This window comes from Pseudomonas sp. B329, from assembly GCF_023127835.1.
Classification (GTDB): domain Bacteria; phylum Pseudomonadota; class Gammaproteobacteria; order Pseudomonadales; family Pseudomonadaceae; genus Aquipseudomonas; species Aquipseudomonas synxantha_A.
On the sequence record NZ_SPKP01000028.1, the window covers coordinates 1 to 56,893 of the forward strand.

A 56,893-nucleotide genomic window follows, 5' to 3' on the forward strand; every position below is an offset into this window, starting at 1 on the left:
GAACCAATATCAGCCGTTACCCAAATAACGGATATGTACTCGGTCTGATCCAACATCCTGGTCGGCCCTGAGGCAGCCATCGGGAGCAAGCCCCCTCCCACATGTGGAGCACATGCGGCTCAGAACGCCAGCTTGTACCCCACCGCCATCAACATGACCGCCAGGCACGGGCGTAAGACGCTGTCGGAGATCTTGCCGGTCATATGGCTGCCGAAGTAGATCCCCGGCAACGAGCCCATCAGCAAGAAGCCCAGCAGATGCCAGTCCATATTGCCCATGCTCGCGTGGCCCAGGCCCGCCACCAGGGTCAGGGGCACGGCATGGGCAATTTCGGTGCCCACCAGACGGCGCGTGGCCAGGAACGGATACAGGATAAACAGCGCCACCGTGCCGAGGGCCCCGGCGCCAATGGACGTCAGGGCTACCATGGTGCCAAGGACCGCGCCGGTCACCACGGTCAGGGCGTTCAGGTTGCGCGGGCGCATGTGGTAGTCATCACCGGCATGTCGCTGAGCAAAGGCCAACAGGCTTTTCTTGAACAGGATCGCCAATGCGGTCAGCAACAGCACAAAGCCCAGCGCCTGCTTGATCACCGCATTCATCGCGCTGGGGTCGGTGTGCAGGCTGGCCAGGAACCACAACGTCAAAAGCACCGCCGGCACACTGCCCAAGGTCAGCCAGCCAGTGATGGTCCAGTCGATGTTGCGGTTCTTGCTGTGCACCAGCACACCACCGGACTTGGTGATGGCGGCATACAGCAAGTCAGTGCCCACCGCCGTGGCCGGATTGATACCGAACCACAACAGAATCGGCGTCATCAGGGAGCCTCCACCGACACCGGTCATGCCGACGATAAAACCAACGATCAGGCCGGCAACCACGAAACCAATATTACCCACATCCATTACAGCTACCTGCGGCCTTATAAATTTCTGGGCGCAGGATAGCGATTTTTCTTATAACCACTTATATCAATATGATCTGACTTTATGCCTTTTCTGCCAGACGATGGCAGACATAGGGCTGAATCTGATACCGGAACGCTACAGTGTCACGCCCACGCAGCGCTGGGTGTGTGTCGATCAACTCGCACAATGGCTCGGTCGCCGTGGCCTTTTGCGCGGCTGGTAGCGCCGCGATGAAGCTTACCGACAGGAAGCGATCCATGATCACTTCCTGGGGTTGCCACATGCTGATACGCAAAACAGCTCATTTCAGGTGCGGAAAAGTACTCACCCGTGAAGGCTTCGCGCCAACGCCCTGTATGAAAACGCGGCGTGTCGCCTCATAGGGCGGGTGCGGGCGCACAGTGTGCGCCCTCTGAAGTTTATTTTCTAACCGGTGCATCCAATCGGGCGTGTCGCGTGTAGTCCTTGCAGTCACCCCGCTGTTTTACTCAAATGGAGCACTACCCATGAACGCTAAAACACTGTTCTGCTTCGCGGCTGCACTCACCGCCGCGCCTGCGATTTTCGCCCAGACCGGCTTGCCTGAAAGTATCAAGGTGCCCGACGGGCACAAGATTACGATGGAAACCACCGGGGTCGGCGAAATCACCTACGAATGCCGTGACAAAGCCAACGCCGTCGGCCAGACCGAGTGGTTCTTTGTCGGCCCCAAAGCCGTGTTGAATGACCGCAGCGGCAAGCCGGTGGGCAGCTACTTCGGCCCGCCCGCCACCTGGCAAGCCCAGGACGGCTCGAAAATCACCGGTACCCAACTGGCGGTAGCACCTTCAAGTGCAGGCAACCTGCCCTATCAACTGGTCAAGGCCAACCCGGCTGAAGGTAAAGGTGCCATGAGCGGGGTGAGTTACATCCAGCGGGTCGCCCTCAAAGGCGGTGTGGCGCCTAGCAGCGAATGCACGGTGGCGAACAAAGGCCAGCAGGCTGTGGTGAAGTATCAGGCCGACTACATCTTCTGGGCGGCCAACTGAGCAAACTCGGCTACGCTGTCTGTGGCGAGTGCGCTCGCCACAGGACTCAGCCATTTTAAGGATGCCGTGTTTGTTTGATTATCAAGCCTGCCTGGCGGCATGTGCCCGTGGCGACCAACGCGCCTTGCGCCAACTCTATGCCGAGGACAGCAGCCGCTTGCTTGGCGTGGCGTTGCGCATTGTGCGTGACAAAGCCCTGGCCGAAGATGTCGTGCATGACGCGTTTATCAAGGTCTGGCGCGGCGCTGGCAGTTTCGACCCAAGCCGCGGTTCGGCACGGGGCTGGGTGTTCAGCATCACCCGGCACCTGGCGCTCAATGCCGTGCGCAATCACTACCGGGAAGTGGCATTGAGCGATGAACACGAGCAGCTCGCCGCCGCCAATGACAGCTTCGAATTCAGCGCCCGAGAAGGCCAGGTGTACAACTGCCTGGAACAACTCGACCCGACCCGTCGCACGTGCATTCTTCACGCCTATGTCGACGGTTATTCCCACAACGAAATCGCCCGGAAACTGGACACGCCCCTGGGCACCGTCAAAGCCTGGATCAAACGGAGCCTCGTCGCGCTGCGCGAGTGCATGGCATGAGCAACCCACTGGATGAACTCGCCAGCGAATACGTGCTGGGCACCCTGCCCGCCAACCAACGCGCCGAGGTCGAGCAACGCTTGAAACATGACAGCGAGCTGCGTGCGGCGGTGGATGCCTGGGAACAGCGTCTGCTCCCACTGACCGCCTTGGCCGAGCCCGTGCCGCCGTCCGCACAGCTGTGGCGGCGCATTGAACACAGCACGGCAAACCAGGATGCCGGCGTGCCTTGGTGGAACCTGCTGTCGCTCTGGCGTGGATTGGCTGGCGCAGGTTTGGTGACCACACTGGTGTTGGCCGCACTGTTGCTGACCCGCCCGCCCGTAGCCGACTCGACGTTTGTGGTGGTGTTGGTTGCGCCACAGAGCCAGACACCCGGTTGGGTGATCCAGGCCAGCCATGACCAACAGATCCAACTGATTCCGCTAGGCGTAATGGAAGTACCGAACGACAAAGCCCTGCAGTTCTGGACCAAAGGCGATGGCTGGCAGGCTCCGGTGTCGTTGGGGCTGGTCAAGCCAGGGCAAACGCTCTCGGTACCGCTGGACAAGCTGCCGCCGCTTGCGCCCAACCAGCTGTTCGAGCTGACCCTGGAAGACCCGCGTGGCTCGCCGACCGGTAAACCGACCGGGCCGATCCAGGCCATCGGCCGCGCGGTCAAAGTGCTCTGATCAGCTTGCGCTGGGCAACCACACCCGAAACCGCGCTCCGCCCAGAGGCGAGGCCAGGGCTGTCAAGGTGCCGCCCTGGGCCTCCAGGGCACGTCGGCTGATCGCCAGGCCCAGGCCGAAGCCGCCGGTGGCACGGTCGCGGCTGCGGTCCAGGCGGTAGAACGGTTCGAAGATGCGCTCGCGCTGGTCCATCGGTATGCCGATGCCGTCGTCGTCCACCCAGATTTCGCAGCCGTTGGGACACACCTTGACCCCCACCTGAATGCGTTTGTCGCAATAGCGCGTCGCGTTGCGCAGCAGGTTCTGCAAGGCGCGGGCGGTAAGGCGCGGGTCGAGGCTGAAGCGCTCCACGGTGCAGTCGAGCGCCACGTCGATGACAATCTCGGGGTTTTCCAGCTCGTCGTCGACGCTGCCCAGCACGCTGTCGATAAACTCATCGAGCGCCACCTCGACCCGTTCGGGCAATTGCGCAGGATTTTGCAGGCGGCTGTAGGACAGCAATTCCAGCACCAGTTCATCCAGCTCGCGAATATGCGCCACCAGGCTTTGCAGACGCTCGCGACTGGCCTGGGGCAAGTCTTCGGAGAGCGCCAGCGCCAGGCCGAAATCCAGGCGGGTGAGCGGTGTGCGCAGTTCATGGGAGACCGCATTGAGCAAGTCGCGCTGCTGGTTCAGCAGGTGCTCGATATCGTCGGCCATGGTGTCGAACACCGTCGCCAGGCTGCCGATGCTGGAGCTGGGCGGAAGGCGCGTGCGCTCTCCAAGGTGGCCCTTGCCCAACAGCGCGGCGGTGCTTTTGAGGCGCTCCAGGTCACGCCAGTGCGGGCGCAGCCACACCAGCAGGCACGCCAGCAGCGCCGCGCCGATCAGCACGTTCATCGACCAGTACAGCAGGTTCATGTCCAGCGGGTCCGGCGGAATGGTCAGCTTGACCGCGAACTGCTGGTTGATCGGCGAGCTGATTTCTTCCATCCAGCCCCACTCGCCCAGGCGGATCACCGACTTGCCTTGCTCCAGCAGTTGTTCTTCCTGCGGCGTATAGCGAGCGTCCTGACGCAGCAACAGTTCAACCTTCAATGGCGCAAAATCGCGACTCAACTGGTCGGTCACCTGGGACCAGTGCTCCACCGGTGCGCGCTGGTATTGCTTGACCATCAGCTTTTGCAGGCCACGGGACTGTTCGATGTTGTAGTCCATGTAGCGGTGTTCGAACAGTTGGATCACCAGCTTGGGAATCAGAAAGATGGCTGCACTGTAGGTGACGATAGTGATCAGGTAGAGGCGTAGCAGTACACGGAACATGGTTCAGCATTCCCACTCGGAGCGGCTGAACAGATAACCCTTGCCCCACACGGTCTTGATCTTGCGCGCCTCGCCGGCGTGGTCGTCGAACTTGCGCCGCAACTTGGAAATGGCCACGTCCACCGAGCGATCGGTACCGTTGAACTCGATGCCGCGAAGGCGTTGCAGGATCTGGTCGCGGCTGAGCACTTCACCGGCGTGGCGCGCCAGTACCACCAGCAGGTTGTATTCGCCGCTGGACAGCTCCACCGCCTGCTCGCGCCAGGTAACGGTGCGTTCCGACAGGTCGATACACAGGTTGCCCATGATGATCCGGTCGTTGGCCACCTGGGGCTCGGACAGGCTGCTACGGCGCAGCAGCGTGCGCACCCGGGCCAGCAGCACGCGCGGCTCGCAGGGTTTGGTCACATAATCGTCGGCCCCCATTTCCAGGCCCAGCACCTGGTCGTGGCTGTCGTCGCGGGCGGTCAGCATCAGGATCGGCAGGCCCGCCGAGTCGGCGCGCAGCAGGCGGCAGACTTGCAGGCCGTCGAGGCCCGGCAACATCAGGTCGAGGATCACCAGGTCCGGCGGGTTGAGACGCGCACGTTCGCGTACGTGGTCGCCGCGGCTGAGCACACTGACGTGATAGCCATTGCGTTCCAGGTAGCTGGCGATCAGCTCGGAGAGTGCGGCGTCGTCTTCGACCAGAAGGATGTTGGGCATAGGGTGTTTCCAGAAAATACACTGATAAGTCGTACACAAATCCCATGTGGGAAGGGGCTTGCTCCCTCCCACATTTGATCTTCATTGTAAGCAAGGTTGTGCAAGGATATACGCCCCCGACGCCACGCGCGCCGTACCTTACACTTCTTCACACACGACCTACACAGCTTCACAGCACCACGGCGCAGGTGACTTTAGGATGCGCCAGTCAATATTGGGATAAGAGCATGTCGAAGAATCTATTTGCGCCGTTTTGCCTGTTGGCCCTCACACTGGCGCTGAGCGCGTGTGGTCAGTCTGCAGACGAGGCGCCGGAAATGCCCCTGGCCAAAGTGCGCATCGAAACCCTGCAGGCCAAGCCCCTGTCCATTACCAGCGAACTGAGCGGGCGTATCGCCGCGCCGCGCATTGCCGAAGTGCGTGCCCGAGTGGCCGGTGTGGTCATGCAGCGTGTGTTCAAGGAAGGTCACGATGTGAAACAGGGCGACGTGCTGTTCCGCATCGACCCGGCGCCCTTCAAGGCTGACCTGGACAGCGCCCAGGCCAACCTGAGCAAGGCCGAAGCCAATGCGTTCCAGGCCCGCCTGCAAGAGCAGCGCTACAGCCAGTTGGTCGAAGGCAACGCCATCAGCGGCCAGGAATACGACAACGCCCGTGCCGCGCTACGCCAGGCCAACGCCGAAATCGCCGCCAACAAGGCCGCCGTCGAGCGTGCCAAGTTGAACCTGGGCTATGCCACCGTGACCGCGCCGATTTCCGGGCGCATCGGCCGTGCCCTGGTGACCGAAGGCGCGCTGGTCGGCCAGAACGAAGCCACGCCGCTGGCGATCATCCAGCAACTGGACCCGATCCACGCCGACCTCACCCAGTCCACCCGCGAGTTGAACGACCTGCGCCGCGCCTTTCGTGCCGGCAGCCTGAAACAGGTCGGCCAGGACCAGGCCAAGGCCACCCTGATCCAGGACGACGGCAGCCTGTACCCGTTGCCGGGCAAACTGCTGTTCGCCGAGATCAGCGTTGACCCGGGCACCGGGCAAATCACGCTGCGCAGCGAGTTCCCCAACCCGGACCTCGACCTGTTACCCGGCAGTTTCGTACGGGTGCGCCTGGAGCAGGCCGTGGACAAGCAAGGCATCAGCGTGCCGCAACGTGCCATCACCCGTGACAGCGCCGGCATCCCGATGGTGTTGCTGCTGGACGCCGAGCAGACCGTCAGCCAGCAGCCGGTGGAATTGGGCGCGGTGATCGAAGATCGCTGGATTGTCAGCAGCGGCCTCAAGCCCGGCGACCGCATCATCGTCGAGGGCCTGCAACACGCGCGCCCCGGTGAAAAAGTTGAAGTGGACGACAGCCCGCTCGTAAAGGAATAACCCGTCATGCCGCAGTTCTTTATTGACCGCCCGATTTTTGCCTGGGTGGTGGCCCTGTTTATCCTGCTGGCTGGCTTCCTGGCGATCCCGCAGTTGCCGGTAGCCCAGTACCCCAACGTCGCGCCACCGCAGGTGGAAATCTATGCGGTGTACCCGGGTGCCTCGGCCCAGACCCTGGATGAAAGCGTGGTCAGCCTGATCGAGCAAGAGCTCAACGGTGCTGATCACCTGCTGTATTTCGAATCCCAGAGCAGCCTGGGTTCGGCCACCATTACCGCGACCTTCCAGCCGGGTACCAACCCGGAAATGGCCCAGGTGGATGTGCAGAACCGCCTCAAGGTGGTCGAGCCGCGCCTGCCGCAAGCGGTAACCCAGCAAGGCTTGCAGGTGGAAAAAGTCTCCGCCGGCTTCCTGTTGCTGGTGACCTTGACCTCCAGCGACGGCAAGCTCGATGACGTTGCGCTCAGCGATTACCTGGCGCGCAACGTGATGAACGAACTCAAGCGCCTGGACGGCGTCGGCAAGGCCCAGCTGTATGGCGCCGAGCGGGCGATGCGTATCTGGATCGACCCGCAGAAGCTGATCGGTTTCAACCTCACGCCGGCAGACGTCAATGCTGCAATCAGTGCGCAGAACGCCCAGGTCTCGGCAGGCAGCATTGGTGACTTGCCGGGCACCAACACCCAGGAAATCACTGCGGCGATCCTGGTCAAGGGGCAATTGTCGACCCCGGCGGAGTTCGCCGACATTGTCCTCAAGGCCAACCCCGACGGCTCCACCGTGCGCATCGGCGATGTGGCGCGCGTGGAAGTCGGCAGCCAGGAATACCAGTTCTCAACCCGTCTGAACGGCAAGCCCTCCACCGCCGTCAGCGTGCAGCTGTCGCCGGGCGCCAACGCGCTGAGCACCGCGACCCTGGTGCGGGCGAAGATGGACGAACTGTCGCGCTACTTCCCGGCCAATGTGGAATACAAGATCCCCTACGACACCTCGCCGTTCGTCAAGGTCTCGATCACCAAGGTGGTCTACACCTTGCTTGAGGCCATGGCGCTGGTGTTTGCGGTGATGTTCCTGTTCCTGCAGAACGTGCGCTACACCCTGATCCCCACGCTGGTGGTGCCGATTGCACTGATGGGCACCTTTGCCACCATGTTGCTGCTGGGCTTCTCGATCAACGTACTGACCATGTTCGGCATGGTGCTGGCCATCGGCATACTGGTGGACGATGCCATCGTGGTAGTGGAAAACGTCGAACGCATCATGGCCACCGAGGGCTTGTCACCCAAGGACGCGACGAAAAAAGCCATGGGCCAGATCACCGGTGCCATCGTCGGTATCACCCTAGTGCTGGTGGCGGTGTTCCTGCCGATGGCGTTCATGCCCGGTTCTGTGGGGGTGATCTACCAGCAGTTCTCGCTGTCGATGGCCACCTCGATCCTGTTCTCGGCGTTCCTGGCCCTGACCTTGACGCCGGCCCTGTGCGCCACCTTGCTCAAGCCGATTGCCAAGGGCGAGCACCATGCCAAGGGTGGCTTCTTCGGCTGGTTCAACCGACGCTTCGAGCAACTCACCGACCGTTATGAAGGCTGGGTGGCCTATGCCCTCAAGCGCAGCGGCCGCTACCTGCTGATCTACCTGGTATTGCTGGTGGGCATGGGGCTGTTGTTCAGCCGCCTGCCCTCCTCGTTCCTGCCGGTGGAAGATCAGGGCTACACCATCACCGATATCCAGCTGCCGCCGGGTGCCAGCAAGAACCGCACGGTGCAGGTGGCCGAACAGATCGAAGCGCACAACGCAGGCGAGCCTGGGGTGGGCGACACCACCATGATCATGGGCTTCAGTTTCTCCGGTTCCGGACAGAACGCGGCGCTGGCATTTACCACGCTCAAGGACTGGTCGGAACGCGGCAGTGATGATTCGGCAGCGTCGATTGCCGACCGCGCCAACATGGCCTTCAGCGAACTCAAGGATGCGATTGCCTATGCCGTCCTGCCACCGCCGGTAGACGGCCTCGGCACCTCCAGTGGTTTCGAGTTCCGCCTGCAGGACCGTGGCGGCGTTGGCCACGCCGGGTTGATGGCTGCGCGTACCGAACTGCTGGACGCTGCGGCAAAAAGCCCGATCCTGGCCAACGTGCGCGAAAGCGCCCTGGCCGAAGCCCCGCAAGTGCAACTGGAAGTCGACCGCAAGCAAGCCAATGCCTTGGGCGTGTCGTTTGCCGACGTCGGCAATGTGCTCTCCTCGGCGATTGGTTCGGCGTATATCAATGACTTCCCCAACCAGGGCCGTATGCAGCGGGTGGTGGTGCAGGCCGAAGGCGACCAGCGCAGCCAGGTGGCCGACCTGATGAAGATCAACGTGCGCAACAACGCCGGCAAGATGGTGCCGCTGTCGGCCTTTGTCGAAGCCAAGTGGACCCAGGGCCCGACGCAGTTGACCCGCTACAACGGCTACCCAGCCATCGCCATCAGCGGTGAAGCGGCGCCGGGGCACAGCACCGGCGAGGCCATGGAAGAAATCCAGCGCCTGGTCAGCCAGTTGCCCGCCGGGCTGGGCCAGGAATGGACCGGGTTGTCCTTGCAGGAGCGCTTGTCCGGCTCCCAGGCACCGTTGCTGTTGGGCCTGTCCTTGCTGATCGTGTTCCTGTGCCTGGCCGCGCTGTATGAAAGCTGGTCGATCCCGACCTCGGTGTTGCTGGTGGTGCCGCTGGGCGTACTGGGAGCGGTGCTGGCGGTGTCCTTGCGCGGGATGCCCAACGACGTGTTCTTCAAGGTCGGCCTGATCACCATCATCGGCCTGTCGGCGAAAAACGCGATCCTGATCATCGAGTTCGCCAAGGACCTGTATGACCAGGGCGAGGACTTGATCGACGCCACCTTGAAGGCGGCGCGGTTGCGACTGCGACCGATCATCATGACCTCGCTGGCGTTTATCCTCGGCGTGGTGCCGCTGGCAATTGCCACCGGGGCCAGTTCGGCCAGCCAGCAGGCAATTGGTACCGGTGTGATTGGCGGGATGATCACGGCGACCTTGGCGGTGGTGTTTGTGCCGGTGTTCTTTGTGGTGGTGATGAAGCTGGTGCGCAAGCGCCACAAAGCGCAATAATCCCGCCGCACGCGATAAAAAATGTGGGAGGGGGCTTGCTCCCGATTGCAATGTGTCAGCCAGCCTATTTGGCACTGATACACCGCAATCGGGAGCAAGCCCCCTCCCACAGGATCAGGTACAGTCTGCTCAACTATCGCCAGCTGTGACCAACCATGTCCTTCCTCGCCCGCACCCACCCTCGCCTCTCGTCTGCCGCCGTACTGGGCCTTGCCGTGGGCATTCTGGTACCGGCTGACACCCTTGCCAGCAAAATCCTGATCGGCTGGAACGCCGGGGTCTGGACCTACCTGATACTGATGCTGTGGTTGACCATTTGCGCCAAGGCCGAAGACGTCAAGCGCATCGCCGAAATCGAAGACGAGAACGCCGGCCTGGTGCTGTTCATGGTGTGCATTGCCGCCATCGCCAGCCTGGCGACCATCACCTTCGAACTGGTGGGCAGCAAGGACCTGGCTGCTTCCGAGCGCCTGCTGCACTACGGTTTTACCGGGCTGACGGTGATCGGCTCGTGGCTATTGATCGGGGTGATTTTCAGCGTGCACTACGCCAGGCTCTATTACACTTGGCCAGGCAAGGAGCCCGCCCTACGTTTTGCCGAAGGCTTGCTCACGCCCAACTATTGGGACTTCCTGTACTTTTCCTTCACCATCGGCGTAGCGGTACAAACCTCGGATGTGGGCGTCGCCACCCGTGGCCTGCGCAAGGTGGTGCTGGGGCAGTCGTTGATCGGTTTTTTGTTCAACACTGCTATTCTGGGCTTTTCGATCAACATCGCCGCCGGGTTGTTTGGCTAGACTGCACAAACCTTCTAGACGCCCACCCCGGTGTTGCCGCTAATAGCCCTTCACTTTCCGCCTCGGTGTTGTATGCCTGCGCACAATTGGATCGACTTGTCCCAGGACGCCGACACCGGTATCGAGACCCTGCGCGCGCATTTCGAAGGCCATGCGTATGACCCCCATTGGCACGACAGCTACCTGGTGGGCGTCACCGAACAAGGCGTGCAGCAATTCAACTGCCGGCGCATGCGCCATGACAGCGTGCCGGGGCAGGTATTCCTGCTGGAGCCTGGAGAACTCCACGACGGCAATGCCCCGACGGTCGACGGCTTCACTTACCGCATGCTCTACCTTGACCCGCAGTGGCTGGAACGGGAAATCGCCAGTGTCTTCGAGGAAGCACCCGCCCATCATCAGTTGAGTTTCGCCCGCACCTTGGCCAGCGATCCACGCCTGGCCCTGGCCACCAGTCAGGCGTTTGAGAGTTTGCACCACGGCGAACTGCGGATCGTGCGGCAGAGCGCGCTGGACTACTTGCTGGAACGCCTCACCGGCCAGCTCTATTGGCGCATGCGCTACCGCGATGACCCACGTTTGCCGCAGGTGGCGCACAAGGCCCGGGAATACCTGCACGCCCATCTGCATCAGGACGTCGGCATGGATGAACTCGGGCTGGCCTGCGGCGTCGACCGCTTTCGCCTGAGCCGCGCGTTCAAGAGCGCCTTCGGCCTGCCGCCCCACGCGTATCTGGTGCAACTGCGCCTGGCCCGTGCCCGGTATCTATTGGCCAAGGGCGATCAACCGGCAGACGTGGCGATGGCCCTGGGTTTCGCCGATCAAAGTCATTTGGGCCGCTGGTTCATGCGGGCTTATGGGCTGACACCGGCCGCGTACCGCAAACGCTGCACAAATCTTCCAGACCGGTAACGCCCGGGCTTGTGAAGATGGGCGCTCTAAATGAGCTCGCCGGAGTCCCCCGTCATGCTGTCCACGTTCGTGCCTTTCATGCTGTTCGCCTTTGTCGCCTCCATCACCCCCGGCCCGACCAATATCCTGGTGCTGAGCAACAGCGCCCGTTACGGCTTCAAGGCTGCATTGCCCATTATTCTGGGGGCTGGTGTGGGGGCGTCGGGGATTGTGCTGCTGGTGGGTTCCGGTGTGGGCCAGTCGCTGGCGCAGATGCCCAGAGTGCAAACGGCGATGCAGTGGGTCGGCATGGCCTGGCTAAGTTACCTGGCCTGGCAGATCTTCAGCGCACCGCCGCATGTCATAGGGGAGCAATCTGCGCACAGGCGACTCGGCCTGTTCGGCTCAGCGTGCTTGCAGCTGATAAACCCCAAGACCTGGATGATGGCACTCGCTGTGGTCAGCGTATTTGCCGGCAACGGTGCAGAGCAGCAAAAACGGATACTGTCTTTGTCACTGATATTTTTTTTGATATCGCTGCCTTGCCTCAGCGCCTGGGCAGTCTTGGGGGCAGGCTCTAATCGATGGCTGGCGTCCCCCCATGCGCAGCGACGTTTCAATCAATGCATGGCGTTGTTGCTCATGAGTTCAACCTGGATAAGTACGATCATGTGAGATTCTTCGGTAGGGGATCTAAACAGAGTTAAATTTCCAGACTGTCATTCCTAACAGTAGACACGCCCGTCAAGAAGCATCTAATACATCGTACGCCCAAGCAAGCCGGGCGCCAGAGAGCCACACGCAGCAAGATTTGTATACTGTTAGTTTTGACAGTTTACGGCGTCGATGCACTGCTGTTACATGAACAAGGCAGAGCCCCACCGACCTCTGTTACTCGCACAATCATCAGCGATGGAGAAGCGATCATGACCGTACTAGCGCAACCGTTAACCTTGGCGCAACAAAAGGCATTACGTCCCAAACGAATTACTGCGACTGGCCTCTTCGAGGCGAAGGTCGATTTATCCCCCATCGAATTTCAAACCACCACCGTGGTGCACGACTTCGAACAAGCTGTCTATAGAATCAATGGCCGACACGCCGATAACTCAGTGACCATAAAAGAAATATTCATTCAGATACCCGATAACGTTCGGGTAGGCCAGGAGATCGACCTCGCAAAACAAGAGTTCACGAATGTTAAGGTCTGGTATTCAGTAAAGTTACCCCAGGATCATTATACAGTGAGCGCCATTGAGGGTACTTTGATCATTCGGGGACTCGCGGCCGGCGTCATTAAAATCAGAGGTACGCTGCATGCTACAACCGATCATGATGTTAACGGGCATGCGCACGTCCTGGACGTCGACTTCGACCTGACCAGTTGATGTTATTCGCAAAAAAAAGCGCCCGCATCTTTCGATACGGGCGTTGTTGTGTGTTACGTCTTTACCAGGTGTAACGCACCCCTACGTTAGCGCCCCAAGGCTGTTCAACCCGGCCGCCGCTGCTGTGCTCAAGGTCGGCATGCAGCTGCAGGTTCTGCGAGAGCTTCACCGCCATACCCGCCCCGAATTCGGCGCGAGAACCAGAGAGGTCGTTGTTGAACACATTGTTGTTCACCGAGACCTTATTGTTGTTGGCAAACTCATGCACCATCGCTGCGCGCAGATAAGGCTGCACGACACTGCCGGAGTCGAGCTGTATATCCCGCCCGACGGTCGCGCCGGCCTTGGCCATGATCGACCGCGTACGCTCACCCTTGGCTTCCAAGCCATTATCCAGGCTGTAATTGGCACCCTGGATCACCACCGTAGACATTTGCGCGTAAGGTTCGATAAAGAACCCGTCGTCCAGCTTGATGTTACGACCGAACTCAGCCGACAGGCCGCCACCGGTATTGTTGTACTTGCCCTTGGATGAGGTGCCGTCACTCAGGCCCACCTTGGACTCATTCTGGAAGCGGTTAACCTTGGCCACCGCATCGAAATACAGGCCGCTCTCCTCGTCCAGCCAGGTCGCATACGCACCCAGGTAGTAACTCTTCACGTTCCCCGAGGTACCGCGCTTGAGGTTCAGGTCAGAGGTGCTGTGACCGGCCATTACGCCCACCAGCCACTGGCTGTCGGCCAAGGGTGTGTCTGCACCGAGGGTAAAGCCCCGCTGGTTCTGGCTGTAGCCAATCCCGGTGCTGTCGGACACTTCGTACTTGTTGCCATAACCGCGTATCCACACGCCCGCCTGTCCAGGCTCGAAACGCAGCTCGCCCATACGCGAACGCAGGGATGTCGCCTCGCCGTACCACACGGTCGGTGCGGTGTTGAACAGCGCCAATACCGAGCGGGTACCGGGGCTGATCACACGGTTGTTCGGGTCGAGGAACCAGTCGGTACCTTCCTTTTTCAGGCCATAGGAATAAGCGCCGACATCGACTACATCGCCCACCAGGGAAAACTGTGCATCACCGCCGCCGGTGTGAACGACGCGGATATCTTGCGGGTTGGTCGGTTCCGCACCGCTGGCTGCGAGCAACAGCTTGTGGTCGCCTTTGGCCTCGCCCTCGACGTTCAAGAAGTCCGTAATGCCACGGGCGAAATCGGTCCCCATGACGAAGGTGCCATTACCCTCAAGGCTGTCTACGTCCAACTGGTAGAACGCATCGGTATCACCGAACTTCACCGTACCGCCGGCGAGGCTCAAGGCGCCCACTTGGCTGTCGCCTGTCAACGCCCAATAAGACTGATCACCGACAGCTAGACTGGTGACATTCTGCAGTTGGCCCGTCAGCCCGGCACGGTTTTGCAAGCTCAAATGCGCCGTGCTGCCGTCCTCGACGATAACGTTGCCACGTAGGTCGCTGTTATCGACATTCATGCTCGCCACGGCGCCGCCGTTGACCTCCAGCAATGAGCCGTTACCGCCGATCAAGGTCGAGCCGTTGCGTATATCGATCTCAACGGCCATCGCCTCGCCGGGAAAACCATTGACGGCAATGGCGGCACCGCTGCGGCCTTCGACGCTGGAGTTATCCAATACCAACTTGCCCGTATTCGCGCTGTTGAGGTCATTGGTGAACACCACGCCGTTCTTGCCACCGATAATCCTGCTTTTTTGGCTGGCAGTTGCCGTTGCACCATCGAGCGACACGCCAAAACTATCGACGCCGGTACCTTCGACCAACGTGTGGTCGTTAAAGTGCAGCTCGCTGTTGCCAGTCGCCACTGCGCCACCGATGTGACCACGGATGGTGCTATTGAATACTTCGGCTACCCCGCCCTTGTCAGAGTCGTGACTCTGGAACGCTTGCAGACCCATGGTGGTATGGCTGGTGATGTTGCTGCCGTTAATAAGCGCATCGCTGTCATCCAGACGCACCGCACCAAACACTGCGTGGCTTGAATCAACGGTGGCGCCGTCGAGGCTCACTAAAGAGCCTTGGGTGGCTCGGATGTCATTGATGCGGCTGCCCGCATTGACAATCAGTGCCGAATCGTTGACCAGGATATGTTGGGCCCGAGCACCATTGACGGTCAGTTCAGATCTGAAATCCAGCTGCCAGTCATTATTGAGTTCGTTGCTTTCAATGGTTTTTGACTCACCAATCAGGTGGTCTGCCTGAGCGGTGGAATGCACAGCCGCAAACATCAAAAAAGTAATAGTTGGAACCTTCATCATCTTGCTCAAAGGTTTGAGCTCGAATTCAGTTAACAGTCGCATGTGAGTTCATCCTCTGGGGGGAGCCTTCGAAACGGTTTGGCTCGTTCCCTGGGAATGAAGCCTTACCGGTGCGGCGCAGAGGTTACGCAGCGAACATACCCATGGCTGTAGGATTTATCTTAGATGGATGTAGCGATTGATATTTTAGAGTGTTGGAAAAACATACTTAACAAAGAAGCTGAAGGTCTTTCCGACAAGGAGCAATACATAACTGTCAGACACACAAAAGGGAAGCCGTGCTTCCCTTTTGTATTTAACGTTTTTCATTGAGTTCAAGGTCTTACGATAGTTACCCCATCACAGTATGTCTCAGGGTTGGAAAATACCGTGTACACCTCAGCCAATTCACTGTTACCGGTAGCCCCAGTGTTGACGATCGTTGAGTAGGTCACCTCGCAAGGCCCAAGCACGGACTGGGTCAGGAATGGACGATAAGGGATTTCAACGACAAATCCATTGTCCTTATCCCCTTGGCTCAACGATGGGTGGGTAAAGGTCTGCGTGAATGGACCCGGTGGAAAGCCAAAGGCTTCACTGAAGATCGTAACGGTTACCGTCACGCTATTACCTACCTCCAACCTCGGATCGCCTGGAATGAAGAGCTCGGCGTAAAGCGTCGGTGGTGCTCCGGGCGCGCGGGTTCGCAGCGATTGGCAACTCCACTCGTCGTTGGCGTCAAGGTGTAAGAACTCAGCAGGCGGCAGTACGACCCTCACTGCATCGATCACGTCGACCATGGTAACGCCCGACGGGTTTTCATTCGTGGTGCCGGGGCCAATGACCACATAGCTGACGGGCTGCAGCTCATTGCCGTGGCGGGCAACGACCTCCCAAGGAATGGTGAACGTCGCGTCATCTCCGGGCACTGTCGTGCTGAGGGGGAAAGGCCCTACTCGCTCTTTCGTAGCCCCCCACAACAGGACAAACTCGTTATTCGCATGGGGCAGCGCTGCAATGGTCCAGAGCGGGATCACAATGGTGACGGGTTGATTCGCATCGCCAATGCGCAGGGTGTTCAGCTCCGGAGTGGGCCCCCCGCCGAACACCTGCGCCAGGTTCAGCGCTGGGTTTACATCGCCGGGTTCAAGAGTGCCTGGAAGAACAGGCCCCTCCACCGACAGGTCAAGCCGCACCGTTTTATCAGGAGAAGGGAAAAACACGCCATTTCGTTCGATACGGTAGCGCAGGGTCACCGTCTGCGGCCCCAGCGTTGCGGTATATGCGTCTTTAATCGCATCATTCATATTGCTGAAGACCACCGGAAAATCAACCAGCTCAGCGGTTTGCGGCCCAAAGGGCTGTGCTTCCCATTGCATCTCGAACTTGTCCAGGCCAGTGGCGTGGTCAGGATAATCTTCAACGTGGGCTTCAATCCCCTGACGATAATCCTGAATATCGAGAAGATCATCCGTGCTGCCGGCACGTGGTGCCGGCGCCAAGGGCAGGAACGGCTCCAAAGGCTGCGGATCGTCCAACAACGAGACTGTTCGAAAATCATTGAACGAGGGACGGCTGACGTTACCTGCCCGGTCAGTGATGGTGTAGAAAATATAATATAGCCCGCTCAGGATAATCAGGTTCCTGGCCAGGAAAAAAGTGCTTACATCAGGGGATGGCAACATAGGCACACCTGAGCCACTCACCAGATACTCGGGGCGCGGGTCCATCACCGGGCTGAAGTACACGTTAATCATATCCCCCGCTTCGAATCGCCCAGTCTGTGGACCAAAGTCATTCGGGGGGATCTGAATCTCCACGCCGCCTTGATCGATCAGGAAGGCATCGTTAATGACCGTGCCCGGCGGCACATTTGCGAAGACTGGAACAAGCGGCTGCTCGCGTGAAGTCGCTACGGCATAGGGTGCAATGGTATCAACCCGAAAAGCACCCGGGTTGGAGGAGTCAAGGGAGGGGCCTGGTATGCCGGCCTGATTACGGTATTGAGTATTCCTGAGCTCGTAGTAGCCATGTGGAAATTCAGGTACCCGCGCGGGAATAAACCTGCTGATTATCGGAGGAACGGGCGTCTGGTTGATTTGATAAGGCGCCACCAAGGTGGTCCAGGTAGGCGGGCTCACAGTGATATCCCGGATTTCAACGCCCATCCAGTCCGTGCCCCTTGATGCTGTCCCGGTCCGTAACTGAACGTTAATGCCAACACGGGCGACGACCGCCGGGATAAGGCCAGTCGCATCATCCAACGCCTCGTCAATCGTGGGTGCATTGAGAACCAAAGGCGCTGGCGTCGTAGTCGAACCACGTTTTCTACTCATTTCAGTCTCTCCTTGCTGCTTTAGAATAGGCACCGCGCGCACTGGCGGGCCGCAAACGCTCGTTCAGTCACTTGAGTTACGGCCAGGAGACTGAAACCGGGACACACTCTCTTCAGCCGAATGATTCTTCGACCAACTACATTCAGTTCAAAATGTTCTACTAAACCCGCACCCTGGCTCAGGGCTCGGGACCATTGCCGCCTTCCCAGCAGTAAACCGGGTTGGGCGGTGGTGGCGATGTAGGCACCAAACGATCGAACTGCACAAACCTGGAAGCTGAACGGCCAATGGGCGTTCGATTCCTGGACACAAGGTAAAGAGCCTCTCCACCGGCATTTATTTTCAATGGCCGGATTACGCGCTCGACGTCACGAATCCAGAAGTTGTAGCCGGATGCATCCGCCACTGCATCCCAGTAATGCTCAAGGGTTTCCACAACATTCGGATCTGGGTCGTCGTCCGGATATTGGCCATACCCCTGGAACCTCAGCGTGATCAAATCCCCGTGCTGGATGTTCGGGTCTGCCGGGATTGCCACCTCGACTCCGTACCAGATTGGCGGTTGGGTGCTGCAGGTCAAATACCGGTTTGGGTGAAGCAAAGCCTGAGGAAATTCAGGCCGAGTGAACTGGATGGGTGGAAGATCGGTTGCCAACCCGACCCGCGCCAACAATGAAAAGGTCGGGTTCACATTACCGGCGCGATCCTCCAAACGATAAAAACAGAAAAGCCATAGCGCGCCAGGGTAGGCGCGGAACACGTCATTGGGCACGTCCACAAAAATGCGGCCGCTATCACTGGTCAGCGGTGGCGAAACCCAAGTGGGTAGGCCGGTTGGCAGCATATTCATATCCGAAAAGTACATCAGCACCTTGTCCCCGACTTCACGTCCGAGATAGCCCTCGGGGATCTCCATGCGCACCATGGGATTTGCATCCAGATAGGGTTGGGTGATCGGATCGATCGGGAAAATGGCAGGCGCCAGTAACGAGCCGACGCCTGGAGCGTCGCGGTCGATTCTGATCGTCACGGGCGACGAGGTATCGACACTCGGGCTATCTGGCCGGGTGTTATGAATCCGGTAGCGCAGGTCAACGATGGCACTGCTCAGCAGGAACGCCTGAGGAATCGTCATGGGCAGAGGGAAGTCGGCATCCGTCAGTGGGCCACGCAGCTCAACGGGCGGGGTATCAACGGACCTGGCACCTCGGACATGCCATTCGAAAATCACGTACTGAAACCTTCCGGGGCCGGGCAAAACCGCCCAAGGTATCTCAAGCAAGATGCGTAGATCAGTGAAATTGAATCGAGCGGGTAATAATCCATCTGGCAATACGTCGAAGACTGTTGGCGCCTCAAGCACAAGGATGCCTCCTGAGCCCGTAGGCCCATTGGCACTCTGGCCAGTAGTGGAAGTAGTCATTTAAACCTCCCGTCATTCAAGCATTTTCTAAACCGCCCCCTGCTCTCAGCATGCCAATACCAGAGGTTCTGTTGGCGCCATTGAACACCTCCTCTGGCCCAGCCGATACTGTCAAAACTCACAGGTAGGACCACCGCTCGTCGGATCTCCCCGCTGACCAGTGGCTTCACACGACCAAGATTCTCTTGACGAAGACGATGGGCTAGTGTTTTCTGAAACCGGTTTCATCCCGTTACTCATTCCAATAAGAAAGGCTTTGCCGTGACTCCATTTTCCGCCGCCCAGCGCAGCCGCGTGACCATGCTCGACGTCGCCGAGCGAGCACGCGTGTCCAAGGCCAGCGTGTCGCGCTTTATCGGCGATGACCGCGCCCTGCTCTCCGATGCCATCGCCCTGCGTATCGAACACGCCATCGCAGAACTCGGCTACCGCCCCAACCAGATGGCCCGTGGCCTCAAGCGTGGGCGCACGCGCCTGATCGGCATGCTGGTGGCTGATATCCGCAACCCCTACTCCATCGCGGTGATGCACGGCGTCGAAACCGCCTGCCGCCAGCACGGCTACAGCCTGGTGGTGTGCAACACCGACCGCGATGACGAGCAGGAGCGCCAGCACTTGGCGGCGCTGCGCTCGTACAACATCGAAGGGCTGATCGTGAACACCCTGGGCCATCACCTCGACCAATTGCTGGAACTGCAACGGGAAATGCCCCTGGTGTTAGTGGACCGCAAGGTCGAGCCGTTGCACAGTGACTTGGTGGGCCTGGACAACCCGGCGGCGGTGCGTATTGCGGTAGAGCATCTTGAGCAACAGGGTTATCGCGACGTGCTGCTGGTGAGCGAGGCCACCGATGGCACCAGTTCACGTTTGGAGCGTTTGGAGAGTTTCAACACCGAGATTGCCAAACGCCCGGCTTTGACAGGTGCCGTGGTTGAACTGGATGGCGAACTGGAAAAGCGTCTGCAAGCCTTTCTCGCCAAATCCGGCCCCAAGGCACTGTTCTGCGCCAACGGCGTGGCAGCACTGGCCTGCACCCGTGTACTCAAGGCCCTGGGCTGCGACCTGTTCGGCGAGGTGGGCTTGATCGCCCTGGATGACCTGGACTGGTACCCGCTGGTGGGTAATGGGATTACCGCCCTCGCCCAACCGACGCAAGCGATTGGCGCCAGCGCTTTTGACTGTTTGCTCAAGCGCCTGCGCGGCGATACCGCCCCCACGCGCACCCTGGATTTTTTACCGGAGCTGATTATCCGCGGCTCTACCCAATCCCCTGTGGGAGCGGGCTTGCCCGCGAAAGCGATAGGTCAGCCACTTCCAAGCTGACTGACACACCGCTTTCGCGGGCAAGCCCGCTCCCACATTTTTTGTTCTGCGCATGAAAATGAAACCGGTTTCAGAGGTAAACAACAATGCATAAATACCCCGTCTCCATCAGCCTTTCCAGCTACGGCGCCGACCTGGTTCGCCAGCAGGGTCAATTGAGTTTTGTCGCGCTGCTCAGCGCCACCGGTGCCCAGCGCATTGAATGGCGTGAAGAACTGCTCACCACCGAGCAACCGGCCGAGCTGGCCCTGGCCGCTGCAGAACAAGGCCTGGAATCAGTATTTTCTTCGCCCTTGGAGCTGTGGGTCGCCGGCCGTGCCCAGCCCAATGCCGAGCTGGCCGCCACCCTGGACCGTGCCCAGGCCTTTGGCTCGGGATGGCTGAAGGTCTCGCTCGGTTACTTCACCGATACCAACGATCTGGAAAGCCTGCACGCCCTGCTCAATCGCCACCCGGTCAAGCTGCTGGTGGAAAACGACCAGACCCTGCACGGTGGACGCATTGAACCGATGCAAAGGTTTTTCACCGAAGTCGAACGCCTGGGCCTTCCGGTGAAAATGACCTTCGATATCGGTAACTGGCAGTGGCAAGACCAGTCCGCGCTCACTGCTGCGCGGTTGCTGGGCCGGCATGTGGATTACCTGCACTGCAAGGCCGTGGCCCGTCGCGCCGACGGCAAGCTCGTGGCCTTGCCGCCGGGCGCCACCGACCTGCATCTGTGGGAACAACTGCTCAAACACATGACTCAAGGTATTACGCGGGCGGTGGAATTTCCGTTGCAGGGCGATGACCTGGTCGAGGTCACTGCGCAACAGGTCGCCACCCTCGCCTGCCTTGGCCAACCCCGCGTGGAGAACGCCCATGTCTGAGATCGATATCCTGTCGTTTGGTGAAACCATGGCGATGTTTGTCGCCGAGCAGACCGGCGATCTGGGCCAGGTCGCGCAGTTTCACAAACGCATTGCCGGCGCCGACAGCAATGTCGCCATCGGCTTGTCGCGCCTGGGGTTCAACGTGGCATGGCTGAGCCGAGTAGGTGACGACTCCCTCGGGCGCTTTGTGGTCGACACGCTGGGCAAGGAAGGCATTGATTGCCGCCATGTGGCCGTCGACCCGTTGCATCCCACCGGGTTTCAGCTCAAGTCGCGCGAAGAGGCCGGCGCTGATCCCCAGGTCGAGTACTTTCGCAAAGGCTCGGCGGCCAGCCATTTGTCCATCGCCGATATCAGCCCTGCGTTGTTGCAAGCCCGCCATCTGCACGCTACCGGGATTCCACCGGCATTGTCCGATGCCACCCGTGAACTCTCCTTCGAACTGATGACGCAGATGCGCAACGCCGGGCGCAGCGTGTCGTTCGACCCGAACCTGCGCCCCTCGCTCTGGGCCAGCCAGGCGCAGATGATCCGCGAAATCAATGCCCTGGCCACTCTGGCGGACTGGGTGTTGCCGGGCCTGGGTGAAGGCCGCCTGCTCACCGGTTTCGAGGATCCTGCGGATATCGCTGCGTTCTACCTCGACCAGGGCGCCGAAGCCGTGGCGATCAAGCTCGGCCCCGAAGGCGCCTATTACCGCACCCACATGGATCAGGGCTTTGTCGCCGCCGTCAAGGTGGAAAAAGTCGTGGACACCGTCGGCGCCGGCGACGGCTTTGCCGTGGGCATGATCAGTGCCCTGCTGGAAAACTCAAGCTTCCCCGAGGCGGTGCAGCGCGCTAACTGGATCGGCAGCCGCGCCGTGCAGAGCCGTGGCGATATGGAGGGTTTGCCGACCCGCGCCGAATTACCCACTCGATCCGTTGCGTAACCCATTACCTGTTGCCACAACTACAACAAGCTCAGGAGCAACCCCATGGAAACCGTAAAACTCGCCACCCGTCGTTGGTGGTACATCATGCCTATCGTGTTTATCACCTACAGCCTGGCCTACCTGGACCGCGCCAACTACGGCTTTGCCGCCGCCTCCGGGATGGCCGAAGACCTGATGATCACGCCCGGCATGTCTTCGCTGCTCGGCGCACTGTTTTTCCTTGGCTACTTTTTCTTCCAGGTGCCGGGGGCGATCTACGCGCAAAAGCGCAGCGTCAAGAAACTGATCTTCGTCAGCCTGATCCTCTGGGGCGGCTTGGCGACGCTGACCGGCGTGGTGTCCAATGCCTACATGCTGATCGTCATCCGCTTCATGCTCGGGGTGGTCGAGGCCGCCGTGATGCCGGCCATGCTGGTGTACCTGTGCCACTGGTTCACCCGTGCCGAACGCTCGCGGGCCAACACCTTCCTGATCCTCGGCAACCCGGTGACCATGCTGTGGATGTCGGTGGTGTCGGGCTACCTGGTGCAGCATTTCAGTTGGCGCTGGATGTTCATCATCGAGGGCCTGCCGGCGGTGTTGTGGGCGTTTATCTGGTGGAAGCTGGCCGATGAGCGTCCCAAGGATGCCAAGTGGCTGAGCGACGCCGAAAAGCACAGCCTGGAAACCGCCCTCGCCGCCGAGCAGGTGGGAATCAAGGCCGTGAAGACCTACGCCGAGGCGTTCCGTTCGCCCAAGGTGATCATCCTCGCCCTGCAGTTTTTTTGCTGGAGCATTGGCGTGTACGGCTTCGTGCTGTGGTTGCCATCGATCCTCAAGGCCGGCTTGCAGATGGACATGGTCGAAGCCGGCTGGCTCTCGGCCCTGCCCTACCTGGCAGCGGTGATCGGGATGCTGGTGGTGTCCTGGGGCTCGGACAAACTGCAAAAGCGTAAGCGCTTTGTGTGGCCACCATTGCTGATTGCGTCCATCGCCTTCTACGCGTCCTACGTGTTGGGTGCCGAACATTTCTGGTGGTCCTACACCCTGCTGGTGATCGCCGGTGCATGCATGTATGCACCCTACGGCCCGTTCTTTGCCATTGTCCCGGAAATCCTCCCAGCCAACGTCGCCGGTGGCGCCATGGCGCTGATCAACAGCATGGGCGCGCTGGGCTCGTTCGGCGGCTCTTACCTGGTGGGCTACCTCAACAGCAGCACCGGCTCGCCTGGCGCTTCGTACCTGTTAATGAGCGGCGCGTTGCTGCTGTCGGTGGTGCTGACGATTTTCCTCAAGCCCGGCGCGAGTGACCGCTCGCCGGTGCCAACCCTGGAGTTGAAGGTAAAAACCTCATGAAAAAGTCTGTTGTGTTGTACAAGAAACTGTCCGCGCCGCTGATGGCCCGCCTGCATGAGCAGGCCGAGGTCACGCTGATCGATGCACTGGATGAGGCCGGCCTGGCCAAACTGCGCGATGCGCTGCCCAGCGCCCATGGTCTGTTGGGTGCAAGCCTGCGCCTGGATGCCCGGTTGCTCGACCTGGCACCCAAGCTGGAAGCCGTAGCCAGCGTCTCGGTCGGGGTCGACAACTACGACATCGACTACCTGACCCAACGCGGCATTCTGCTCAGCAACACCCCGGATGTGCTCACCGAAACCACCGCCGACACCGGCTTTGCGCTGATCCTGGCGACCGCCCGGCGTGTGGTCGAGTTGGCCGACATGGTGCGTGCCGGCCAGTGGAACAAGAACATCGGCCCAGCGCATTTTGGCAGCGATGTGCATGGCAAGACGTTGGGTATCATCGGCATGGGCCGCATCGGCGAAGCCTTGGCCCAGCGTGGGCATTTTGGCTTCGGCATGCCGGTGATCTACCACAGCCATTCGCCAAAGCCTGCGGTGGAGGCGCGCTTTGGCGCGCAGTACCGAAGCCTCCAGGACTTGCTCAAAGAGGCGGATTTTGTCTGCCTGACCCTGCCGTTGACCGCCGAAACCGAGAAGCTGATCGGCGCCGAAGAGTTCGCACTGATGGGGCCGGAGACGATCTTTATCAATATCTCCCGCGGCAAGGTGGTGGACGAGGCTGCGCTGGTCGAAGCGTTGCAGCAACGCACCATCCGGGCGGCTGGGTTGGATGTGTTCGAGAAGGAACCGCTCAGCCACGACTCGCCGTTGCTGCGCTTGAACAACGTGGTAGCCACGCCGCATATCGGCTCGGCGACTCATGAGACGCGCGAGGCGATGGCCAAGTGTGCGGTGGATAATCTGCTGCAGGCGTTATCAGGCGAGCGGCCACAGAATCTGGTCAATCCACATGTGTGGAAGCGTTCTTAACACGCCAAAACTGCGGTGCCTAGCTGTGAACCTTGACAGTATCCCTGTGCTCAGAAAAGCGCTGGAATGACTTTGCGCCCCAACTGAGGCAGGGGCACTAACTCAAGGAGAGTAATGTCATGACGCCTGAAAACAGCACAGGTCCGGTTCCCGTCAAACCTGAGTTACCGGCGGAGGTCGCCAATGGCGTTACCCCCGCCTACCTGCAAGCCAACGGCGACACACTACTGGTGACAGTTCCCGTTTATCCCACGCAAGTCGTAGGAAGCAAGATAGGAATGCGGATCGGGGGGCCTGACGAAGAACTCATCGTTCCTTACGTTATTACCAGCACAACCACCGCAGCAATTGTCCCGATCACTGGCGATGTGCTACGTACCTTTCCAGACGGTGTTCACCTGATCTATTACACCATCACCAACACCTCCGGCCAAGTAAGCCCTAACTCCAAAGGCGCATTCCTGCGCCTGGCCTTGAAGACAACCACATGAGAACACGCTGAGCGGTTAGATAACGAACCTGGCCACCATCCCATTCAAATCCACCGCCAACCTCGACAGCTCATGGCTGGCCGCGCTGGTCTGGTTGGCGCCCGCCGCTGACTGGGTGGCCAGGTCGCGGATGTTGACGAGGTTGCGGTCTACTTCGCGGGAGACCTGGGCCTGTTCTTCCGAGGCGCTGGCAATCACCAGGTTGCGTTCGTTGATCAGGCTGATGGACTGGGTGATCTGCTCCAGGGCCACGCCGGCAGCACGGGCCATTTCCAGGGTGGCCTGGCTGCGTTGGTTGCTTTGCTGCATGGACTGCACCGCTTCACCGGTGCCATTTTGGATGCCAGCGACCATCTTCTCGATTTCCTGGGTCGATTGCGCGGTGCGATGGGCCAGGGCCCGCACTTCGTCGGCGACCACCGCAAAGCCGCGCCCGGCTTCGCCGGCACGGGCGGCTTCAATCGCGGCGTTAAGCGCCAACAGGTTGGTCTGCTCGGCAATCGCACGGATCACGTCGAGGACCTTGCCGATATCCCGTCCTTGAGTCGCCAGGCCTTCGATCATCACGGCGGTGTTTTGCACATCCTGGGTCATGGTCTGGATCGCGCCGACAGTATCCATCACCCGGTCGCGGCCTTCGCGCGCCACGTGGTTGGACTGCCCGGAGGCCTCGGAGGTGGAGACAGCATTACGCGCCACTTCCTCTACCGCTGCGGTCATCTCGTTGACCGCCGTGGCGGCTTGGTCGATTTCATTGTTCTGTTGCTGCAGGCCACGAGAGGCTTCCTCGGTCACCGCACTCAGCTCTTCTGCCGCCGAAGCCAGCTGCGTGGCCGAGCCGGCGATATGCTGGATGGTCTGGCGCAGGTTGGCCTGCATGCTCGACAAGGCACTGAGCAAGCGCGCAGGTTCATCCTTGCCATCGTCCGCGAAGGTTTTGCTGAGGTTGCCGGCGGCGATGGTCTCGGCAACTTCCACGGCTTTGCGCAATGGCGTAACGATGCTGCGGGTCAGCAGCCAAGCCAACAGCACCGTGAGCAATGCGGCCACCACCGACACTGCCACCACACCGGTGATTGCGCCCTCATAACTTTGCCCAGCCGCCGCGTCGGCGGTTTTCGCATCGGCGGCATTGAGGGCGATCAGCTTGTTCAACTGCTCGCCCATCTGGTCGGTGCCGTCCTTGATGCGGCTGTTGATCAGCGCGCGCATTTCATCGACCTTGCCTTGCTTGGACAACACCAGCATGTCGGCCTGGGCCTTCAAGTAATTATCCAGCGTCACGCTGAAGGTCTTGTACATCACCGCCTCTTGCTCGCCCATCGGTAGCTGGGCGTAATGGGCCTGGGCGGCCTTGACCTTATCGGTCAGCACGCCGATGCGGGTTTCGGCTTCCTGCAGGGCAGCCGGTTCGCGGTTGACCAACACCCGGAACGACAGGATGCGCATGCGCAGTACGTTTTCAGTGATGTTGCCCAGGGACGTCACGCTGGGCAGCTGGGTTGCGCTCATGTCCACGGAAGACTGCCGGATCTGCGTCATGCGGTTGACCGCAAACACCCCCAGGATGACCACTAACACTGCAATGAAGGCGAAACCGAGAAACGCTCGAGGCGCAATATTCAGGTGACGAAGGGACATAGGGCTGCTCTCAGAAGTAGTGTTTGCGAGCGTCCCTGCCGCGAAACGATCTGTCAGCGTCAACGCGCCGGCCAGACCTTGGTCACCACTGTTGTCGTTGTAATGTGGGCCTATATTCACTATCGGCCGGGACAGGGTTTTTGCGCAGGGTCTTTATTAATATTTTTTTACACTTCTGACGACCGACACTTTCTGGCATCCTGCGCCTCCATTTTCCGACCCGAGCCTTCATTTTGTCTGACGCTCAAGCCCCCCGCCCGCGCTATAAATCCGACCTGATCTACGGCCTGGAAGACCGCCCGCACTTCACCGCTGCGATTTTTGCCGCCTTGCAGCATGTGCTGGCGAGCTTTGTCGGCATCATTACCCCGACCCTGATCGTCGGCGGCGTACTTGGCCTGGAAAGCGAAGTGCCGTACCTGGTGAGCATGGCGCTATTCGTCTCGGGGCTCGGCACCTTTGTGCAGGCACGCACCTTCGGGCCAGTGGGTTCGGGCCTGTTGTGCCTGCAAGGCACCAGCTTTTCGTTTATCAGCGTGATTCTCAGTGCGGGCTTTATGGTCAAGGCCCGGGGCGGCGGCACCGATGAGATCCTCTCAACGATCTTTGGCATCTGCTTTTTCGCCGCGTTTATCGAGGTAGTGCTGAGCCAGTTCATCGGCAAACTGCGCAAGCTGATCACCCCGGTTGTGACTGGCACCATCATTACCTTGATGGGCCTGTCACTGATCAAGGTGGCAGTCACCGATATGGCCGGCGGCTATGGCGCGGGCGACCTGGGCGCCGCCAGCAATATGGGCCTGGCGGCGCTGGTGCTGCTGACCATCGTGGTGCTCAACCGCTTCAACAACCCGTTCCTGCGTCTGGGTTCGATCGTGATCGGCCTGACGCTGGGCTTCGTGGTGGCGTGGTTGCTGGGCCGTGTGGATATGGCCGCCCTGCCCCAGGTGCCGTTGATCAGCGTGCCGGTACCGTTCAAGTACGGTTTCTCGTTCGACTGGGTGGCGTTTATCCCGGTGGCGGTGATCTTCCTGATTTCGCCTCTGGAAGCCGCTGGTGACCTGACTGCCAACTCGATGATTTCCCAACAACCGGTCAAGGGCCCGCTCTATATCAAGCGCATCAAGTCCGGCCTGCTGGCCGACGGCCTCAACTCGGCGATGGCCGCCACCTTCAACAGCCTGCCGATGGTGACCTTCGCCCAGAACAACGGGGTGATCCAGCTGACCGGCGTGGCCAGCCGCTACGTGGCGTACTTTATCGCCGGGCTGCTGGTGCTGCTGGGGTTGTTCCCGATGATCGGCGCGGTGCTGCAACTGATGCCCAAACCAGTACTTGGCGGCGCGACCCTGATCATGTTCGGCACCGTGGCCGTGGCCGGGATCAAGATCCTCGCCGAAGCCGGCCTGCACCGGCGCAATGTGCTGATCGTGGCGATTTCCCTGGGGATGGGCCTGGGCGTCGCCGCAGTGCCGGAAGTGCTGCGCGATTTGCCCAAGGCGCTGCACAACATCTTCGAATCGCCGATCACTGTGGGCGCGTTCTGTGCAATCCTGCTGAACATTTTCCTGCCCGAAGAGTTCATAGAGCTGGAAGAAGATGAATTCGATCCGGAGTCCTCTACCCTCAAGGTCATGCAGGACCCGGACGTCACGAAACAGTAGGAGCACTTTTATATGCGCAAGCTCATGGTTCTTTCGTTGTTGTTGCTGAGCTTGAGCGCCTGCGCGCTGTTCCCCAATCGCGACCCGGTGAATATCAACGTGGTGGGCATCGAGCCCCTGCAAAGCCAGGATCTGGAAGTGCGCTTTGCCGTGAAGCTGCGGGTGCAGAACCCCAATGAAACGGCAATCGACTACAACGGCGTGGCGCTGGATCTGGAAGTCAATGGCCGGCCGTTGGCGTCCGGGGTAAGTGACCAGGCCGGCAGCATCCCACGTTTTTCCGAGACGGTGCTGATGGTCCCCGTGAGTGTTTCGGCGTTCTCGGTGTTGCGCCAGACCCTGGGCCTGAGCCAGACCCAAAGCCTGAATAACCTGCCCTATGTGCTGCGCGGCAAACTGGCGGGCGGATTGTTCGGCACCATGCGCTTTGTAGAGCGTGGCACTCTGGATTTGCCCAATACCGCCACCTGGTGATGCGCGAGTGATCTGATCCAAATCTGCGAAATGCAAGCTCGCGCCTACAAAAGCCTTGGGTTGACCCGGTTCAATCAGTGATGTAGCGCACGCCTGACTTGGCGCGCTCGTCCACCACCAATTCAAAAATATCCGGCCGAGCGTAATGCCCCACTACGTCGTAGTCGTAGCGTGCCCGCACCAGATCATCTGTATCGATCTGCGCCGTCAACAAACCCGCCTCCCCCAGCAACGGCCCCGCCAAAATATCGCCCATGGGACCGACGATCACGCTGCCACCGGCAATCAACGGGCGCTCCGCCGGCCAGTTGGCAACCTCCACACCCAAGGCCTGCGGTGATGCCTGCACCTGGCAGGCGCTGACCACAAAGCAACGGCCTTCATGGGCAATATGGCGCATGCTCACCTGCCACATCTCGCGCTCGTCCACTGTGGGCGCACACCACACCTGCACGCCCTTGGCATACATCGCCGTGCGCAACAGCGGCATCATGTTCTCCCAGCACACCGCCCCGCCGATACGCCCGACAGCCGCGTCAATCACCGGCAAGGTTGAGCCGTCGCCCTTGCCCCAGATCAGCCGCTCAGTGCCGGTCGGCATGAGTTTGCGGTGCTTGGCGACCAAACCGCTCGACGGTTCGAAATACAGCACGGTGCAATACAGCGTGCTGCCACTGCGCTCGATCACGCCGAGCACCAGGCTCGCACCGGTACGCGCCGATAACCTGGCCAGCGCCTTGGTCTCCACGCCCGGCACGTCGATGGCATTGGCAAAGTACCGCGCAAAGGCTTCACGGCCTTCGGGCAGGCGATAGCCCAATTGCGTGCCGAAGCTTTCGCCCTTGGGATATCCCCCCAGCAACGCCTCAGGCATCACCACCAACTGCGCGCCACTGCGCTGTATTTCATCTTCATAGGCCAGGATCTGCGCCAGGGTTTGCGCTTTGCCGCCAGGCAAGGAGCCGATTTGCAGGGCTGCGACGATCGATACGGGCATGTGCTCACTCCGGTAATAAGGGTTGCCCATTCTCCGGCCAGACTCGATCATGAATAAAGCCCACCTCAGTGCTAAATGATATGAGCCAAATGAATATCGCCCAGGTTGACCTGAACCTGCTGAAAACCTTCGAAGCCCTGCACGACGAGTCCAGCGCCAGCCGTGCTGCATTGCGCCTGGGCGTTACGCAATCGGCAATCAGCGCCGGTTTGCGGCGTTTACGCGAACTATATGGCGACCCACTTTTCGTACGCACCGGTCGCGGCCTGGCGCCCACCCTGCGGGCCAATCAGTTGAAACCGGTGATCAGCGAGGCATTGGACCGCTGCCGACAAAGCCTGGCGATGATCCACCCGGATAACCCGCATTATCAGGGGCGATCGGTGGTGTTAGGTCTGTCAGACGATTTCGAAATCGCCTACGGCCGGCAGCTGATGGACGCCATTGCAGAGCGCCTGCCGAAACTGCGGGTGATCTTTCGCCAGACCCACAGCCAGATCGTTGCGGCTGCCCTGCTCGACCGCAACCTGGACCTGGCCATTACCGCCGGCGGGTTTGCCGAGCGCAGGCTGAGTCGGCAAGTGCTGGGCGAAGGTGACTACCGTTGCCTGGTTGACCCAGGTAGCCTGGCGCCCGATCAGCAAGGTATCGAGCTTGCAGAATTCATCGCACGCGACCATGTGCTGGTGTCGTCAGGCGGGTTTATCGGTATTACCGATGAAGGGTTGGCGGCGCAGGGCTTGAGCCGCCAGGTATGTGCGTCCACCAGCCACTTTGCGGCGCTGCCGTACCTGCTCAAAGGCAGCGCGGCGGTGGCGACGATCCCCGGTCATGCGGCCCAAGCGATTGCGCAGATGACCGGCTTGCGTGTGCTGCCCTGCCCGCTGGCGCTGCCGCACTACCCGGTGGAGTTGGGCTGGCGTACCCAGGCCCAGCTTGATCCGCTGTTGCTCAAGGTTCGCGAGGCGATCGTGGCGTGCTTTATTTCGCCGCTGCCATCAGCTTGTTGACTTCACTGCGCACCATGTTGGAAAACTCCGGCGGCGACATGCCGTCAAGTTCGGCGCGCACCCACTCGGCCCATTTTCCCTTGCGCTTGGCGCGCTCGCCGAACAAACGGGCCGCTTCGCCCTTGGCTTTGCCCAGGTTGGTTTGCCAAAGGTCGTAGAGGCGCGACTTTTCGTCTTCCAGCTCGGCGCGTTCGGCGAGGGTCTTGTTGGCGAGATTGAAGCTCATGTTGAATTACCTGCTGCACAAATGACTGACATCTTACACTGTAGGCCCAAAGGGCCTGATCACCATTGTGCCGCAAATGGACGGCTCGCAAAATAACTGCAACTTTTGCCGCTGCCCGATACTCCATTGTTCACTGTCACATTCACTTGCAAGGAGTCACACATGGCCCGCAAAACCGCCGCCCAAGCCGTCGAAGAACAAATCAAGGATCAAGCCTTCAGCGAACTGACCGCGCTGATCGAAGAATCGGACAAACTGCTCAAAAGCAGCGCATCCCTGGTAGGCGAGGAAGGTGAAACCCTGCGCGAGCAGGTTGCCATCAAACTCAAGCAAGCCCTGGATTCGGTGTCCAGCGTCCGTGAGCGCAGCAAGCCAGTCGTGGACGCCACCGAGACCTACATCGGCGGTCATCCATGGCAGACCGTGGCCATTTCCGCAGGCTTTGGCCTGGTGGTGGGTCTGCTGCTGGGTCGCCGTAACTGATCAGCACGGGCTGCGCCCACGGCGCAGCCTGTTTCACCCCGCCGCCAGTTCTCGCAGTTGCCGAAGGTCCTGCGCGTCAAGCTCTATGCCTGCTTCCTGCGACTCCGCCCGTGTGCGATGGCGCCGATCCCCCGGTAATCGCCGTAACCCCGCCGCATGCATCTGCCGCACCAGTTCCTGGCTGCGCTCGGCAAAGCTTTGCCCGGCGGTTTTGCGCGGATCGATCACTATCAGTAATTGGCCGGTCCAGGGCGTACGCGCTCCCGGATGATCGGCCCAATTGAATTCGAACGAAAAATTGCCGCCTGTCAGTGCCGCCGCCAGCAACTCGACCATCATCGACAACGCCGACCCCTTATGCCCACCAAATGGCAACAGCGCGCCCCCCTCCAGAATGGCTTTCGGGTCCTGGGTCGGCTGGCCCAGGCTATCGACGCCCATGCCTGGTGGGAGCCGTTCGCCTTTGCGCGCGGCGATCTGCACGTCGCCATGGGCGATGGCGCTGGTGGCCAGGTCGAACACAATCGGCGCGCCATCGGCCCGCGGCGCAGCAAACGCGATGGGGTTGGTGCCGAACAACGGGCGATCAGCGCCATGGGGCACCACGCAGGTCATGCTGTTGACCACACTGAGTGCAACCAGCCCTTCTTCGGCGAAAGGTTCGACGTCCGGCCACAAGGCCGCAAAGTGATGGGAATTGTGGATAGCCAGTAACGCAATGCCGGCGCTGCGGGCCTTGCTCACCAGTAACGCACGCGCGGCCGCCAGAGCGGGTTGGGCGAACCCATTGGCGGCGTCGACCCGTACGAAGCCTGACGCAACGTCGGTCACGATCGGCACGGCGGCGCCATTGACCCAACCGCTGGCCAGGGTCGAGAGGTAACCCGGGATACGAAAAATACCGTGGCTATGAGCGCCATCACGTTCAGCGCTGGCGCAATTGTGCGCAAGGATCGCCGCCACTTCTGGCGAGGTGCCGTGCCTGACGAAAATCTGTTGGAGCACCCCCACCAACTCAGTGAAGCTGATGAAGGCCGTGACAACTGTCGGAGACTGCGCAGACATTTGAAGCTCCATTTTTATGATTGGAAGGGGCAACGAATGGACATCCAGGCCGTCGATTAAACACCACCTGCAGCGCTTACTGTCAACTTACAACGAGACTCAATAGTTACCCCCGCCAGTCATCGGTGCCTGCCTACCCTGTGTCTTCCTATTCACGCTGGAGACAGGCGATGACCCGTGTCACCCCGCCCTATTTTTTCGACGAGTTCCTGCTACCCGTCAATCGCTCGACATTGAGCGAGCGCGAACGCGCCCTGGGGTTCACCGTCAAGGATCTGGAATGGCTGCACGGCGTGTATTACGCCAGCGACGCCAGCCGTCAGGATACCCGCCTGCAAAGCCCGCCCATGCGTGTAGAAAGGCTAATGATCAATGTGTCGGGGCAGGTTGCGATCCCACTGGCCGGCGCGTTTGTGATGAGTTCCACGCCCGACGGTGCCAAGGCTCTGCTGTACACGCCTTATGGCGGTATCCAGGTGTTTGACAGCCATGCCTCGCTGCTTGCCGAGGTCAGTCAGGCGTTGGCTGATTCGGTACAGCGCGTGGAGTTGCTGAGTTTTCTGTCGATTGCACAGCGCAACAGTCTGCCGGCGGATAGCGCTCTGACACTGACCACTTCGCCGGTCCTGGGTGCGGTCATGCAAGACCAGGAACAAACCCTGCAGGCCTGCCAACAGGCCAACGTGCAAGCAATGCTTGAGCACTTGCAGAAGACCCCGACCTTGTCCGCCATGCTCGACACATTGCTCGGCATCATGGCGCACCCTCATTTCCCCGGCCTGGATCAGCGGCAAACGCAAGTGAACTGCTTTCTCCAAAGCCCGACGGATGCCGATCGACGCTGGATCGACTCCCTGTCGTTACGTGATGCGTTATTGCAGTTCTATGTCAAACATGCCTGGCCCTTGGGGCAAACTCGCGAATTCATCAACCCCAAGCACATCACCAGCCACTTCACCCAGCCCCAGTTGCAACAAGACCGCGAGTATTGGGACACGCTCATCGAACAAACCTCCGGTACGCTGTCCAAATTGCTCGAGAGCCTGCTACAGACCTACTGGAACGAAGACATCGACAGCGGAACCTCACGCCTTGACCTGTTCGCGCAAATCCTGGCTGACAAGTTCCGCCTCGATGTGCTGCTCAAGCGCCAGAACGGCATCCTCAGTACTGACGAAAGCCATATGCTCCAGGCCCTGTTCCTCAGCGACCAGGGCGCTCGCAGCACCTACGCCGCCAAACTGAGCGTGGAAAAAGTGCGCATCTACGCGCCCTACCAGCACTACGTGGAACTGGCCAGTACCCTGATGCTGCATGACAGCCATGCCTACCTTTACACCCAATCCCGTGGCTTGCAGGTACTTAAGGATCTGGATGATCTCAAAGACACGCTATTGACCATGCTCACCGCCGCCGGGCACGAAGATGAACTGCTCAATTTCCTGTCTCTGGACGAGCGCAACACCTTTATCGGCCTGGACCAGATCAACGTTGCCGCACACCCCGTCACCGGGCACGTGTTCACCGACATGATCGAAGACATCGCCGCCAAGCAGACCAGTAATATGAACCATGCCCTGAGCCTCTATCGCAGCAGCGCCGGCCAGGTGGACCTGGAAGCATTGCTCGATTACGCCCTGGACATCCGCACCATGCTCGACAGTCGCCTGGCCGACCTGGACACCGATGGGCGCTGGACGATACATCCCGTCAGCAGCGGCAATGGCCGCCCCTCCACGGTGCAAGCCGAGCGCGCCAAGCTGCACCTGCAACGCCTGCGCGCTGCCCAAGAAGGATTGCAGATCGAGCGCCTTAAGCACCCGACACTGCGCAGCATGGCCACCCTGGCCCTGAACACAGAACTGCAAACCCAACGACTGGACCTCAAGGCCGACGAGATTTATGTCAACACTTACGCGTCCCGCGCCGAGCAGCGTGAGGAGCGCGCGCCTGTGTCTTCGCTGAGCATGGTTGAACATTTCATCGAGCGCCTCGGCCAGAAGAGCAAGCCGCTCCCAGTGTCTTCCAGAACTGGGTTTTACGCAGAACGCAACCAGGGTGTCGCCCTGAAGCTCAATAACATGCCCCTCAAAACCTTCAACAACATGATCGAACGGGTCTTGAAGGTGTTTGCCGGCCACGAGATGCGTGAACTCCCGCGCCTGTTCCTGAACAATATCCGCGATAAACACGCGCACTCGATGCTGTTGGGCTTGCGCAGCGAGGCTGAACTGCGACTGCTGGGTAAAACGCTGACGCACCGCAGCAACGCCATTCTTGATGCGGTCCTGCGAACTGACAGCCTGGCGCGCCTGACCCGACATGGGATCAACGGGTTTCTGCCGGATGCTTATGCGCTGGCATTGCACAAGGGTACGTCCGACGCGCTGCTGCCGCTGGCCAATCTGTTTGTACTGACCGAACGTGGCGGCCTTGACCCCAAGAATTCGGGCCAGGCGATCCTATGGACGCCTCGGCGTGGTCATGAGGTTTTTGCGTCGGTCTCGGCCCTGCGCGAGGCGCTCACCCAGCGCCTGGCGCATCCGATCAAACGACTGTCGCTACTGGAGAATCTGTCATTGTCCCAGCGCGTGCCTCATCAGGCGTATCGCCTGGCTGCGCTGCAACGTATTGACGATAACCTGCTGGACAATCGCCTGAAAACCTACGGCGATTACGTCATGGACTCGGTAGACCGACTGCTGGCCATGGACTTGCCGGCGCGCGCCGTGCAGGACCGCCTGGATGAGATCCTGCAGATCCCGGCGCCCACCAACCTTGCACGAGCCAAGGCGCTGGCCGATGCCATGGTCACCCAGCAGGCCCTGCCCGTGTGGCTGGCAATGGCGCCCGCCAAGGAGCAGATCTACCATGCAGAACTGCTTGAGCAATACCACAACAGCGCCCCGGAAGAGGAAGACTACCTGCAGGGCGTCCTGTCCCTGCGCGAGCACACCTTTGGCGCCCTGAGCAAGCTGCTCCAGGCACGCTTCCCCGAACACACAATCAGCCCCGATGACGTGCTGATTCCCGTGCACCAGGCCCTCGACATCCATGACTACAGCCTGACCGATTTTGCCTTGCGCCATTTGCCGGACCTGAACAACCAGACTATCGGCCCGCGATCGCGCACCGCCACACCGCTGCCGGACACCCTGGATGCCAATGCGCTGGTTCAACTGGTGCGGCAACTGGACTTGAAATCGGTGTACCAAAAGCGATTGCAAACCGAGATGGACACCCGCACGGAAGCTGCACGCAAACGGCGGCGCCTGTTCTGTCGGCAACTGCCATGGCAGGTGTTGCAATACGCCCACGAGCAACATCTGCAAGAACGCCTGTCAAACAAGGCCTTGGGCTTGGTCCAGCAGGTGTTCGACATGCCTGACGGCCTGGCACGTGCGGCGTTGAAGGACGTATCGACGCTGATCCGGCCCGTTGAGCTGGTGGCGACTGCAGGCGCTACTGCCGCCAAGGTATTGGGCATGTACCTGATCAGCCCTGGAAGCAAAGAGGCCGGTCCGGTAGTGCTCTATGCGCCCTACAGTGAAAACCACGTGCTCAAGCAATATGACAACGAGCAAGCGCTGCTGGATGAAGTGGAGCGACCAGGGGAACTGCAGGACTGGGTCATCCAGCACTTGGAAGATCCGCACCAGGCCGTTTACCGCAGCTTGCTGCAAAACAACCTTCATCGCTCTTCGGATATGAGCCTGGCCTCATCTGCCGTGACCGGCAACCTGCTGCACTATTTATTCAGTGAGAACACGCTGATCCTGCTAAAAATGCTCGCCTGCCAGTTCGAAAAAGGCTCCAAGCTGCTTTGGGATAAAGTGGTGGGCGTGTTCGGCAAGGGCATACCCACGGCAGTGCACTTCATGGCGGGCAAACTCGCCTATCCACTTGTGGTCTGGCGCAGCTACCAGTTAGTCAAGCGCTCGGCTGAAGCGCTGCAACTGCACCAGTGGAAAGCCGCGATGAAGGACTTCAGCCTGGCCGTGGTGCAAATGGCCGCCCTGTACAGCGAGCTTGATGGCAGCGAAACCCCACCGCCTGATGACACTGACCTGGTCGACCTGCCGGAAGGCGGCCTGCCCACCGCCACTGCCCCGGGCCTGCGGGACGTCACCGCCACTTCGCGAACGCGGTTGCAGCGCTTGGAGGGCTACGACATCGCCCTGGAGGACCTTGAGCTGGACACCTCCACCCATGTCTACAAGGATAAGGCGAGCGCCAAGAGTTACGTGCCGCTGGCAGGCAAGGTGTATCCGGTGAAGAAAACCAAGGAGCACTGGCGCCTGGACAACGACGATCAGCAGGGCCCCTACGTCGGTCGCAATGCTGATGGCAAATGGGTAATGGACCTGAGCATACACAAGCCCCGCTTCGGCCAGGCCTGGACGCGGCAAAAAGTGCGACGAGCCGAAAGGCGCGACATCAATATTGAAGCGCAGGGCATAAGGGCGATCGCTGCAGTGTCAAGCTGGAAAGCCCAAGTCATCGACGAAGCCTTGAACGTATCGACTTACTACGCCGTCAACTGCAAGCGCAACATCCATCACTTTGCAGAGCTGCTCAAGCCTGATAGCCGGGTAGGCCTGTTTTTGTGCGACCTGTTCGGCACTCTCAATCTGAACCCGGCCCAAGTGAAGAAAATCGAGGACATCATCGATGGAATACTGGATGAGCTAAGCGACCCCACCTTGATCGGGCCTGACTCAATGCGCTTTGTCAGCGGGGAAAGCGTGAAAGCCCCCACCACTGATTACGCGATGGTGCTTCTCGGTGACAGCGAGCGCAAAGTGTACCTGTTCGAAAGGTTCTTCCATCCAAACCTGGCTGAATACGCCACCATACTGAGTGAACCTTTCGACATGTTCGCCCATGCCAGAGCCTCTACCCTGATCCATGAGCTGACGCATCTGCGGTTCAAGACAGAGGACATTGCCTACCTGCGGAGCCTGGAGCCATTCCGAGACCTGATCGATACGGCAAAGCCGGGTGCTCAGGCGGTGAAGACGCGCCAAGATGATTTGCAAACGAGCGGGCTGTCGACGTTGACGCCGGCAACTATGCTATTCAAGGCATGGGATGACATATCCAATACCTGGGAGGATTACGGCTTTTCCACCGCCACCAGCTTCCTCAAACGCAGAGTCCTGAATATCACGGGTGCCAAGACCCTGAATGAGGCCCGAGAAGTTTTCATGAGCAATGTCGACAAGCGTATTGACGTCATTCTATCCAACGCCGACTCAGTCAGTTACCTGATTACACATCTGGGGAGAATGCTGGATGAGGGGGCCTGAGCAGGCCCCCAACACGTGAATCAATCTTTCTGGTCGCGCAGGACATTGCCCGAGGCGCCGTCGATTCGTGCTTCATACACCACGCCGTCGGATTTACGGCCTTTGACTTCCCAGTAGCCGTCGTTATCGGCTTCGGCGGCGTAGACCTCGACATACCCAGCCTTGGTCTTCGCCACTTCAATAGCTTTTTCAATCGGAATCCAGCCCGCACCCGGCTTGTCTGCCAGCGCAGCGCCGGCGCTCAACAGCGCGGTGGTTGCACACAGGGCGGCTAAGGTTTTCTTCAACATTTTCGTACTCCTTGGTGGATGACAGTGTGTTTCCTGATTTTTTAGGCGCGTTTAAACAAGAATAAGTTCCAATTGATATGCAATCGCCATGATGCTGTTCTCGCCGTAAGGCTCGGGGGGGTAGAATGTGGGAAATCAGGATGAATAAATGAGCGAAAAGTCCCTTTCAGAAGCCGAATACGACGCCATCACCGACGCCGCTGCGCATTGGTGTATGCGTGTGCATGCCAGCGACTGCACGGCGGCTGAACGTCAGGCCTTCGAACATTGGCACGATGCCCACCCGCTGCACGCCTTCGAGTATGCCGCGATGTTGGAAATCTGGGACGTGGCCGATCATTTGCCCCGCAATGCGCCTGCACCGCTTGTGGTGCCGCTCAAGCCTCGTAAACGCTGGCGCTCTTATGCGGTGGCAGCCGCTATCTGCCTTGCTGCTCTGCCGCTGGCCGCCTTCACGGGCTGGGAAGCCGGTTGGTTGCCAAGCTCATACGAGCGGTTTGACGCCACCAACGGGCTGCGCAAAGTTACCCTCGGTGACGGCAGTGAGGTGGAGTTGAACCTGGGCACCGAGCTGGTCTACAGCCACTACAAGGATCGTCGCCAGGTGAAGTTGGCCAAGGGCGAAGCGTTTTTCAACGTCACCCACGACAGCGAGCACCCGTTTATCGTGCAGGCTGGCGAAGGCCAGGTTCGGGTGACGGGCACCCAGTTCAATGTGTGGAAGTATGAAGACCAGGTGCGGGTAATGTTGCTGGAAGGCTCGGTGCAGATCACCAGCGACGCGGTGCATGGCAGCGTGCCGTTGACTCCGGGGATGCAGGCCAGCTACCACCGCGGCGACGCCACGCCGCAAGTCGCCGCGATCAAACCCAATGACCCTGCGCTTGCCTGGCGTACGGGCAAGCTGGTGCTTGATAACCTTGCATTGGCCGATGCGTTGCCGCTGATCAACCGATACCTGAACAAGCCAGTGATGCTGGCGGATGCCGGTACCGGGAGCATTCGCATTGGTGGCATCTATAACCTCAGCGAGGTCAACAACCTCATCCCTTCCCTGCCCAAGGTCCTGCCGGTCTACCTGACCCGCAACCAGGATGGCAATCCCGTACTCAACTCCATCCCGGGTAAAACGCCCAAGGGTTGAGGCGCGTTTTTTTTACTTCAGTGTCCACTTTTGAAACACCTCGGTACGCTGAATCGCCCAGCGGCTGCGGATTCATGCATCTGTCATCGAGACTGTTTCATCGCTGACACAGTTGAAGAGTGTGGCCGGGCATATCGCGCCGCCCAGCGACTGTTTCATGCTTGAAACACTGCTATCGGCGATGCGCGCAGAAAAATCGCAACCTATTGAGTTTCAAACGTAAACGAAAAGCGGCACGGGTTCTGCTCTTTCCCTGATAACGCTGTTTAGGGTCAGCGTTCAGAAAAAGGACTGCCGCCGTGATCACACTCACACACGCCTCGATAACCGTACTGCTGATCAGCTGCGTGCTCAGCGCCGGCATCAGCCATGCGGGCGATGGCGTTATCGTGACAGGGCGAACCGTGCAGGGTCACATGTACGGACGCACCTCCCTCCCCGATCCATACCCCACCACTGCCAACGCCAACCCCAGCAAAGAAATCATCAGTGCCACCTCCGGCGAACTCAGTGATCGGGACATTGGCGGCATCCGCAGCGGTTCTGGCCTTGCGCGCTCCATCCAGCCCAACGGCAACCTGTCTGGCCTGAGCGCCACGCAAAACAGCCTGTCGACCCAGGGCGCCGGTGCAGCCGCCGGCCATGGCGCGGGCAGCAGCATGGCTGGGCAGATCAATGGTTCGATCCAGCGCGGCATGGCGCCCTTGAACAACCTGGGCAATATGCTGGGGGGCAAATGATGAAGCGCATCCTGTTGACCATCGCCCTGCTGGGCAGCGCCTCGGCAATGGCCGACAACACCGCCGTTATCAACAACAGCGGCCAACAGTACGAAGGTGTGCTGTCGATCAACCAGGCCGCCGGCAACCAGCAACAGATGTCCAACAGCCGCGCAATCGCGCTCGATGGCCAGGCCACCAATGTGAATATCCAGCGGCTCGACGGCAACGTCGACCCGTCCTTGAGTGCCAAGGTGGCGATTCAGGGCGCTTCATTTATCAATGGCAACGGCGTGCTGGGCGTTAACCAGTCGGCCGGGGCCAATAACCAATCAATCAACGCGGTGCGGATCAGCCTCAACCCTGGCCCGCAAAGCATCGATGACAGCGTCCTGTTGCAACAGAACACGACGCAGTTGACCGACTCAGGGCTCACCCCCACCACTGGCAGCCGCCAGGTCGCGACCAGCGACCAGGCCTTCACCGGCAGCCGAGGAGTGATTCAGGTGAACCAGAGTGCCGGGGTGGGGAACCGAGTGGCTAACACCCTGGGCATCACTATCAAGTAACCGCTTGGTAGACGTTAGTTAGACCGTACCAACACTTAACCCAACTAATTAGAAGCAAGGAGAAACACCATGAAACCTCAAATGGCTCTGAAACCTCTGGTTTTCGCTCTCGCCGCACTCATGGCAGCAGCTGCTCAAGCGGGTGGCTGGCACCCAGCGCCTCAGCCAACGGGCGTAATTGCTGCTGTCGTCACGGATGTACAAAACAGCGCAGGCAATAAATTCAACGACACCAAAACCGAAAACAACGCGTCTGCCGATGACTCCGTCAATGGCAACAGCGGTAACGTCGGCGTCAACGTGCAGTCTGGCAGTGGCAACCAGGCCGACAACTCTGCCGCCATCTCCAGCGCCAAAGGCGATGCAGCGACCGTGTTCGGCGTGGTCGACGTGAATCAAAACAGCGGGCTGAACAGCTTCATCAACAAAGGCACGCAAAACAACTCCTCCCTGGATAATGCTGTTAACGGTAACTCCGGCAACGTCGGTTACAACGGCCAGTCCGGTCAAGGCAACCAAGGTAAAAACAACCTGGCTATCGTGACCGCTGACGGGAAAAATATCGCGGCGGCAGCCAATACCGAACAAAACTCGCTTGCCAACAACTTCCTCAACACCGCCGCCAGCAGCCACGGCTATGGTGGCAAAGCTCAATACGTGTCGAACAATTCCAGCCTCGACAACTCGGTCAACCGCAACTCCGGCAACGTAGGCGTCAACCTGCAATCCGGTGCGGGCAACCAGGGCAGCAACAGCCTGTCGATCGGCCAGGGTTGCACTGTGTGCAGCAGCGGCGTGCGCTTCTGATCCAACGGGGCCTTGGCAACAAGGCCCTTTTTATTTCAGTGTCCAACAGGTCATTCGATCATGCGTATCGCGACCCTCACCCTCTTGATGTTGCTCACCGGCACGACCTGGGCAGGCACCATGGCGATTTCCGCCATGCCCGGCGGTGCGGTGATCTTCAAGAAGGTCGAGAGCATCCGTGAGCGCCGGTTCGCCAACCTGGTGGAACAGAAAACCGATTTCAGCTGCGGTGCCGCGGCACTCGCGACCATCCTGCGCCAGGCCTATTGGCTGGACGTCGACGAAGACCACATCATCAAAGGGATGCTGGTAACCGCCGACCAGGACCTGGTGCGCACCCAAGGCTTTTCCATGCTGGATATGAAGCGCTACCTCGAAAGCATCGGTATGCGTGCCCGCGGCTACAAAATCGCACCCGATACCCTGGTGACGGTGAAGATTCCCGTGGTGGTGCTGCTGGAGATTCGTGGCTACAAGCACTTCGTGGTGATGCAGCGGGCCGACAAGGACTGGGTGTATATCGGCGATCCCGTGCTGGGGCACAAGCGCTATTCCCGTGACGACTTCGTCAAAGGCTGGAATGGCATTGTGTTTGCCGTGCTGGGTGAAGGTTACGACAAGGCCAACGTCTTGCTTGACCCGCCCACTCCGCTGACGGCCAAGAACCAGTTGAACGAGTTCCGGCCCGTGGGCGATGCCGAGTTGATGGATTTCGGTTTTATCCAGAGCGACTTCTTCTAGAAGCGCAATAAGGGGCAGGACGCCCCAGGAGCAGCAGATGAGCACTTTCCGTTGGCTGACGGTCTTGTGTCTGGCAGCCTCTATACCCGCCTATGCTTCATCGGCTTTCAAACCGATCGAACTCAATGATGCGCAGATGGCCGACTTGCGTGGCCGTTACGTAATGCCGGGGCGCATCATCAGCTTCGGCATTGTCATGAGCAGCACCTGGACCAACGCCGTCGGTGACCGCATTACCGGCACGGCCAACATGCAGATCGACAAGACCACCGTTACTCCGCAATTCTATGTGCAAACCACCGGCTCCACGGGTAACGGCAGCCTGCCAAACACCGGAACCGGGAATGTGGTCGGTGGCGCCGGCCTCGGCAGCGGCCAGGGCGTAACCCAAAGCGTGCGCACCGCAGGCGATGGCAACACCGCCTACAACGATGTGGGCATCAGCATCGAGAATGGCGTCGCCCCCGCCAGTAACCTGCAAACGGGGCAAGTGCTGATGGCCGGCGGCACCGTGACCGGCGACAGCGCGGCGGGCCGCGTCAGCGTTTCGGCCAACAACGGCGGCGTACAGATGGCGATCCAGGCCAACCACAACCAGGGCAACAGCCTGCAGCAGATCGGCGGCGGCAATGTGCTGCAGGGTACGGTGCTGACCGGCAACAGCAACCTTGTCAGAAACATCACCCAACTCAACGTCGTGATGAACAATAACGGTTTGAACAATGGCGCGTTGAACTGCAATTTGGATCAACTCAAAGGCCTACGCACGCTCGGTTATTGAACTACGCTGACCCTCGACACTTTCGCATTAGAACAGGACGGCTTATTTCATGCATCGATCGTTATCGCTACGCGCGGTGATTTGTTTAAGTACGCTCTTGCCCGCATCCGTGCTGTATGCCGCGCCAGACGCCGATATCGAAACCCTGAAAAAGGAACTGCTGGAACTCAAGCAACGCTATGACGTGCAGCAAAAAGCCTTGGCCGTGCTGGAGCAACGCGTGCGTCAGGTAGAGGATCAACCCGCAGCGCCCGCCCCCAAGCGCTTGGCCAAATCACCTGCCGACTTCAAGCAAGGCGCTAACGCTGTCGCCGCCACGGGTACCGGTGCAGCCGCAGCGTCAGGTGGTGCAGGCGGTGGCGGCAGCTCCTACGGCCAATCCCTCAAGGACGACTCGGCCCCTGCGCAAAGTGTGAGCAACCTGTACAACGAGGCCAGCGGCTTTTTCGGCAATGGCAAGTTCAGCGTGGAAACCGGCATCACCTATGCCCGTTACGATGCACGCCAATTGACCCTCAATGGCTTCCTGGCGCTGGACTCGATCTTTCTGGGCAATATCAACCTGGATCGGATCAAGTCCGACAGTTGGACCCTGGACCTTACCGGGCGCTACAACGTCGACAACCGCTGGCAGTTCGATCTGAACGTCCCCGTGGTGTACCGCGATTCGACCTACCAGTCCGGCGGCGCCGGCAACGATGCCACCGCCACCTCGGAAGCCTCGGTGACCCGCGACCCTACGATCGGTGACGTCAACTTTGGCGTGGCCTACAAGTTCCTCGACGAAACGCCGACCTTGCCGGATGCGGTAGTGTCTGTGCGCGTCAAGGCGCCCACGGGTAAAGAGCCGTTCGGCATCAAGCTGGTCAGGCAACCCAATAACGACAACCTCTACTTGCCGGAAAGCCTGCCTACGGGCAACGGGGTCTGGTCGGTTACACCGGGCATTTCCCTGGTCAAGACCTTCGACCCGGCGGTGCTGTTCGGTTCGCTGTCGTATACCCACAACTTCGAAGACTCGTTCGATGACATCAGCAGTGAAGTCAACCAGAAGGTGGGGGGCAAAGTACGCCTGGGCGACAGCTTCCAGTTCGGTGTCGGTGTGGCGTTCGCCTTGAACGAGAAGATGAGCATGTCGTTCTCGGTTTCCGATCTGGTGCAGCGCAAGAGCAAGCTCAAGCCGGACGGCGGCGACTGGCAATCGGTGGTGTCCAGCGATGCCAACGCGGGTTATTTCAACGTAGGCATGACGATTGCCGCCTCGGATAACCTGACCATTGTGCCGAACCTGGCGATCGGGATGACCGATGATGCGCCGGACTTTACGTTCAGCCTGAAATTCCCGTACTACTTCTGACCGCGAAAAAGTGGGAGGGGCAAGCCCGCGAAGACGTCGGCCCAGCAAACATTGATGTTGGTTGATCCACCGCTATCGGGGCATAGGTATCTACACAACTTTGCAGTCGCCAATGGCAACCACGATGCGAAGCGAGCCGTTCTTGATCTTGATCTGCTTTTGATCTTAGGCGCCCCGTCAAACCACGCTGGCCGGAATTCGACAGGGATTTGGGGGGTAAACCGGCAGGGATGCCGGTTTAGCCGCCCCGCGCCATGGATGGCGCGTGGCGGCGACCCCCCCGAATACCTGGCGGATTACGGGCACACCGAGCCCAGGCGAGGTGCCGAGTGGTGGGGCAAGAGCCTTTTGGTTACTTTTGGGCTCTTCTTTTCAAAAGTGACCCGCTGTAAGAGCGGAACCAGTAGCAGCCGTTACCCAAATAACGGATATGTACTCGGTCTAATCCAACATCCCCGCCGGTCCTGAGGCCGCCATCGGGAGCAAGCTCCCTCCCACAGGGGATCTGCGCTTAAGTGACCGGCATTACCCTCCACAACCCGCCTTAGCGGATCTGGTGCTTGTGCAGCAGCCGGTAGAACGTCGGCCGGGAAATCCCCAGCACACGGGCTGCAACACTGAAATTATCGCTGTGCCGATTGAGCACATCGCACAACGCCTGGCGTTCGGCGCGGTGCTTGTAGTCTTCCAGTGTCGCCATCGGCGGCGACAGTACCTGCTGGCCTTGCAGCCCCAGGTCCACGGCTTCGATCTGGCGCCCTTCGGCCAGCACCAGACCGCGGCGCACACGGTTGGCCAGCTCACGCACATTGCCCGGCCACGGGTGTTGCCCCATCGCCACCAATGCCTCTTCGCTGAAGCTGCGCGGGCGTCGGCCGGTTTCCTGGCTGTAGAAACGCGAAAAATGATTGGCCAGCATCGCCACGTCACCATGGCGCTCGCGCAATGGGGCCGTGACTACTTGCAAGACATTGAGGCGGTAATACAGGTCTTCGCGAAAGGCGCCCTTCTCCACCGCGGCTTCAAGATCCACATGGGTGGCTGCCAGCACCCGCACATCCACCGAAATGGGTTGGCTGCCGCCGACGCGCTCGATATGTTTTTCCTGAAGAAAGCGCAACAGGTTGGCTTGCAGCTCCATCGGCAAATCGCCGATTTCATCCAGAAACAACGTGCCACCGTGGGCCGCCTCAATCCGTCCGACCTTGCGCTGATGTGCGCCGGTAAAGGCGCCCTTTTCATGGCCGAACAGTTCCGACTGGATCAGATGTTCAGGGATCGCCCCACAGTTAATCGCCACAAACGGCTTGGCGTGGCGCTGGGATTGTCGATGAAGGGTCTTGGCGACCAGCTCTTTGCCGGTGCCGCTGTCGCCACGAATCAGTACCGGCGATTCGGTGGGCGCCAACTTCGACAACAGTTTGCGCAGTTCACGAATCGGGCGGCTGTCGCCTAACAACTCGTGGGCTTCATCTACCGGCACGACACCCTTGCCCCGCAGTCGCGCCATGCCAAACGCACGCCCAATGGTCACCTGGACCCGAGCCACATCGAACGGCAAGGTATGAAAATCGAAGAACCATTCGCAGACAAAGTCTGCGACATTCTGCAAACGCAGGACTTCAGGACTGAGCACGGCGATCCACTCGGTACCGCTGCGGCCAATCAACTCCTTGACCGCCTCGGGGCGTTCCAGATGGCAGGGCTGCAAGCGGAGCAGGCCCACATCGCAAGAACGATCCCCCACCGCCTGCAATGCACAGCTGTCAACTTCCCAGCCGGCAGTGCGCAAGCCGGGTAGTAGCCTGTGACAGTCATCACAGGGCTCGACTACCAGCAAGCGGCGTTGAACAGGTGTCACAATCATGACGATTCCTTGGCGCCAAGATTATTAAAGTTATTTAGAAACAAGGATTTGGGGCGCCTGGCGCTAACCCTAGCAAGATCTTGACGCTCACCTTGTACTATTTCGCTATAAGTGCGGGCAAAAAGCCATGTGTGTTTAATCGGGGGCAAAAAGTTTGCTGCTGCCGAAACTTTCAATCAGCTTTCAAAACAGCCGCTTACATGACGTTAGTCAGGGAAAGTTAAAATTTCTTGCTCTAGCATGTGACCCGCACCCCACCATCGTGCATCAGTACAAGTAACCCACCGCACGGTCAGCCCAACCGCCGGTACTCACTTGAATGGGCATACAGAGAGAAGACCCAAATGAACGCTCCGCTGCGCATCAACGAAGCTCTTTTGATTGCAGACCGTGCCTTCCAACCCTTTCAGTGCGTGGCCTGGCACGATGGCAATGGCGCCCTCAGCCTGAGCGTCATCGACCGTACCAACACCCGTATCGGCAGAAAACAGCTGTCGTCGACTGCCTATACCGACCCGGCTCAACTTGAAGACCTGTTGTTGCAGGCTCGCGCCGAGCTCGACAAAGATGGCTACCAGTTACAGTCCTGGGCAATGCCGAAGTAATTCAATGCGGCAACTTCCAGCCAACGTCAAACATCGGCTGGAAGTTGTGCAATAACACTTCAAGTACTTAGCATGCCGCGAGAATAAACCGCTCGAATGCCTCGGCAGCCCCGTCCTCGACGTTGCTGCCGGTCACCACATTGGCCTGGCGTTTGACGGTTTCTTCGGCCTGGCCCATGGCAATCGACAACCCAGCCACGTGAAACATCGCCGGATCGTTGCCGCCGTCGCCGATGGCGGCGGTCTGGTTCAGCGGCACGCCAAGGTGCTCGGCCAGGGTTTTCAAGGCTTCGCCTTTGTTAGCCAGCATTGCGGTCACGTCCAGATACACCGGCTGCGAACGCGATACCTGAGCCAAACCTTGTACCTTGGGCTGCAACTGCGCTTCCAACTCCACCAGCAACTGCGTGTTGTTACTGGCCGCGACAATCTTGTCGACCCGGTCCAGGTAGGGCTCGAAACTCTCCACGACCACCGGGCCATAGCCCAAGCCATCAGCTTCGCGCTGCATCATTGGCCCTGGCGGGTCGCGGCGCAGCCAATCGCCGTCGGCAAACACCCACACCTCCACGTCCGGCTCGGCAGAAAACAGCGCCAGGGTGACCAGTGCCGCGTCTGCCGGCAAATGGTGAGCCACCAGGATGCTGCCATCCGGGTTGACCAGCGTGCCGCCGTTGAAACCGGCCACCGGCACATCGATGCCAAACGTCTCGATCAAATGCAGCATGGCGTTGGGCGGACGCCCGCTGGCGAGGCTGAACAGCACCCCGGCTTCACGCATCGCACCAATTGCATCGGCGGTACGCTGGCTGAGGCTGTGGTCGGGGTGCAACAGCGTCCCGTCTACATCACTGAGGACAAAGCGGATGGGATGAATCGTTACGTCACTCATCCGAGGCTGTGCCAGGTGCGACCGTCACGAGCGAGTAACGCATCCGCTGCCACCGGGCCATCTTCACCAGCCTTGTAGGCCTGGATACCGTCGTCTTCCTTCCATGCATCCAGGAACGGCTGCACGGCGCGCCAACCGTTCTCGATGTTGTCGGCACGCTGGAACAACGTCTGATCGCCGGTCAAACAGTCGTAGATCAGGGTTTCGTAACCTGTCGAGGGCTGCATCTCGAAGAAGTCCTTGTAGTCAAAACCCAACTCGATATTGGCCATCTCCAGAGTCGGCCCAGGCTTCTTGGCCAGCAGGTCGAACCACATGCCTTCGTTCGGCTGGATCTGGATTTTCAAGTAAGTGGGCTTGAGCTCATCGACTTCGGTATCGCGAAATTGCGCATAAGGCGCCTGCTTGAAGCAGATCACGATCTCGGTGTCGCGGATGCTCATGCGCTTGCCGGTTCGCAAGTAAAACGGCACACCGACCCAACGCCAGTTATCAATCATCACTTTGAGCGCAACGAAGGTCTCGGTGCTGCTGTCGGGTGCGACGTTGGCTTCTTCGCGATAACCGGGCAATGGCTTGCCAGCGATTTCGCCAGCGGTGTACTGACCACGCACGGAGTTGGCCCGCGCATCTTCCAGCGACCAGGGACGGATCGCACCCACCACCTTGGCTTTCTCACCGCGCACCGCATCGGCACCAAAGGCTGCCGGCGGCTCCATGGCGACCATCGCCAGTAGCTGGAACAGATGGTTGGGCACCATGTCGCGCAGTGTGCCGGTTTTTTCGAAAAAGTTACCTCGGGTTTCAACGCCGACGGTTTCAGCCGCGGTGATTTGCACGTGATCGATGTAATGGTTGTTCCAGAACGCTTCGAACAGCACGTTGGAGAAACGGCTGACCAGAATATTCTGCACCGTCTCCTTGCCCAGGTAATGGTCGATGCGGTAGATCTGCTTCTCGCTCATCACCTTGAGCAGGCACGCGTTCAGCGCCTCGGCGGTGGCCAGGTCGGAGCCGAACGGCTTCTCGATAACCACGCGCCGAAAGCCATCGTCCGTTTCATTCAACAAACCGGCACTGCCCAGGCGCTGCACCACTTCACTGAAGAAGCGCGGCGCAGTGGCGAGGTAGAACACGGCGTTGCCGGTGCCGCTGTCGGCGATCTTCTGCGCAATATCCGCGTAGGTGCCGTCGTCGAGGAAGTCGCCCTCGACATAGCTGATGCCCTTGGCCAGTTGCGCCCACAGCGCAGGGTCCAGGGCATGTTCAGCATTACCCCGGACCTTGCTGGCGGCTTCGGTGCGAATGAAATCCTCAAGCTTCTTGGCGAAGTCTGCGTCGCTGATGGCGTTGTGATCAACGCCGACAATACGCAGGCCATCGCCCAGCAACCCGTCGCGGCTCAGGTTGTACAGCGCCGGCATGAGCAGGCGCTTGACCAGGTCGCCATGGGCGCCAAACAGAAACAACGTGGTAGGTGGAGCAGGTTCGGCCTTGGGTTTCTTGCCGTTGGCGGTCATTTTTTGGAGGTCTCCACATGGCCGCCAAAGCCAAAGCGCATGGCAGACAGCATTTTGTCGCCGTAGGTGCTCTGCTGGCGGGAGCGGAAACGCGCAAACAGCGACGTCGACAGCACCGGTACCGGCACCGCTTGTTCCATGGCCGCTTCGATGGTCCAACGGCCTTCGCCGCTGTCCGCTACCGAACCGGAGTAACCATCGAGTTTCGGGTCGGTGGCCAGGGCGTCGGCGGTCAAGTCCAGCAGCCACGACGACACCACGCTGCCACGGCGCCAGACTTCGGCGATATCGGCAACGTTGAGGTCAAAGCGCTGATCCTCCGGCAGGTTTTCCGAGTTCTTGGTCTTGAGGATGTCAAAACCTTCGGCGAACGCCTGCATCATTCCGTATTCAATGCCGTTGTGGATCATCTTGACGAAGTGACCGGAACCCGCCGGGCCTGCATGGATATAACCGTGCTCGGCGCGTGGGTCGGCTGCGGCCGAACGGTCCTTGGTGCGCGGGATATTGCCAAGGCCAGGGGCCAGGCTCTTGAAGATCGGGTCCAGGCGCTGCACGGTCTCGACGTCGCCGCCGATCATCATGCAATAGCCACGCTCCAGGCCCCAGACGCCGCCGGAAGTGCCGACGTCAACGTAGTGCAGGCCCTTTTCAGCCAGGGCCTTGCCGCGACGTACATCATCCTTGTAGTTGGTATTGCCGCCGTCGATGATCACATCGCCGTCTTCGAGCAGCTCGCTCAAGGCATTGATGGTGTCTTCGGTGGGCGCGCCCGCCGGCAACATTACCCAGACCGCACGGGGCTTTTGCAGGCCAGCCACCAGGGCATTCAAGTCGGCGACGCCAGTGGCGCCCTCCTCGCTCAAGGCTTTGACGAAGGCTTCGTTACGGTCGTATACAACGGTGGTATGCCCATTGAGCATCAGGCGCCGCGCAATGTTACCGCCCATGCGGCCTAGTCCGATAATCCCCAGTTGCATGTGCTGATGCTCCTAACTTCTAAAAAATGTGTGACATAGTTTATAGCGCAATGAGGCTAATGAGGGTTAGTCCAGAGCGGATCCGTGTAGTTTCATGACAAAAAAGTTGCCATCGTTTCACCATCACCGCCTGAAAAGTCACACGACCGCCAAAAATAAAAAAGTTCCCTTGCTGCAAAAAAGAATTCAAACTTGCTTCCGACTGTTGCCCAAACCCTGTTTGAGCAGCGCGATCTACCGGCTATTTGCGAGGTAAGCAATGAGCACAGCACAGATGACCCGCCCGCCACAGACCCTCTACGTCAGCATCCGTCGCGATGAATTGCGCCAGTTGAAGGACGAGCGCGATCAGTTGCAACAGGAAGTCCTGCGTCTGCGTTCACACCTTCAAGCCCAGCTCGAGCTGCCATCCCAGGCCAAGCCGGCGCTCTGCTGAACGCACCTGGTCAGTTTGTAAGGCAATACCTACGGAAAACTCACAAAGTTTTCACACACTTATCCTGATACTCCCGCCCGCGATGCCGCTCACGTTCTGAGCGGCCCGATGTCGCGCGACTCTGCGCGACGATCATTGACTGATGGGGCGCTGGATGGCGATGTTCAAACGCAGCACGACGACTGCGAAAGGCTTTGATTGGGCCGGCCTTGGTTGGCTATTCCTGTTTTTCTGGTATTTCTCGGGTATTACCCAGCTTCTTATCCAACTGACCGGCACGTCCGGCTTCAGTGGTTTCCGCCAGGCATTCTTCATGAGTGCACTGTGGCTGGCGCCGATGTTGCTGTTCCCGCGCAAGACACGCCTGCTTGCCGCCTTGATCGGTGTGGTGTTGTGGGCCTGCTCCATGGCCAGCCTGGGTTACTTCTTCATTTACCAGCAGGAGTTCTCCCAGAGCGTCATCTTCATCATGTTCGAGTCGAACATCTCCGAAGCGGGCGAATACGCGACCCAATATTTTGCCTGGTGGATCGTGTTGGCGTTCATAGCCCACACCGCCTTCGCTATCTTCCTCTGGACGCGCCTGCGCCCGGTATACCTGCCTCGCGGCCAGTCGATCGTGGCGGCCATCGCCATTGTCCTGGCGGTTGTGGGCTACCCGCTGGTCAAGCAAATCGCCACCAGCGAAACCATGGAATTGGCCATTGATCGTTTCGAAACCCGTATCGAGCCTGCCGTGCCTTGGCAGATGATCGTCGCCTACCGTCGCTACACCGAACAGCTGGACAATATGCAAGGCATGCTCAACAGCGCCAGCCAGATCCCGCCGTTGAAGAACCTCAAGGACAGCACTGCCGGCCAGCCGTCCACACTGGTACTGGTAATCGGCGAGTCCACCAACCGCCAGCGCATGAGCCTGTACGGTTATCCGCGCAACACCACGCCGGAACTGGACAAGCTGCGCGACCAACTGGCCGTTTTCGATAACGTCATCACCCCTCGCCCCTATACCATTGAAGCGCTGCAACAGGTGCTGACCTTTGCCGATGAAGAAAACCCGGACCTGTACCTCAAGACGCCGTCGATTGTCAGCGTGATGAAACAGGCCGGCTACAAGACCTTCTGGATCACCAACCAGCAGACCATGACCAAGCGCAACACCATGCTCACGACCTTTTCCGAACAGGCCGACGAGCAGGTGTACCTGAACAACAACCGTAACCAGAACGCCCGCCAGTACGACGGCGATGTGCTGGCACCGTTTTCCAAGGCCCTGGCCGATACCGCCGAGCGCAAGTTCATCGTGGTGCACCTGCTGGGTACTCACATGAGCTACCAGTACCGTTACCCGCCGACGTTCGACAAGTTCACCGACCGCCAGGGCGTGCCGACCGGTGTCAGCGACGCGCAGTTGCCGACTTACAACAGCTATGACAACGCAGTGCTGTACAACGACTTCGTGGTCTCCAGCCTGATCAAGGACTACGCCAAGACCGACCCCAACGGCTTTTTGCTGTACCTCTCGGACCACGGCGAAGATGTGTTCGACTCCGCCGGCCACGACACCCTGGGCCGCAACGAAGGCAAGCCGACTGCACCGATGTACACCATCCCGTTCATGGCCTACGCCTCACCGAAGTGGCGCGAAAGCCACGACTGGAGTTTCGCCGGCGACCTGCAACGGCCTTACAGCAGTTCGCAGTTGATCCACACCTGGGCCGACATGGCAGGCTTGAGTTTTGACGAACTGGACCACAGCAAGAGCCTGGTCAGCGACAGCTTCAAGCCTCGGCCCTTGTTGATCGGCAACCCTTACGAAACCAAGCAGAAGGCCCTGATCGACTTCAGCCTGATCAAGCCGAAGAAGGCCAATGGCGCCGAAGTGGTGGCGAAGTAATCAGGGGCCCTGCAACACAAAGATAACAATCATTCTCGTTTAAGCCTAAAGTTCCACACCTCCTTTCGTCTTTGAACCATGCCCTCCCACCCCGGGAGGGTTAAAAGACGACAAGGAGTCTGCCGCAATGTTCGCGCCTTTTACCCGTTCCATGACCATTACCTTCGGGCTGTTCAGTCTTGCGCTGAGCCCGGATCTGCTGGCTGAAATCGACCCCGGACAAGCCTCCAGCAAAGCCCTGGAGCTGGGCGCGACCACTATCAGCGCCGACGGCCTTGGGTCCACCACCGAGCACACTGGTGCCTACACCACCGGTTCGATGAATACCGCCACCCGCCTGAACCTTTCCATCAAGGAAACCCCGCAATCGATCTCGGTGATCACACGCCAGCAGATGGATGACTTCAACCTCAACACCTTGACCGAAGTGCTGCGCCAGACCACCGGCATCAACGTTCAACATAACGATTCGGACCGTGTCTACTACTCCTCCCGCGGTTACGGCATCAACAACTTCCAGGTTGATGGGATGCTCAACACATTCGGCTACATGAAGTCCGACGCCGACACCATCATCTACGACCGTATCGAAGTGGTACGCGGCGCCACGGGCCTGACCACAGGCGCGGGCGACCCATCGGCCACCGTCAACATGGTGCGCAAGCGCCCTACTGCCCAATGGCAGGCACAGACCGGTGTGAGTGGCGCCAGCCATGACAACTACTACAGCTACATCGACGTAGGTGGGCCTTTGGCGTTCGACGGTAAGCTGCGCGGGCGTAGCGTCCTGGCCTACCGTGACAGCAAATCCTTTCGCGATAACTATGGGCTGCAGCGCGCAGTTGGCTACGGCATTCTCGAAGGTGACCTTTCAGACGACACGGTGCTGGCTGTAGGTTTTGATTACCAGGACAAACAGGTACAAGGCACCTCCTGGGGCACTGTGCCCTACTGGAACAGCCAGGGCGGCAAGGCAAGGTTGCCTCGCTCCACCAATATGGCGGCGCACTGGAGCTCCTGGCCGCTGACTGACAAGACCACCTTCGCCACCCTCGACCATCGGCTCGGCGGCGACTGGCATTTGAAGGCTGCCTATACCCATCGCCAAAGTGACACCGACGGCAAGGTCTACTACGGCGGCACCGGTTTTCCCAATGCGGACCGCAGCGGCATGACGGCCTGGGCCAGTCATATGCGCGGTACGTCGCGGATGGAAGCCATCGACTTCAACCTGGCCGGCAGCTACACCCTGCTGGGCCGCGAACACGGGTTGATGATGGGCTATGGCGAGGCCGCCCAACGGGACGTCTCGCCCTTTATGCGTAACGACCTGCCTGCCAGCTACTACCCCATCGAGGATTGGAAGCACATGGGCGATATCGGCAAGTTCGCCGACACGGTCACCGACCTCAAGGGCGAACACAGCAAAAAACAGCAGAAAGCCGGCTACCTCGCCACTCGACTGAGCCTTACAGACCGCTTGCACGCCGTGCTGGGTAGCCGCTACGGCAGCTGGGAGCTGGAAAGCGCCACGCCTGAATACAACGACAATGATCAACTGACGGCTGCCGGCAAAACACGCCAGACCCACAACGACATGTGGACGCCCTACGCCGGGCTGCTCTATGACATCACCCCGCAGTACACCGTTTACGCAAGCTACACCGATATCTTCAAGCCGCAAGACAGGCGTGACGTCAACAAGAAGTACCTGGAACCGGTGGTGGGCAGCAATTATGAGGTGGGGCTCAAGGGCAGCCTGCTCAATGAACGTCTGAACCTGGCGGCCGCCTATTTCTGGAGCACCCAGGACAACGTTGCAGAGCGCGATGACTCGGTCCCTCCCAACCCCGTCACTGGCGAGGAGTACTACAAGTCTGGCGGCAAGGGTAACAAGGTCAACGGCTTCGAATTGGAAGCCGCAGGCGAAATCCGGCCAGACTGGAACCTGACCGCCGGCTACACCTACACCCACTCGCTTAATGGCTCAGACAAACGTACCAATACCGGCCAGCCCTTGAACCTGTTGAAGGTCTCCAGCGCCTATCGCCTGCCGGGCGCATGGCGCAACCTCACCGTCGGTGGCGCGGTGAACTGGCAAAGCGAAATCTACGATTTCGGTAACCGGCCCACAGGGGCACGCAATAGCGAAGGTCGGCCGATAACCACGCGGGCGAAGATCACGCAACAGGGTTACACCTTGGTCAACCTGATGTCACGCTACCAGTTCGACGAACAGGTTTCCGCCTCGGTTAACGTTAACAATCTATTTGATAAAAAATATTACGAACGTGTCGGCTTTTATAATGGTGTGTATTGGGGCGACCCGCGATCTATCACGCTTGCATTGGACTGGAAGCTGTAGTCGCTCCCTGCGAAGTTAACAAAATCGTTAACTTCGCAGTGCCTGTCAGTTAATTCCCACTTAATAAGATAGCGCCATAGTCGCTCCATGATTCTGATCAAGGAACGGCCAGACACCTATCACTCTTAATGGGAATACCGCGATGAAAATCTCGACGTTGATGCTTGCCAGCCTGATGACCCTGACCTCCGCCGCTGCCTTCGCAGAGGGCGGTTCAGAGCGTTCGAAGGAGTTCTACGACAACTTCAGTTTCATTCAACAGCAAACTCACGGCACAGCAGAGCAACGAATGGCCTCTGCCGACGGGAAGACGTTGAAAGTCGATACCGTCAGCCAGGAACAACCGAACAGTTGATTTAATGCTTAGTTAATCCGTAATACCCTGCGCCATCCCGCTCCGTTGGCAAAGGTTTATTGGGCGCCATCTAATGGCGCCTTTTTTTCGCCAGTCATTTATGACAGCGACTTGCTCCAAAACAACATATGGCCATACTTCGGATCAAATACTGAATCATCGAACCCGAACTTGCGATACGCCGATTGCGCCAGTTCATTGCCCTCTAGCACTTCCAGAGTAATCTTGCAGCAGCCCCTCTGGCGGGCGATTTCTTCGACCTTCTGCAGCATTTTCTGGCTCAAGCCCAAGCCACGAAACTGTTCCCTCACCATCACATCGTGAACGTTGACCAGCGGGCGGCAAGCAAACGTCGAGAAGCCCTCAAAACAATTGACCAACCCCGCCGGTTCGCCACCGACAAATGCCAGCACGCTGAACGCATGAGGACGCTTGGCCAGTTCAGCCGGCAGTTGCTGCAACAGATCGGCTGACAAGGCGTGGCCGCCGCCCATCGGGTCTTGCGCATAGTGGTTGAGCAGCAAGCCGATGGCGTTGGCGTGCACCTCGTTGGTATAGCTGGCTTGCAGCACCAGGATGTCTGGGGTGTCCATTTCCTTCCTCGATAACGACAACCAGGGATTCGTTCCCCTTTGAGAGCCTCGATTGTAAGCGTGGAGTCGGCAGTAGATGAAGGAGATTAACTACAAATATCTGACAGAAATTGCGAAGGTTGCTCGCATCAAATCGCGCAAAAGCCCCTGGAGTGGGGATTTTTCCTAAACAGCAAAGCGCTGCAGTTGCATCTCTTGCAAGCGGCTCAGGGTGCGACGAAATGGAAACTCCAGGTAGCCTTCGGTGTACAGGCACTCCAAGGGCACCCGGGCCTCGATAAAGAGTGGCACCTTGCGGTCGTAGCATTCGTCCACCAAGGCGATAAAGCGCCGCACGCTGTCATCATGAACCGACAGTTGCGGCAATTGGCGGTCCCCGGCCATCACACGCTCGGCGCCGTCCTCGGTGCCACGGGCAATCCGCCCCGGGCGCTGTTGGGCGCTGAGGTTCGGGACCTCACCCAGGAGGATGGCCTCGAAGCGATCGCACAGCAGCATGAAGTCCATCGCGGCCAGGGGTTGCTCGCACAGTTCGGCGTAACGACACCAGAGCACCGTATCACTGGCCTGCACCGCCACAATGGAGCGGTACCCCACGCTCACCGCCCCGCTGCTTACGGCCTGGCCTTGGCTCAATTGCTTGAACACCGCAGCCAGTGCATTCGGTTGATTCACCCAATAGCGTTGCTGCCCCACCCCCGGATGCAGGCGATGATCTTCGCCACCGTCCACCGCCACCACTTGCATATGCTGCTGGAGCGCGTCGATGCCCGGCAGAAAACGCTCGCGATTGAAGCCATCGGCATACAACTGATCAGGCGGCTGGTTGGAGGTGCACACCATTACCACGCCTTGCTCGAACATCACCTGGAACAGCCGCCCGAGGATGATCGCGTCGCCGATATCATTGACAAACAGTTCATCGAAGCACAGCACGCGCACTTCCTGGCTCAGCTCCTGAGCCAGCGCCCGCAAAGGATCCTGGGTTCCGGTGAGCTGGAACAAGCGCTGATGCACCCACCCCATGAAGTGATGAAAATGCTGACGCCGCGCGGGCACACGCAGGCTTTGGTGGAACTGGTCCATCAGCCAGGTCTTGCCACGCCCCACCGGCCCCCACAGATAGACCCCGGCAACTGGCGAATGGCCTTGATGCAACCCCTCGTGACAGGTTTGCAAAGCCTGCACCGCCCGACGCTGGGCGTCGTCGGAGACGAAGCCTTGCTGGGCGATAGCGTGCTGGTAGGCAATGAGGGGCGAGTCGAACGTCATGTCAGATGCTGCTCTGCGGACTAAATATGAGAGGGGGCACGCCCCGTTGAGCCTGGTTTGTAGTCACCAACCGTAACCACGATGCGAAGCGAGCCGCTCTTGATCTTGATCTGCTTTTGATCT

At 59.5% G+C, this 56,893-nt stretch carries 49 protein-coding genes and 1 pseudogene; 32 read left to right on the forward strand and 18 right to left on the reverse strand.

Annotated features, from left to right (window positions below; all coding sequences use genetic code 11):
• Nucleotides 1-119: 119 nt before the first annotated feature.
• Both E4P00_RS16255 and E4P00_RS16260 read right to left on the reverse strand, forming a co-directional pair.
• The gene (locus E4P00_RS16255; protein WP_078821474.1) at nucleotides 120-905 is read right to left on the reverse strand and encodes a sulfite exporter TauE/SafE family protein; all 786 of its coding nucleotides are present in this window, start codon (nucleotides 903-905) and stop codon (nucleotides 120-122) included.
• Between the two features lie 82 nt (nucleotides 906-987).
• Nucleotides 988-1,293: pseudogene (locus E4P00_RS16260) on the reverse strand (SAM-dependent methyltransferase); the annotation flags it as partial.
• Nucleotides 1,294-1,414: 121 nt separating this feature from the next.
• On the opposite strand from E4P00_RS16260, the gene E4P00_RS16265 reads away from it, so the two are divergent.
• From E4P00_RS16265 to E4P00_RS16275, 3 genes are all read left to right on the forward strand, one after another.
• On the forward strand, nucleotides 1,415-1,936 hold the full coding sequence (locus tag E4P00_RS16265; RefSeq protein ID WP_078821475.1) for a DUF3455 domain-containing protein: 522 nt from the start codon (nucleotides 1,415-1,417) through the stop codon (nucleotides 1,934-1,936).
• A gap of 61 nt (nucleotides 1,937-1,997) precedes the next feature.
• A complete protein-coding gene (locus E4P00_RS16270) occupies nucleotides 1,998-2,525 on the forward strand; it encodes a sigma-70 family RNA polymerase sigma factor (protein ID WP_103734303.1) in 528 nt (175 codons plus the stop codon).
• On the forward strand, nucleotides 2,522-3,196 hold the full coding sequence (locus tag E4P00_RS16275) for an anti-sigma factor (protein ID WP_078821477.1): 675 nt from the start codon (nucleotides 2,522-2,524) through the stop codon (nucleotides 3,194-3,196). The genes E4P00_RS16270 and E4P00_RS16275 overlap by 4 nt, the downstream gene beginning before the upstream one ends.
• Here the strand turns inward: E4P00_RS16275 and E4P00_RS16280 are convergent, their stop codons facing one another.
• Both E4P00_RS16280 and E4P00_RS16285 read right to left on the reverse strand, forming a co-directional pair.
• Complete coding sequence (locus E4P00_RS16280; RefSeq protein WP_078821478.1) at nucleotides 3,197-4,498, reverse strand: ATP-binding protein; 1,302 nt, start codon at nucleotides 4,496-4,498, stop codon at nucleotides 3,197-3,199.
• Between the two features lie 3 nt (nucleotides 4,499-4,501).
• Nucleotides 4,502-5,203 (reverse strand): response regulator transcription factor, encoded by a 702-nt coding sequence (locus E4P00_RS16285; RefSeq protein ID WP_005788610.1) that lies wholly within the window; start codon nucleotides 5,201-5,203, stop codon nucleotides 4,502-4,504.
• 227 nt (nucleotides 5,204-5,430) lie between these two features.
• Between E4P00_RS16285 and E4P00_RS16290 the strand changes: the two genes are divergently transcribed.
• From E4P00_RS16290 to E4P00_RS16315, 6 genes are all read left to right on the forward strand, one after another.
• A complete protein-coding gene (locus E4P00_RS16290) occupies nucleotides 5,431-6,573 on the forward strand; it encodes an efflux RND transporter periplasmic adaptor subunit (RefSeq protein WP_248132145.1) in 1,143 nt (380 codons plus the stop codon).
• Between the two features lie 6 nt (nucleotides 6,574-6,579).
• Complete coding sequence (locus E4P00_RS16295) at nucleotides 6,580-9,678, forward strand: efflux RND transporter permease subunit (protein WP_248132147.1); 3,099 nt, start codon at nucleotides 6,580-6,582, stop codon at nucleotides 9,676-9,678.
• A gap of 155 nt (nucleotides 9,679-9,833) precedes the next feature.
• Nucleotides 9,834-10,475 (forward strand): DUF1345 domain-containing protein, encoded by a 642-nt coding sequence (locus tag E4P00_RS16300; protein WP_248132149.1) that lies wholly within the window; start codon nucleotides 9,834-9,836, stop codon nucleotides 10,473-10,475.
• A gap of 72 nt (nucleotides 10,476-10,547) precedes the next feature.
• Nucleotides 10,548-11,387 (forward strand): AraC family transcriptional regulator, encoded by an 840-nt coding sequence (locus E4P00_RS16305; RefSeq protein ID WP_032875816.1) that lies wholly within the window; start codon nucleotides 10,548-10,550, stop codon nucleotides 11,385-11,387.
• Between the two features lie 54 nt (nucleotides 11,388-11,441).
• Complete coding sequence (locus E4P00_RS16310) at nucleotides 11,442-12,041, forward strand: LysE family translocator (RefSeq protein ID WP_032875818.1); 600 nt, start codon at nucleotides 11,442-11,444, stop codon at nucleotides 12,039-12,041.
• A 251-nt stretch (nucleotides 12,042-12,292) separates the two neighbouring features.
• The gene (locus E4P00_RS16315) at nucleotides 12,293-12,754 is read left to right on the forward strand and encodes a hypothetical protein (protein ID WP_032875821.1); all 462 of its coding nucleotides are present in this window, start codon (nucleotides 12,293-12,295) and stop codon (nucleotides 12,752-12,754) included.
• Between the two features lie 61 nt (nucleotides 12,755-12,815).
• Here the strand turns inward: E4P00_RS16315 and E4P00_RS16320 are convergent, their stop codons facing one another.
• The 3 genes from E4P00_RS16320 to E4P00_RS16330 all read right to left on the reverse strand — a co-directional run bounded on the left by E4P00_RS16320 (nucleotide 12,816) and on the right by E4P00_RS16330 (nucleotide 18,779).
• Nucleotides 12,816-15,083, reverse strand: coding sequence for an autotransporter outer membrane beta-barrel domain-containing protein (locus E4P00_RS16320; RefSeq protein ID WP_078821483.1), 2,268 nt, complete (start codon nucleotides 15,081-15,083; stop codon nucleotides 12,816-12,818).
• 272 nt (nucleotides 15,084-15,355) lie between these two features.
• On the reverse strand, nucleotides 15,356-17,356 hold the full coding sequence (locus E4P00_RS16325) for a hypothetical protein (RefSeq protein WP_248132151.1): 2,001 nt from the start codon (nucleotides 17,354-17,356) through the stop codon (nucleotides 15,356-15,358).
• A gap of 178 nt (nucleotides 17,357-17,534) precedes the next feature.
• On the reverse strand, nucleotides 17,535-18,779 hold the full coding sequence (locus E4P00_RS16330; protein WP_078821485.1) for a hypothetical protein: 1,245 nt from the start codon (nucleotides 18,777-18,779) through the stop codon (nucleotides 17,535-17,537).
• A 261-nt stretch (nucleotides 18,780-19,040) separates the two neighbouring features.
• Between E4P00_RS16330 and E4P00_RS16335 the strand changes: the two genes are divergently transcribed.
• The 6 genes from E4P00_RS16335 to E4P00_RS16360 all read left to right on the forward strand — a co-directional run bounded on the left by E4P00_RS16335 (nucleotide 19,041) and on the right by E4P00_RS16360 (nucleotide 24,711).
• Nucleotides 19,041-20,102, forward strand: a complete 1,062-nt coding sequence (locus E4P00_RS16335) for a LacI family DNA-binding transcriptional regulator (RefSeq protein ID WP_078821486.1) — start codon at nucleotides 19,041-19,043, stop codon at nucleotides 20,100-20,102.
• Between the two features lie 86 nt (nucleotides 20,103-20,188).
• Nucleotides 20,189-20,971: an AP endonuclease gene (locus E4P00_RS16340; protein WP_078821487.1), complete on the forward strand. Its 783-nt coding sequence runs from the start codon at nucleotides 20,189-20,191 to the stop codon at nucleotides 20,969-20,971.
• The gene (locus E4P00_RS16345) at nucleotides 20,964-21,905 is read left to right on the forward strand and encodes a sugar kinase (RefSeq protein ID WP_078821488.1); all 942 of its coding nucleotides are present in this window, start codon (nucleotides 20,964-20,966) and stop codon (nucleotides 21,903-21,905) included. Before E4P00_RS16340 ends, E4P00_RS16345 begins: the two co-directional genes overlap by 8 nt.
• Before the next feature lie 45 nt (nucleotides 21,906-21,950).
• Nucleotides 21,951-23,243, forward strand: coding sequence for an MFS transporter (locus tag E4P00_RS16350; protein ID WP_248132154.1), 1,293 nt, complete (start codon nucleotides 21,951-21,953; stop codon nucleotides 23,241-23,243).
• The gene (locus E4P00_RS16355; RefSeq protein WP_032875844.1) at nucleotides 23,240-24,220 is read left to right on the forward strand and encodes an NAD(P)-dependent oxidoreductase; all 981 of its coding nucleotides are present in this window, start codon (nucleotides 23,240-23,242) and stop codon (nucleotides 24,218-24,220) included. Before E4P00_RS16350 ends, E4P00_RS16355 begins: the two co-directional genes overlap by 4 nt.
• 119 nt (nucleotides 24,221-24,339) lie before the next feature.
• On the forward strand, nucleotides 24,340-24,711 hold the full coding sequence (locus E4P00_RS16360) for a hypothetical protein (protein ID WP_248132156.1): 372 nt from the start codon (nucleotides 24,340-24,342) through the stop codon (nucleotides 24,709-24,711).
• Between the two features lie 15 nt (nucleotides 24,712-24,726).
• Here E4P00_RS16360 and E4P00_RS16365 read toward each other — a convergent pair whose 3' ends face one another.
• On the reverse strand, nucleotides 24,727-26,352 hold the full coding sequence (locus E4P00_RS16365) for a methyl-accepting chemotaxis protein (RefSeq protein ID WP_078821491.1): 1,626 nt from the start codon (nucleotides 26,350-26,352) through the stop codon (nucleotides 24,727-24,729).
• Nucleotides 26,353-26,585: 233 nt separating this feature from the next.
• Here E4P00_RS16365 and E4P00_RS16370 point away from each other — a divergent pair, with 233 nt between their 5' ends.
• Together E4P00_RS16370 and E4P00_RS16375 are read left to right on the forward strand one after the other, a co-directional pair.
• Nucleotides 26,586-28,016 carry a nucleobase:cation symporter-2 family protein gene (locus E4P00_RS16370; protein ID WP_078821492.1) on the forward strand — a complete coding sequence of 477 codons (1,431 nt, stop codon included), beginning with the start codon at nucleotides 26,586-26,588 and terminating at the stop codon, nucleotides 28,014-28,016.
• Between the two features lie 12 nt (nucleotides 28,017-28,028).
• Nucleotides 28,029-28,490, forward strand: a complete 462-nt coding sequence (locus E4P00_RS16375) for an LEA type 2 family protein (RefSeq protein WP_005788636.1) — start codon at nucleotides 28,029-28,031, stop codon at nucleotides 28,488-28,490.
• A gap of 70 nt (nucleotides 28,491-28,560) precedes the next feature.
• Here the strand turns inward: E4P00_RS16375 and E4P00_RS16380 are convergent, their stop codons facing one another.
• A complete protein-coding gene (locus tag E4P00_RS16380) occupies nucleotides 28,561-29,487 on the reverse strand; it encodes a carbon-nitrogen hydrolase family protein (RefSeq protein WP_248132158.1) in 927 nt (308 codons plus the stop codon).
• Between the two features lie 89 nt (nucleotides 29,488-29,576).
• On the opposite strand from E4P00_RS16380, the gene E4P00_RS16385 reads away from it, so the two are divergent.
• On the forward strand, nucleotides 29,577-30,497 hold the full coding sequence (locus tag E4P00_RS16385) for a LysR family transcriptional regulator (protein ID WP_032875858.1): 921 nt from the start codon (nucleotides 29,577-29,579) through the stop codon (nucleotides 30,495-30,497).
• Here the strand turns inward: E4P00_RS16385 and E4P00_RS16390 are convergent.
• On the reverse strand, nucleotides 30,469-30,723 hold the full coding sequence (locus E4P00_RS16390; protein ID WP_003190904.1) for a hypothetical protein: 255 nt from the start codon (nucleotides 30,721-30,723) through the stop codon (nucleotides 30,469-30,471). The two genes, E4P00_RS16385 and E4P00_RS16390, sit on opposite strands and share 29 nt — an antisense overlap.
• A 162-nt stretch (nucleotides 30,724-30,885) precedes the next feature.
• Between E4P00_RS16390 and E4P00_RS16395 the strand changes: the two genes are divergently transcribed.
• The gene (locus E4P00_RS16395; protein ID WP_032875861.1) at nucleotides 30,886-31,206 is read left to right on the forward strand and encodes a DUF883 family protein; all 321 of its coding nucleotides are present in this window, start codon (nucleotides 30,886-30,888) and stop codon (nucleotides 31,204-31,206) included.
• A gap of 33 nt (nucleotides 31,207-31,239) precedes the next feature.
• Here the strand turns inward: E4P00_RS16395 and E4P00_RS16400 are convergent, their stop codons facing one another.
• Nucleotides 31,240-32,271, reverse strand: coding sequence for an Ldh family oxidoreductase (locus E4P00_RS16400; RefSeq protein WP_078821494.1), 1,032 nt, complete (start codon nucleotides 32,269-32,271; stop codon nucleotides 31,240-31,242).
• Between the two features lie 170 nt (nucleotides 32,272-32,441).
• On the opposite strand from E4P00_RS16400, the gene E4P00_RS16405 reads away from it, so the two are divergent.
• Entirely contained in the window at nucleotides 32,442-37,580 is a 5,139-nt protein-coding gene (locus E4P00_RS16405; protein WP_248132159.1) for a DUF6543 domain-containing protein, read from the forward strand.
• Nucleotides 37,581-37,600: 20 nt separating this feature from the next.
• Here the strand turns inward: E4P00_RS16405 and E4P00_RS16410 are convergent, their stop codons facing one another.
• Nucleotides 37,601-37,870, reverse strand: a complete 270-nt coding sequence (locus E4P00_RS16410) for a PepSY domain-containing protein (protein WP_032875869.1) — start codon at nucleotides 37,868-37,870, stop codon at nucleotides 37,601-37,603.
• Between the two features lie 148 nt (nucleotides 37,871-38,018).
• Here E4P00_RS16410 and E4P00_RS16415 point away from each other — a divergent pair, with 148 nt between their 5' ends.
• The 7 genes from E4P00_RS16415 (at nucleotide 38,019) to E4P00_RS16445 (ending at nucleotide 43,988) form a co-directional block, all read left to right on the forward strand.
• Nucleotides 38,019-39,014: a FecR family protein gene (locus tag E4P00_RS16415; RefSeq protein ID WP_032875872.1), complete on the forward strand. Its 996-nt coding sequence runs from the start codon at nucleotides 38,019-38,021 to the stop codon at nucleotides 39,012-39,014.
• A 299-nt stretch (nucleotides 39,015-39,313) separates the two neighbouring features.
• Nucleotides 39,314-39,754, forward strand: a complete 441-nt coding sequence (locus E4P00_RS16420) for a hypothetical protein (protein ID WP_005788654.1) — start codon at nucleotides 39,314-39,316, stop codon at nucleotides 39,752-39,754.
• Nucleotides 39,754-40,302 (forward strand): adhesin, encoded by a 549-nt coding sequence (locus E4P00_RS16425; RefSeq protein WP_078821496.1) that lies wholly within the window; start codon nucleotides 39,754-39,756, stop codon nucleotides 40,300-40,302. The genes E4P00_RS16420 and E4P00_RS16425 overlap by 1 nt, the downstream gene beginning before the upstream one ends.
• Before the next feature lie 69 nt (nucleotides 40,303-40,371).
• Entirely contained in the window at nucleotides 40,372-41,109 is a 738-nt protein-coding gene (locus E4P00_RS16430) for a hypothetical protein (RefSeq protein WP_005788658.1), read from the forward strand.
• A gap of 60 nt (nucleotides 41,110-41,169) precedes the next feature.
• Nucleotides 41,170-41,850: a C39 family peptidase gene (locus E4P00_RS16435; protein WP_032875883.1), complete on the forward strand. Its 681-nt coding sequence runs from the start codon at nucleotides 41,170-41,172 to the stop codon at nucleotides 41,848-41,850.
• A 37-nt stretch (nucleotides 41,851-41,887) separates the two neighbouring features.
• Nucleotides 41,888-42,631, forward strand: coding sequence for a hypothetical protein (locus tag E4P00_RS16440; RefSeq protein ID WP_078821497.1), 744 nt, complete (start codon nucleotides 41,888-41,890; stop codon nucleotides 42,629-42,631).
• Nucleotides 42,632-42,680: 49 nt separating this feature from the next.
• A complete protein-coding gene (locus tag E4P00_RS16445) occupies nucleotides 42,681-43,988 on the forward strand; it encodes an autotransporter outer membrane beta-barrel domain-containing protein (RefSeq protein WP_005788665.1) in 1,308 nt (435 codons plus the stop codon).
• Between the two features lie 544 nt (nucleotides 43,989-44,532).
• Here E4P00_RS16445 and E4P00_RS16450 read toward each other — a convergent pair.
• A complete protein-coding gene (locus E4P00_RS16450) occupies nucleotides 44,533-45,855 on the reverse strand; it encodes a sigma-54 dependent transcriptional regulator (protein WP_078821498.1) in 1,323 nt (440 codons plus the stop codon).
• A 344-nt stretch (nucleotides 45,856-46,199) separates the two neighbouring features.
• On the opposite strand from E4P00_RS16450, the gene E4P00_RS16455 reads away from it, so the two are divergent.
• Nucleotides 46,200-46,460: a hypothetical protein gene (locus E4P00_RS16455; protein WP_032875895.1), complete on the forward strand. Its 261-nt coding sequence runs from the start codon at nucleotides 46,200-46,202 to the stop codon at nucleotides 46,458-46,460.
• A 67-nt stretch (nucleotides 46,461-46,527) separates the two neighbouring features.
• Here the strand turns inward: E4P00_RS16455 and E4P00_RS16460 are convergent, their stop codons facing one another.
• Genes E4P00_RS16460 through gnd form a run of 3 tightly spaced genes read right to left on the reverse strand, consistent with a single transcriptional unit; the run spans nucleotide 46,528 to nucleotide 49,852 of the window.
• Complete coding sequence (locus E4P00_RS16460) at nucleotides 46,528-47,352, reverse strand: HAD family hydrolase (RefSeq protein WP_248132162.1); 825 nt, start codon at nucleotides 47,350-47,352, stop codon at nucleotides 46,528-46,530.
• Nucleotides 47,349-48,872, reverse strand: a complete 1,524-nt coding sequence (zwf, locus tag E4P00_RS16465; protein WP_005788671.1) for a glucose-6-phosphate dehydrogenase — start codon at nucleotides 48,870-48,872, stop codon at nucleotides 47,349-47,351. Before zwf ends, E4P00_RS16460 begins: the two co-directional genes overlap by 4 nt.
• Nucleotides 48,869-49,852 (reverse strand): phosphogluconate dehydrogenase (NAD(+)-dependent, decarboxylating), encoded by a 984-nt coding sequence (gene gnd, locus E4P00_RS16470; RefSeq protein ID WP_032875901.1) that lies wholly within the window; start codon nucleotides 49,850-49,852, stop codon nucleotides 48,869-48,871. Before gnd ends, zwf begins: the two co-directional genes overlap by 4 nt.
• 259 nt (nucleotides 49,853-50,111) lie before the next feature.
• Here gnd and E4P00_RS16475 point away from each other — a divergent pair, with 259 nt between their 5' ends.
• The 4 genes from E4P00_RS16475 to E4P00_RS16490 all read left to right on the forward strand — a co-directional run bounded on the left by E4P00_RS16475 (nucleotide 50,112) and on the right by E4P00_RS16490 (nucleotide 54,905).
• Nucleotides 50,112-50,288 (forward strand): DUF6026 family protein, encoded by a 177-nt coding sequence (locus E4P00_RS16475; protein ID WP_157243918.1) that lies wholly within the window; start codon nucleotides 50,112-50,114, stop codon nucleotides 50,286-50,288.
• Between the two features lie 154 nt (nucleotides 50,289-50,442).
• On the forward strand, nucleotides 50,443-52,185 hold the full coding sequence (locus E4P00_RS16480) for a phosphoethanolamine transferase CptA (RefSeq protein WP_248132163.1): 1,743 nt from the start codon (nucleotides 50,443-50,445) through the stop codon (nucleotides 52,183-52,185).
• Between the two features lie 127 nt (nucleotides 52,186-52,312).
• A complete protein-coding gene (locus tag E4P00_RS16485) occupies nucleotides 52,313-54,550 on the forward strand; it encodes a TonB-dependent siderophore receptor (RefSeq protein WP_248132165.1) in 2,238 nt (745 codons plus the stop codon).
• Nucleotides 54,551-54,692: 142 nt separating this feature from the next.
• Entirely contained in the window at nucleotides 54,693-54,905 is a 213-nt protein-coding gene (locus E4P00_RS16490) for a hypothetical protein (protein WP_032875909.1), read from the forward strand.
• 98 nt (nucleotides 54,906-55,003) lie between these two features.
• Here E4P00_RS16490 and E4P00_RS16495 read toward each other — a convergent pair whose 3' ends face one another.
• Both E4P00_RS16495 and zapE read right to left on the reverse strand, forming a co-directional pair.
• Nucleotides 55,004-55,498, reverse strand: a complete 495-nt coding sequence (locus E4P00_RS16495; protein ID WP_032875912.1) for a GNAT family N-acetyltransferase — start codon at nucleotides 55,496-55,498, stop codon at nucleotides 55,004-55,006.
• 165 nt (nucleotides 55,499-55,663) lie between these two features.
• Nucleotides 55,664-56,770, reverse strand: a complete 1,107-nt coding sequence (gene zapE, locus E4P00_RS16500; protein WP_148853717.1) for a cell division protein ZapE — start codon at nucleotides 56,768-56,770, stop codon at nucleotides 55,664-55,666.
• Nucleotides 56,771-56,893 lie beyond the last annotated feature (123 nt).

What these genes read in the sequence shown, in the direction of transcription:
- E4P00_RS16255 (WP_078821474.1), bottom strand. Translation starts at nt 905, where the DNA reads ATGGATGTGGGTAATATTGGTTTCGTGGTTGCCGGCCTGATCGTTGGT.
- E4P00_RS16265 (WP_078821475.1), top strand. Translation starts at nt 1,415, where the DNA reads ATGAACGCTAAAACACTGTTCTGCTTCGCGGCTGCACTCACCGCCGCG.
- E4P00_RS16270 (WP_103734303.1), top strand. Translation starts at nt 1,998, where the DNA reads ATGCCGTGTTTGTTTGATTATCAAGCCTGCCTGGCGGCATGTGCCCGT.
- E4P00_RS16275 (WP_078821477.1), top strand. Translation starts at nt 2,522, where the DNA reads ATGAGCAACCCACTGGATGAACTCGCCAGCGAATACGTGCTGGGCACC.
- E4P00_RS16280 (WP_078821478.1), bottom strand. Translation starts at nt 4,498, where the DNA reads ATGTTCCGTGTACTGCTACGCCTCTACCTGATCACTATCGTCACCTAC.
- E4P00_RS16285 (WP_005788610.1), bottom strand. Translation starts at nt 5,203, where the DNA reads ATGCCCAACATCCTTCTGGTCGAAGACGACGCCGCACTCTCCGAGCTG.
- E4P00_RS16290 (WP_248132145.1), top strand. Translation starts at nt 5,431, where the DNA reads ATGTCGAAGAATCTATTTGCGCCGTTTTGCCTGTTGGCCCTCACACTG.
- E4P00_RS16295 (WP_248132147.1), top strand. Translation starts at nt 6,580, where the DNA reads ATGCCGCAGTTCTTTATTGACCGCCCGATTTTTGCCTGGGTGGTGGCC.
- E4P00_RS16300 (WP_248132149.1), top strand. Translation starts at nt 9,834, where the DNA reads ATGTCCTTCCTCGCCCGCACCCACCCTCGCCTCTCGTCTGCCGCCGTA.
- E4P00_RS16305 (WP_032875816.1), top strand. Translation starts at nt 10,548, where the DNA reads ATGCCTGCGCACAATTGGATCGACTTGTCCCAGGACGCCGACACCGGT.
- E4P00_RS16310 (WP_032875818.1), top strand. Translation starts at nt 11,442, where the DNA reads ATGCTGTCCACGTTCGTGCCTTTCATGCTGTTCGCCTTTGTCGCCTCC.
- E4P00_RS16315 (WP_032875821.1), top strand. Translation starts at nt 12,293, where the DNA reads ATGACCGTACTAGCGCAACCGTTAACCTTGGCGCAACAAAAGGCATTA.
- E4P00_RS16320 (WP_078821483.1), bottom strand. Translation starts at nt 15,083, where the DNA reads ATGCGACTGTTAACTGAATTCGAGCTCAAACCTTTGAGCAAGATGATG.
- E4P00_RS16325 (WP_248132151.1), bottom strand. Translation starts at nt 17,356, where the DNA reads ATGAGTAGAAAACGTGGTTCGACTACGACGCCAGCGCCTTTGGTTCTC.
- E4P00_RS16330 (WP_078821485.1), bottom strand. Translation starts at nt 18,779, where the DNA reads ATGACTACTTCCACTACTGGCCAGAGTGCCAATGGGCCTACGGGCTCA.
- E4P00_RS16340 (WP_078821487.1), top strand. Translation starts at nt 20,189, where the DNA reads ATGCATAAATACCCCGTCTCCATCAGCCTTTCCAGCTACGGCGCCGAC.
- E4P00_RS16345 (WP_078821488.1), top strand. Translation starts at nt 20,964, where the DNA reads ATGTCTGAGATCGATATCCTGTCGTTTGGTGAAACCATGGCGATGTTT.
- E4P00_RS16350 (WP_248132154.1), top strand. Translation starts at nt 21,951, where the DNA reads ATGGAAACCGTAAAACTCGCCACCCGTCGTTGGTGGTACATCATGCCT.
- E4P00_RS16355 (WP_032875844.1), top strand. Translation starts at nt 23,240, where the DNA reads ATGAAAAAGTCTGTTGTGTTGTACAAGAAACTGTCCGCGCCGCTGATG.
- E4P00_RS16360 (WP_248132156.1), top strand. Translation starts at nt 24,340, where the DNA reads ATGACGCCTGAAAACAGCACAGGTCCGGTTCCCGTCAAACCTGAGTTA.
- E4P00_RS16365 (WP_078821491.1), bottom strand. Translation starts at nt 26,352, where the DNA reads ATGTCCCTTCGTCACCTGAATATTGCGCCTCGAGCGTTTCTCGGTTTC.
- E4P00_RS16375 (WP_005788636.1), top strand. Translation starts at nt 28,029, where the DNA reads ATGCGCAAGCTCATGGTTCTTTCGTTGTTGTTGCTGAGCTTGAGCGCC.
- E4P00_RS16380 (WP_248132158.1), bottom strand. Translation starts at nt 29,487, where the DNA reads ATGCCCGTATCGATCGTCGCAGCCCTGCAAATCGGCTCCTTGCCTGGC.
- E4P00_RS16385 (WP_032875858.1), top strand. Translation starts at nt 29,577, where the DNA reads ATGAATATCGCCCAGGTTGACCTGAACCTGCTGAAAACCTTCGAAGCC.
- E4P00_RS16390 (WP_003190904.1), bottom strand. Translation starts at nt 30,723, where the DNA reads ATGAGCTTCAATCTCGCCAACAAGACCCTCGCCGAACGCGCCGAGCTG.
- E4P00_RS16395 (WP_032875861.1), top strand. Translation starts at nt 30,886, where the DNA reads ATGGCCCGCAAAACCGCCGCCCAAGCCGTCGAAGAACAAATCAAGGAT.
- E4P00_RS16400 (WP_078821494.1), bottom strand. Translation starts at nt 32,271, where the DNA reads ATGTCTGCGCAGTCTCCGACAGTTGTCACGGCCTTCATCAGCTTCACT.
- E4P00_RS16405 (WP_248132159.1), top strand. Translation starts at nt 32,442, where the DNA reads ATGACCCGTGTCACCCCGCCCTATTTTTTCGACGAGTTCCTGCTACCC.
- E4P00_RS16410 (WP_032875869.1), bottom strand. Translation starts at nt 37,870, where the DNA reads ATGTTGAAGAAAACCTTAGCCGCCCTGTGTGCAACCACCGCGCTGTTG.
- E4P00_RS16415 (WP_032875872.1), top strand. Translation starts at nt 38,019, where the DNA reads ATGAGCGAAAAGTCCCTTTCAGAAGCCGAATACGACGCCATCACCGAC.
- E4P00_RS16425 (WP_078821496.1), top strand. Translation starts at nt 39,754, where the DNA reads ATGAAGCGCATCCTGTTGACCATCGCCCTGCTGGGCAGCGCCTCGGCA.
- E4P00_RS16430 (WP_005788658.1), top strand. Translation starts at nt 40,372, where the DNA reads ATGAAACCTCAAATGGCTCTGAAACCTCTGGTTTTCGCTCTCGCCGCA.
- E4P00_RS16435 (WP_032875883.1), top strand. Translation starts at nt 41,170, where the DNA reads ATGCGTATCGCGACCCTCACCCTCTTGATGTTGCTCACCGGCACGACC.
- E4P00_RS16440 (WP_078821497.1), top strand. Translation starts at nt 41,888, where the DNA reads ATGAGCACTTTCCGTTGGCTGACGGTCTTGTGTCTGGCAGCCTCTATA.
- E4P00_RS16445 (WP_005788665.1), top strand. Translation starts at nt 42,681, where the DNA reads ATGCATCGATCGTTATCGCTACGCGCGGTGATTTGTTTAAGTACGCTC.
- E4P00_RS16450 (WP_078821498.1), bottom strand. Translation starts at nt 45,855, where the DNA reads ATGATTGTGACACCTGTTCAACGCCGCTTGCTGGTAGTCGAGCCCTGT.
- E4P00_RS16455 (WP_032875895.1), top strand. Translation starts at nt 46,200, where the DNA reads ATGAACGCTCCGCTGCGCATCAACGAAGCTCTTTTGATTGCAGACCGT.
- E4P00_RS16460 (WP_248132162.1), bottom strand. Translation starts at nt 47,352, where the DNA reads ATGAGTGACGTAACGATTCATCCCATCCGCTTTGTCCTCAGTGATGTA.
- zwf (WP_005788671.1), bottom strand. Translation starts at nt 48,872, where the DNA reads ATGACCGCCAACGGCAAGAAACCCAAGGCCGAACCTGCTCCACCTACC.
- gnd (WP_032875901.1), bottom strand. Translation starts at nt 49,852, where the DNA reads ATGCAACTGGGGATTATCGGACTAGGCCGCATGGGCGGTAACATTGCG.
- E4P00_RS16475 (WP_157243918.1), top strand. Translation starts at nt 50,112, where the DNA reads ATGAGCACAGCACAGATGACCCGCCCGCCACAGACCCTCTACGTCAGC.
- E4P00_RS16480 (WP_248132163.1), top strand. Translation starts at nt 50,443, where the DNA reads ATGGCGATGTTCAAACGCAGCACGACGACTGCGAAAGGCTTTGATTGG.
- E4P00_RS16485 (WP_248132165.1), top strand. Translation starts at nt 52,313, where the DNA reads ATGTTCGCGCCTTTTACCCGTTCCATGACCATTACCTTCGGGCTGTTC.
- E4P00_RS16490 (WP_032875909.1), top strand. Translation starts at nt 54,693, where the DNA reads ATGAAAATCTCGACGTTGATGCTTGCCAGCCTGATGACCCTGACCTCC.
- E4P00_RS16495 (WP_032875912.1), bottom strand. Translation starts at nt 55,498, where the DNA reads ATGGACACCCCAGACATCCTGGTGCTGCAAGCCAGCTATACCAACGAG.
- zapE (WP_148853717.1), bottom strand. Translation starts at nt 56,770, where the DNA reads ATGACGTTCGACTCGCCCCTCATTGCCTACCAGCACGCTATCGCCCAG.